This is a genomic window from Acinetobacter sp. YH12152, assembly GCF_013418285.1.
Classification (GTDB): Bacteria; Pseudomonadota; Gammaproteobacteria; order Pseudomonadales; family Moraxellaceae; genus Acinetobacter; species Acinetobacter amyesii.
In genome coordinates, this window is the sequence record NZ_VPCH01000021.1 from 1 (window position 1) to 56,098 (window position 56,098).

General features: G+C 41.6%; 49 protein-coding genes and 3 pseudogenes. 23 read left to right on the forward strand and 29 right to left on the reverse strand.

Annotated features, from left to right (window positions below; all coding sequences use genetic code 11):
* Nucleotides 1-397: 397 nt before the first annotated feature.
* Both FTU83_RS08455 and FTU83_RS08460 read left to right on the forward strand, forming a co-directional pair.
* The gene (locus FTU83_RS08455) at nucleotides 398-634 is read left to right on the forward strand and encodes a VF530 family DNA-binding protein (RefSeq protein ID WP_180004441.1); all 237 of its coding nucleotides are present in this window, start codon (nucleotides 398-400) and stop codon (nucleotides 632-634) included.
* 128 nt (nucleotides 635-762) lie between these two features.
* Nucleotides 763-1,461: a DUF1826 domain-containing protein gene (locus FTU83_RS08460; protein WP_180004439.1), complete on the forward strand. Its 699-nt coding sequence runs from the start codon at nucleotides 763-765 to the stop codon at nucleotides 1,459-1,461.
* A gap of 114 nt (nucleotides 1,462-1,575) precedes the next feature.
* Here the strand turns inward: FTU83_RS08460 and FTU83_RS08465 are convergent, their stop codons facing one another.
* The 13 genes from FTU83_RS08465 to moaA form a co-directional block, all read right to left on the reverse strand.
* Complete coding sequence (locus FTU83_RS08465) at nucleotides 1,576-4,731, reverse strand: efflux RND transporter permease subunit (protein WP_180106081.1); 3,156 nt, start codon at nucleotides 4,729-4,731, stop codon at nucleotides 1,576-1,578.
* Nucleotides 4,721-5,947, reverse strand: coding sequence for an efflux RND transporter periplasmic adaptor subunit (locus tag FTU83_RS08470; RefSeq protein WP_180106082.1), 1,227 nt, complete (start codon nucleotides 5,945-5,947; stop codon nucleotides 4,721-4,723). Before FTU83_RS08470 ends, FTU83_RS08465 begins: the two co-directional genes overlap by 11 nt.
* 13 nt (nucleotides 5,948-5,960) lie before the next feature.
* Entirely contained in the window at nucleotides 5,961-7,283 is a 1,323-nt protein-coding gene (locus FTU83_RS08475) for a TolC family protein (protein WP_180106083.1), read from the reverse strand.
* Nucleotides 7,284-7,330: 47 nt separating this feature from the next.
* On the reverse strand, nucleotides 7,331-7,759 hold the full coding sequence (locus FTU83_RS08480) for a cation efflux protein, CzcI-like (RefSeq protein WP_218945786.1): 429 nt from the start codon (nucleotides 7,757-7,759) through the stop codon (nucleotides 7,331-7,333).
* A gap of 198 nt (nucleotides 7,760-7,957) precedes the next feature.
* Nucleotides 7,958-9,361 carry an amino acid permease gene (locus FTU83_RS08485; protein WP_180106084.1) on the reverse strand — a complete coding sequence of 468 codons (1,404 nt, stop codon included), beginning with the start codon at nucleotides 9,359-9,361 and terminating at the stop codon, nucleotides 7,958-7,960.
* 213 nt (nucleotides 9,362-9,574) lie between these two features.
* Nucleotides 9,575-10,213: an ATP-binding cassette domain-containing protein gene (locus tag FTU83_RS08490; RefSeq protein WP_180106085.1), complete on the reverse strand. Its 639-nt coding sequence runs from the start codon at nucleotides 10,211-10,213 to the stop codon at nucleotides 9,575-9,577.
* Nucleotides 10,200-10,898: a molybdate ABC transporter permease subunit gene (gene modB, locus FTU83_RS08495; RefSeq protein ID WP_180027004.1), complete on the reverse strand. Its 699-nt coding sequence runs from the start codon at nucleotides 10,896-10,898 to the stop codon at nucleotides 10,200-10,202. Before modB ends, FTU83_RS08490 begins: the two co-directional genes overlap by 14 nt.
* Before the next feature lie 3 nt (nucleotides 10,899-10,901).
* Nucleotides 10,902-11,663 (reverse strand): molybdate ABC transporter substrate-binding protein, encoded by a 762-nt coding sequence (modA, locus tag FTU83_RS08500; protein ID WP_180106086.1) that lies wholly within the window; start codon nucleotides 11,661-11,663, stop codon nucleotides 10,902-10,904.
* Between the two features lie 9 nt (nucleotides 11,664-11,672).
* Nucleotides 11,673-12,923 (reverse strand): molybdopterin molybdotransferase MoeA, encoded by a 1,251-nt coding sequence (locus FTU83_RS08505; RefSeq protein ID WP_180106087.1) that lies wholly within the window; start codon nucleotides 12,921-12,923, stop codon nucleotides 11,673-11,675.
* Nucleotides 12,920-13,843, reverse strand: coding sequence for a bifunctional molybdenum cofactor biosynthesis protein MoaC/MoaB (moaCB, locus tag FTU83_RS08510; protein WP_180106088.1), 924 nt, complete (start codon nucleotides 13,841-13,843; stop codon nucleotides 12,920-12,922). Before moaCB ends, FTU83_RS08505 begins: the two co-directional genes overlap by 4 nt.
* Nucleotides 13,844-13,903: 60 nt before the next feature.
* A complete protein-coding gene (locus FTU83_RS08515; RefSeq protein ID WP_180004420.1) occupies nucleotides 13,904-14,467 on the reverse strand; it encodes a molybdenum cofactor biosynthesis protein MoaE in 564 nt (187 codons plus the stop codon).
* A gap of 2 nt (nucleotides 14,468-14,469) precedes the next feature.
* Nucleotides 14,470-14,721 (reverse strand): MoaD/ThiS family protein, encoded by a 252-nt coding sequence (locus tag FTU83_RS08520; RefSeq protein ID WP_180021849.1) that lies wholly within the window; start codon nucleotides 14,719-14,721, stop codon nucleotides 14,470-14,472.
* Nucleotides 14,722-14,723: 2 nt separating this feature from the next.
* Nucleotides 14,724-15,761, reverse strand: a complete 1,038-nt coding sequence (moaA, locus tag FTU83_RS08525; RefSeq protein ID WP_180106089.1) for a GTP 3',8-cyclase MoaA — start codon at nucleotides 15,759-15,761, stop codon at nucleotides 14,724-14,726.
* An 11-nt stretch (nucleotides 15,762-15,772) separates the two neighbouring features.
* Here moaA and FTU83_RS08530 point away from each other — a divergent pair, with 11 nt between their 5' ends.
* On the forward strand, nucleotides 15,773-16,147 hold the full coding sequence (locus FTU83_RS08530) for a hypothetical protein (protein WP_180106090.1): 375 nt from the start codon (nucleotides 15,773-15,775) through the stop codon (nucleotides 16,145-16,147).
* Here the strand turns inward: FTU83_RS08530 and FTU83_RS08535 are convergent.
* The 5 genes from FTU83_RS08535 to FTU83_RS08555 all read right to left on the reverse strand — a co-directional run bounded on the left by FTU83_RS08535 (nucleotide 16,098) and on the right by FTU83_RS08555 (nucleotide 25,495).
* Complete coding sequence (locus FTU83_RS08535; protein ID WP_373685362.1) at nucleotides 16,098-16,721, reverse strand: molybdenum cofactor guanylyltransferase; 624 nt, start codon at nucleotides 16,719-16,721, stop codon at nucleotides 16,098-16,100. The genes FTU83_RS08530 and FTU83_RS08535 overlap by 50 nt on opposite strands.
* A complete protein-coding gene (locus FTU83_RS08540; protein ID WP_180106092.1) occupies nucleotides 16,721-19,513 on the reverse strand; it encodes a nitrate reductase in 2,793 nt (930 codons plus the stop codon). The genes FTU83_RS08535 and FTU83_RS08540 overlap by 1 nt, the downstream gene beginning before the upstream one ends.
* Nucleotides 19,514-19,804: 291 nt before the next feature.
* A complete protein-coding gene (gene nirD / locus FTU83_RS08545) occupies nucleotides 19,805-21,415 on the reverse strand; it encodes a nitrite reductase small subunit NirD (RefSeq protein WP_180027000.1) in 1,611 nt (536 codons plus the stop codon).
* 113 nt (nucleotides 21,416-21,528) lie between these two features.
* Complete coding sequence (nirB, locus tag FTU83_RS08550) at nucleotides 21,529-24,075, reverse strand: nitrite reductase large subunit NirB (protein ID WP_218945788.1); 2,547 nt, start codon at nucleotides 24,073-24,075, stop codon at nucleotides 21,529-21,531.
* A 70-nt stretch (nucleotides 24,076-24,145) separates the two neighbouring features.
* Nucleotides 24,146-25,495 (reverse strand): MFS transporter, encoded by a 1,350-nt coding sequence (locus FTU83_RS08555; protein WP_180009439.1) that lies wholly within the window; start codon nucleotides 25,493-25,495, stop codon nucleotides 24,146-24,148.
* Nucleotides 25,496-25,941: 446 nt separating this feature from the next.
* On the opposite strand from FTU83_RS08555, the gene FTU83_RS08560 reads away from it, so the two are divergent.
* Together FTU83_RS08560 and FTU83_RS08565 are read left to right on the forward strand one after the other, a co-directional pair.
* Entirely contained in the window at nucleotides 25,942-26,529 is a 588-nt protein-coding gene (locus FTU83_RS08560) for an ANTAR domain-containing response regulator (RefSeq protein WP_078190882.1), read from the forward strand.
* Between the two features lie 3 nt (nucleotides 26,530-26,532).
* Nucleotides 26,533-27,528, forward strand: coding sequence for an ABC transporter substrate-binding protein (locus FTU83_RS08565; RefSeq protein ID WP_180106093.1), 996 nt, complete (start codon nucleotides 26,533-26,535; stop codon nucleotides 27,526-27,528).
* A 76-nt stretch (nucleotides 27,529-27,604) separates the two neighbouring features.
* Here the strand turns inward: FTU83_RS08565 and catM are convergent, their stop codons facing one another.
* Complete coding sequence (gene catM / locus FTU83_RS08570) at nucleotides 27,605-28,528, reverse strand: cis,cis-muconate-binding transcription regulator CatM (RefSeq protein ID WP_180106094.1); 924 nt, start codon at nucleotides 28,526-28,528, stop codon at nucleotides 27,605-27,607.
* A gap of 103 nt (nucleotides 28,529-28,631) precedes the next feature.
* On the opposite strand from catM, the gene FTU83_RS08575 reads away from it, so the two are divergent.
* From FTU83_RS08575 to FTU83_RS08605, 7 genes are all read left to right on the forward strand, one after another.
* On the forward strand, nucleotides 28,632-29,741 hold the full coding sequence (locus FTU83_RS08575) for a muconate/chloromuconate family cycloisomerase (protein WP_180106095.1): 1,110 nt from the start codon (nucleotides 28,632-28,634) through the stop codon (nucleotides 29,739-29,741).
* A 20-nt stretch (nucleotides 29,742-29,761) separates the two neighbouring features.
* Entirely contained in the window at nucleotides 29,762-30,052 is a 291-nt protein-coding gene (gene catC, locus FTU83_RS08580; RefSeq protein ID WP_180021835.1) for a muconolactone Delta-isomerase, read from the forward strand.
* Nucleotides 30,053-30,205: 153 nt separating this feature from the next.
* Nucleotides 30,206-30,892 carry a 3-oxoacid CoA-transferase subunit A gene (locus FTU83_RS08585; protein ID WP_078193765.1) on the forward strand — a complete coding sequence of 229 codons (687 nt, stop codon included), beginning with the start codon at nucleotides 30,206-30,208 and terminating at the stop codon, nucleotides 30,890-30,892.
* 19 nt (nucleotides 30,893-30,911) lie between these two features.
* Nucleotides 30,912-31,562 carry a 3-oxoacid CoA-transferase subunit B gene (locus FTU83_RS08590; protein ID WP_180106096.1) on the forward strand — a complete coding sequence of 217 codons (651 nt, stop codon included), beginning with the start codon at nucleotides 30,912-30,914 and terminating at the stop codon, nucleotides 31,560-31,562.
* A 125-nt stretch (nucleotides 31,563-31,687) separates the two neighbouring features.
* On the forward strand, nucleotides 31,688-32,893 hold the full coding sequence (gene pcaF / locus FTU83_RS08595) for a 3-oxoadipyl-CoA thiolase (RefSeq protein WP_180106097.1): 1,206 nt from the start codon (nucleotides 31,688-31,690) through the stop codon (nucleotides 32,891-32,893).
* Nucleotides 32,894-32,961: 68 nt separating this feature from the next.
* Complete coding sequence (gene pcaD, locus FTU83_RS08600; protein ID WP_180106098.1) at nucleotides 32,962-33,741, forward strand: 3-oxoadipate enol-lactonase; 780 nt, start codon at nucleotides 32,962-32,964, stop codon at nucleotides 33,739-33,741.
* Nucleotides 33,742-33,812: 71 nt separating this feature from the next.
* On the forward strand, nucleotides 33,813-34,097 hold the full coding sequence (locus FTU83_RS08605; RefSeq protein WP_257222556.1) for a hypothetical protein: 285 nt from the start codon (nucleotides 33,813-33,815) through the stop codon (nucleotides 34,095-34,097).
* Between the two features lie 125 nt (nucleotides 34,098-34,222).
* Here FTU83_RS08605 and FTU83_RS08610 read toward each other — a convergent pair whose 3' ends face one another.
* The 3 genes from FTU83_RS08610 to FTU83_RS08620 form a co-directional block, all read right to left on the reverse strand.
* Nucleotides 34,223-35,461 (reverse strand): CaiB/BaiF CoA-transferase family protein, encoded by a 1,239-nt coding sequence (locus FTU83_RS08610; protein WP_180106099.1) that lies wholly within the window; start codon nucleotides 35,459-35,461, stop codon nucleotides 34,223-34,225.
* A 51-nt stretch (nucleotides 35,462-35,512) separates the two neighbouring features.
* Nucleotides 35,513-36,940, reverse strand: a complete 1,428-nt coding sequence (locus tag FTU83_RS08615) for an MFS transporter (RefSeq protein ID WP_180106100.1) — start codon at nucleotides 36,938-36,940, stop codon at nucleotides 35,513-35,515.
* A 209-nt stretch (nucleotides 36,941-37,149) separates the two neighbouring features.
* Nucleotides 37,150-38,370 (reverse strand): acyl-CoA dehydrogenase, encoded by a 1,221-nt coding sequence (locus tag FTU83_RS08620; RefSeq protein ID WP_180054767.1) that lies wholly within the window; start codon nucleotides 38,368-38,370, stop codon nucleotides 37,150-37,152.
* Between the two features lie 246 nt (nucleotides 38,371-38,616).
* Here FTU83_RS08620 and FTU83_RS08625 point away from each other — a divergent pair.
* The 7 genes and pseudogenes from FTU83_RS08625 to FTU83_RS08655 all read left to right on the forward strand — a co-directional run bounded on the left by FTU83_RS08625 (nucleotide 38,617) and on the right by FTU83_RS08655 (nucleotide 44,685).
* Nucleotides 38,617-39,552: pseudogene (locus FTU83_RS08625) on the forward strand (LysR substrate-binding domain-containing protein).
* Between the two features lie 104 nt (nucleotides 39,553-39,656).
* Nucleotides 39,657-40,358: a Sir2 family NAD-dependent protein deacetylase gene (locus FTU83_RS08630; protein WP_180106102.1), complete on the forward strand. Its 702-nt coding sequence runs from the start codon at nucleotides 39,657-39,659 to the stop codon at nucleotides 40,356-40,358.
* Between the two features lie 187 nt (nucleotides 40,359-40,545).
* A complete protein-coding gene (locus tag FTU83_RS08635) occupies nucleotides 40,546-41,490 on the forward strand; it encodes an ABC transporter permease (protein ID WP_121530792.1) in 945 nt (314 codons plus the stop codon).
* On the forward strand, nucleotides 41,490-42,371 hold the full coding sequence (locus FTU83_RS08640) for an ABC transporter ATP-binding protein (protein WP_180064230.1): 882 nt from the start codon (nucleotides 41,490-41,492) through the stop codon (nucleotides 42,369-42,371). Before FTU83_RS08635 ends, FTU83_RS08640 begins: the two co-directional genes overlap by 1 nt.
* An 82-nt stretch (nucleotides 42,372-42,453) precedes the next feature.
* The gene (locus FTU83_RS08645) at nucleotides 42,454-43,470 is read left to right on the forward strand and encodes an isopenicillin N synthase family oxygenase (protein ID WP_180106104.1); all 1,017 of its coding nucleotides are present in this window, start codon (nucleotides 42,454-42,456) and stop codon (nucleotides 43,468-43,470) included.
* The gene (locus FTU83_RS08650; protein ID WP_180021811.1) at nucleotides 43,467-44,348 is read left to right on the forward strand and encodes a hypothetical protein; all 882 of its coding nucleotides are present in this window, start codon (nucleotides 43,467-43,469) and stop codon (nucleotides 44,346-44,348) included. The genes FTU83_RS08645 and FTU83_RS08650 overlap by 4 nt, the downstream gene beginning before the upstream one ends.
* A 7-nt stretch (nucleotides 44,349-44,355) precedes the next feature.
* Nucleotides 44,356-44,685: a multidrug efflux SMR transporter gene (locus FTU83_RS08655; RefSeq protein WP_168377505.1), complete on the forward strand. Its 330-nt coding sequence runs from the start codon at nucleotides 44,356-44,358 to the stop codon at nucleotides 44,683-44,685.
* Between the two features lie 140 nt (nucleotides 44,686-44,825).
* Here FTU83_RS08655 and FTU83_RS08660 read toward each other — a convergent pair whose 3' ends face one another.
* From FTU83_RS08660 to FTU83_RS08675, 4 genes are all read right to left on the reverse strand, one after another.
* Complete coding sequence (locus FTU83_RS08660) at nucleotides 44,826-45,626, reverse strand: sulfite exporter TauE/SafE family protein (RefSeq protein ID WP_180021809.1); 801 nt, start codon at nucleotides 45,624-45,626, stop codon at nucleotides 44,826-44,828.
* 45 nt (nucleotides 45,627-45,671) lie between these two features.
* Nucleotides 45,672-46,166: a flavin reductase gene (locus FTU83_RS08665; protein ID WP_180106106.1), complete on the reverse strand. Its 495-nt coding sequence runs from the start codon at nucleotides 46,164-46,166 to the stop codon at nucleotides 45,672-45,674.
* Between the two features lie 104 nt (nucleotides 46,167-46,270).
* The gene (locus FTU83_RS08670; protein ID WP_180106108.1) at nucleotides 46,271-47,299 is read right to left on the reverse strand and encodes a methionine synthase; all 1,029 of its coding nucleotides are present in this window, start codon (nucleotides 47,297-47,299) and stop codon (nucleotides 46,271-46,273) included.
* Nucleotides 47,300-47,377: 78 nt separating this feature from the next.
* Nucleotides 47,378-48,367, reverse strand: a complete 990-nt coding sequence (locus FTU83_RS08675; protein WP_180106110.1) for a putative oxygenase MesX — start codon at nucleotides 48,365-48,367, stop codon at nucleotides 47,378-47,380.
* A 623-nt stretch (nucleotides 48,368-48,990) separates the two neighbouring features.
* Between FTU83_RS08675 and FTU83_RS08680 the strand changes: the two are divergent.
* A pseudogene (locus FTU83_RS08680) lies at nucleotides 48,991-49,658 on the forward strand (epoxyqueuosine reductase QueH).
* 96 nt (nucleotides 49,659-49,754) lie between these two features.
* Here FTU83_RS08680 and FTU83_RS08685 read toward each other — a convergent pair.
* From FTU83_RS08685 to FTU83_RS08695, 3 genes are read right to left on the reverse strand one after another with little or no spacing between them, the layout of a single operon-like run.
* Nucleotides 49,755-50,777: an ABC transporter substrate-binding protein gene (locus FTU83_RS08685; RefSeq protein ID WP_180106112.1), complete on the reverse strand. Its 1,023-nt coding sequence runs from the start codon at nucleotides 50,775-50,777 to the stop codon at nucleotides 49,755-49,757.
* Entirely contained in the window at nucleotides 50,774-50,971 is a 198-nt protein-coding gene (locus FTU83_RS08690) for a hypothetical protein (RefSeq protein WP_168377511.1), read from the reverse strand. The genes FTU83_RS08685 and FTU83_RS08690 overlap by 4 nt, the downstream gene beginning before the upstream one ends.
* An 11-nt stretch (nucleotides 50,972-50,982) precedes the next feature.
* Entirely contained in the window at nucleotides 50,983-51,423 is a 441-nt protein-coding gene (locus tag FTU83_RS08695) for a ribbon-helix-helix protein, CopG family (protein WP_180059580.1), read from the reverse strand.
* A gap of 448 nt (nucleotides 51,424-51,871) precedes the next feature.
* Here FTU83_RS08695 and FTU83_RS08700 point away from each other — a divergent pair, with 448 nt between their 5' ends.
* The 3 genes and pseudogenes from FTU83_RS08700 (at nucleotide 51,872) to FTU83_RS08710 (ending at nucleotide 56,015) form a co-directional block, all read left to right on the forward strand.
* Nucleotides 51,872-52,954 (forward strand): putative zinc-binding metallopeptidase, encoded by a 1,083-nt coding sequence (locus FTU83_RS08700; RefSeq protein ID WP_180106113.1) that lies wholly within the window; start codon nucleotides 51,872-51,874, stop codon nucleotides 52,952-52,954.
* 188 nt (nucleotides 52,955-53,142) lie between these two features.
* Nucleotides 53,143-55,106 (forward strand): annotated as a pseudogene (locus FTU83_RS08705) (esterase/lipase family protein).
* 84 nt (nucleotides 55,107-55,190) lie between these two features.
* Nucleotides 55,191-56,015 (forward strand): hypothetical protein, encoded by an 825-nt coding sequence (locus tag FTU83_RS08710; RefSeq protein WP_180106115.1) that lies wholly within the window; start codon nucleotides 55,191-55,193, stop codon nucleotides 56,013-56,015.
* Nucleotides 56,016-56,098 lie beyond the last annotated feature (83 nt).

Here is a 56,098-nt window from a genome sequence, read left to right on the forward strand (position 1 = left end):
TTAAGTTCTTTATCCGACATAGACACCAACATATCAAACCGTCCGCTAACGAAATTGCAAAAGTGCATATTCTAAAAGCGGACATTTTTACTTTGGAGAAACCGGACATTTCTATTTTGGAGTTACACCTTTTGTTCGTATAATATATATTATGTTAAATAGCATATCCAAGACTGTGGCCTACACAACGCATCCGTTGCCACAGCTCGACATCGTGAATCTGTAAAATTATCATTCACGATGCCGAGTACGCTAATGAACATAATATACGTTATGCCGAAATCAGAATCTTATCAATTGGCGAATCTGACGTTCCTGATGTTTAAATTCAAACCCTCTCATTTTTTCAACTCGCTCAGGTTATAATAATGGTCTCCCAAAATATGATTGATCTAATATGAGCACCTCCAATGACCCTTTACACGGCAAAAAACTTGCTGACATCTTGGATGAATTATTGGATTACTACGGTGGTTTTGAAAGCTTAAGCCGCAAAATTGAAATTAGATGTTTTTGCATAGATCCAAGCGTTAAATCATCACTACGATTCTTACGTACTACACCTTGGGCACGTGAAAAAGTAGAAAGCTTATATTTGTATGTCTTACGCCAAAAAGCCAAACAGAAAGCGTAACGATGAATGCCTATGCTCGAATAATTTTGTATAGCAGTTTATGGTTTAAGATAGAATAAAACTGCTTAATCCTTCTAGCACTTCCTTGTACGCAGTATCTTCGCCTCAGATTTAAATTGATCCCTATTATGAGCAATACTTTTTCCCAGCATCCTCAAATTGGTGTAGTCACTACATTTTCTGAATTGATTCATAGTCATTTCGAAGGTCAAATGAATGCGCTTTGCTGGCAACGCAGCATACAAGGCGACTTTAAAGAAATAGTCGAAAAACTCGAACTGATTGAAAATATAACCGAAATTTCTATAGATGATCTGATGAAGTTAACACTTTCATCGCAAGGCCATTTAGCCAGAGAAGTTATTTTAAATGATCTGCAACAATTAACAGAATTTGGTGCATCACCTTCGTTGAACTTGCTCAAATGTTATGAACGAGATGATGAATTCGATTTCATCTCAACCGATGTTTATTCCTTTCATGTCGATCGATCACCTATCGCTACCGATACCTTTTTATGTACATATTATGGTGCTTCCAGTGATATTGTGCCAAATGATCAAGTGACACAAAGAATCTTAATTCCTAAAATACGAGAACAACTTAAAGATTTGTACGATGGCCCTACCTCAGAATTTGATGATTTTTTAGCGGAATATTTTTTTGATTTACATTATCAGCTCAAAGAAAATGCTGTGCCTGTAAATCTAGGCAATGGTCATCTTTGGCGTTTAGCGGTGGATCATCCTACACAGCAAGTTTTGCCTTGTGTACACCGCGCACCTGTAGAAAATGTAGGTGAATATCGGCTTATACTGATTTGCTGATTTTAGCTGTGTTTAAATATTGATAAATCGTAAGTCCATACGATCCATTCTGTCTAATGAATGAACCGTATGGGTTAATGCAATATCGTTTTAATCAAAATTGCTTAGTCTAGATTATTGAGATCGAGCTGTATTAAGCCAGCGGTAAAGCACTGGCAATAGCACCAAGGTCAGCAAGGTGGAAGAAAGAATACCGCCGATCACAACCGTGGCTAAAGGCCGTTGCACTTCCGCACCTGTACCTGTTGCCAAAGCCATTGGTACAAAACCTAAAGAGGCAACACAGGCAGTCATGAGTACTGGGCGTAATCGAAGTACAGCGCCCTGCCATACGGCTTCATGCAATGGATACTTGTCCCCCAGTTCTTTAATGAAGGTCAGCATGACCAGGCCATTCAGCACAGCAACACCTGAGAGTGCAATAAATCCAATCCCTGCAGACATCGAAAGCGGAATATCTCTTAACCAAAGAAACAATACACCGCCCGTTAAGGCAAAAGGTACGCCAGTAAAGACCAGCAGACTTTCTTTCACATTATGAAATACTGCCATTAATAAAATAAAGATGGTCAGTAGTGCTAAAGGAATGACAATTTGCATTCTTGCTTTGGCAGATGCAAGGTTTTCAAATTGACCGCCATATTCAATCCAATAACCGCTTGGTAATGCATATTGTTTCAGCTGAGTCTGCATATCCGCCACAAAAGAACCTAAATCACGGCCTTCAACATTGGCAGTCACTACAATACGGCGTTTACCATTTTCACGGCTGACTTGATTGATCCCATCTACATTAGACACTGTGGCAACATTTGAGAGTACAATACTGCCACCATTTGGCAACTTTAACGGTAGTTGTGAAATCGTGCTTACATTACGGTCTTGATCATTTAAACGAATAACAAAGTCAAAACGGCGATCGCCTTCTAAAATCTCCCCTACACTTTGTCCACCGACACTGGCTGCCACAGTATCCTGTATAGATTTAACGCTTAAACCATATTGCGCAGCCAAAGCCTTATCTATTTCAATATTTAATAAAGGCAAACCTGAGGTTTGTTCAACTTTTACGGCGCTACTCCCCGCAACTTGCTGCATAATTTTGGCAATTTTAGTGGCTTCTGTGTTAAGCACTTGCATATCATCGCCAAATATTTTAACGCCCACATCACTACGCACACCTGAGATCAACTCATTAAAGCGCAGTTCAATAGGTTGGGAAAACTCACTGTTATTACCTGGAATCGTAGCCACATAAGCCACCATACGGCCACGCAGTTCATCCACACTTTCTTTAGGGTTCGGCCATTCATTTCGTGGTTTGAGCATAATATAACCATCGGAAATGTTCGGAGGCATTACATCGGTTGCCACTTCTGCTGTACCTGTACGAGCAAATACAGCCTGAATCTCTGGAAATTTTTTCAGCAGCAATTTCTCAGCGTTCTCCTGCATTTTTAATGATTCTTCTAGGCCTGTGCTTGGTGAGCGCATCAACTGAACTGCAAAATCACCCTCACTCAGCTGTGGTGCAAACTCACTGCCAATTTTGGTGCTTAAAAGCCCAGTAATGAGCAGTAAACACAGTGCAAAAGTCATCACTACAGCCTTGTAATGAAAGGCTTTATTTAAAATTTGAAGATACTGCTTTTTCAGCCAATTCATCCAACGGCTTTCTGTTTCTTTAATTTCACCTTTCACCCAAAGCGCTACAGCTGCAGGTACAAATGTAATAGACAGAATGATCGCCGCCACAAGTGCCAATACTACAGTTAATGCCATCGGATGGAACATTTTTGCTTCTACACCGCTTAAAGCAAAAATTGGCAAATACACCACTAAAATAATTAATTGTCCAAATATCAGCGGACGGCGTGCCTGACGTGCAGCCAAAAAGACTTCTTTAAAACGTTCATTTTGCGTTAATGGACGCTTTAATGTTTGCTGTGCATGCGCCAAGCGGCGGATACAGTTTTCAACAATGACCACAGCACCATCAACAATAATCCCGAAATCCAGCGCACCTAAGCTCATCAAATTCGCGCTGATATTCTTTTGTGCCATGCCGGTTAAGGTAAACAGCATTGACAGCGGAATAACACAGGCCGTAATGAGTGCTGCACGGATATTGCCTAAAAAGATAAATAAAATGATGATGACTAGAATTGCGCCTTCAACCAAGTTCTTTTGAACGGTTTTAATGGCTTTTTCCACCAATGTGGTACGGTCATACACTGTTTCAATTTTTACCCCTTTGGGTAAGCTGGCTTGAATGTCTTTAATTTTGGCATCTACAGCTTTCGAGACAGTTCGGCTATTTTGTCCCATAGCCATCATGGCAATACCTAAAACCGTTTCTTCGCCGTTATAGGTTGCACCACCTGTGCGCAAATCATGCCCTATCGATACTTGTGCAATATCACCCACCCGAATTGGACTGCCATTAGGGCTGTCAATCATGGTGTTTTCAATATCTGAAATGGTGTTTAATGTTCCCGGCACTCGAACTGTTAACTGCTGACCATTTTCCTCAATAAATCCTGCACCACGGTTTTCATTATTTTCTGTAAGCGCTTGCTGTAATTGTTCTAATGACAGGTTCAGCTGTTGCATGCGGTTTAAATCAGGTGAAACCACGTAGGTTTTATTAAAACCACCAATACTGTTGACCTCGGCAACACCTTGTACACGCTGTAATTGCGGACGCACAATCCAGTCCTGAATTTCACGCAAATCCATCGCGCTATATGCCGTACCATCTGCTTTTTTTGCATTGGGTTCTGCTTTCAGCACCCATTGATAAATCTCGCCCAAACCTGTCGAAACTGGCGACATCGTCGGAGAAACCTGAGCTGGCAATGACGACTGAACTTCCTGTACCCGCTGATTAATTTGCTGACGTGCCCAGTAAATATCCGTACCGTCTTTAAATACAATGGTGACTTGTGATAGCCCATAACGGGAAATAGAACGGGTCAACTCCAAATCTGGAATACCTGCCATCGCATTTTCAATCGGATAGGTAATCCGCTGTTCCACCTCTAATGCTGTAAAGCCATTGGCCTGCGTATTAATTTGCACTTGGGTGTTGGTAATATCAGGTACTGCATCAATCGGCAATTTTTGATAACTGTAAATCCCGACGACAATCCATGTGCAAACAAATAGCATCACCCAAATTGCATTTTGAATTGAAAACTGAATAATGCGTTCGAATAGACCTTCTGGCTTTGGTAAATCTGTGTTCGGGTTCTGTGAATTAGTGTTCATGGCCAGCCTCGTCTTTTTCCAGTTCAGATTTCAGTAAAAAACTGCCTTGGGAAATATACTTTTGCCCTACTTCAAGACCTGAAAGCACTTCTAGCCATTGACCATCACTGGATGCTTGCCCAAGTTTTAGCGCTTGTGCTTTTAAATGTACTTGACCTTTTTGCTCAGATTCGACAATAAAAATACTGTCTTTTCCCTCTATGCTTTGTACGGCAGACTTTTGCACCCGTAATGCTTTTTTAGTGCCCGAATCAGCCAATAGCACATTGACCATCACATTTGGGCGAAGCTCAACAGATTGTTGTTTTAATTTGGCACGTACCACTAAGCGTCCAGTTTGCACATCTGCCTGTGAAGTCAGGCTTTGTACCTCTGCACTATAGAGCTGATCTGAGCCATTGATTTTGAAAGAGACGTTTTGACCCGTTTGTAATTGTGCGGAATATTGATGAGCTAAGTTAAATTCCAGCCACAAATCTTTAAGCTGTTCGATGGTGAACAATTGGTCTGCCAATTGCACATTTTCACCCACCACAATATCTTTTTGACTAATCACGCCAGCGATTGGCGCACGAATAATAAATCGTCCGTTTTGACCGCTATTCGCGCCCAAAGCTTGTAAGCGCGATTGTGCTGACTGTACGCTAATTTGAGCCTGACGATAGGCATTTTCAGCACGCTGAAAGTCCTGTTTGGCAGAAATTCCTTGAGACCATAGCTTTTGCTCACGCTGATAATCTTGACGGGCTAAATCTAAATTGGCTTCTGCCATACGTAAATTGGCTTGCTGATCAATCAATTCAGGTACTGACAGCACAGCTAAAGTTTGACCTTTTTGTACAGTTTGACCGAGTGCTACGTTGACTTGTTCGACATGACCGCTGAAGTTTGGGGAAATATGTGCCTGCTGATCTGTATTAACGGCCAATTTACCTGGCAATTGAATAATATTTTCGACCAGACCATTTTCCGCAGTCGCAATTTTAATTCCTTGTTCCACCATTTGCTGAGCGGTAAGATGCAGTTCACCTTCTTCTGCATGTTCTGCTTCAGCATCACTATTATTAGCCTCGTTATGTTCTCCTTCATGCTCAGTTTTATCCGCATCGGATTTATTTTGACTGAACCAAATAGCAGTACACAGCATTAGCGTTAGGCCAATTAAAACTGCAATCATTAACGGCTGTGAAATTTTTCCATCTTGTTTAATTTTCATGTGCTTGACTGCCTTATTGTGCTGATGCGCTGTTGATGAGGGTTTGGGATGCTTCAATGGCTTTTTTATTTAGTTGGCTATAAGCATCTGAACGGCTGATTTCTTCATAACTGGTGCCGATACTTAAGGCTTCAGCATTGAGTGCGCTCTGCCAAGCCTGCGCCAAAATTTGCATTTGGCTAAGTCGAAGGTCTTGGAGTTGTTTCGTGGTTTGCTGTACATCCGTAATGGCAAACTTCCCTGCCTGAAAACCTCGCAAAGTTCGGTTTTGAACATTTTCAGCCAAGCCAATCTGACTGGCTATAGCATCAAACTGATTACGCAAAGCTTTAAGCTGGTGAATACTGTTGGCAATATCCAAAACTTGCTGTTTTAACTCGCGCTGTTGCTGATGATTTAATAAAATTTGCTGTTTTTGTGCCATTGGAATGGCATATTGCTGGCGGTTAAAAATATTCAGCGGAATATCCACACCAAGTACCAAGGCCGTATCATTGGCATCTGTTGGAGACTTGGTACGTGACATGCCCATATTTAGGGTTGGGTTTGGACGTGCCTGTACTTTTAAATGTTCAATTTGCTGATTTGCCTGCTGAACATTCAAGGCATACAATTTTTGTAGCCAACCTTCCGATAAATTACGCTCAACTAAACTTTGGCTCTGTTCAGGCCAAGGCGTAACGCTGTTATTCAACGCAATTTGCGACGTAGTTTCACCCCATAAATTAGAAAGCTGACGCGCCACAGTTTGCTGTTTTAAAAGCGCCTGTTGGTATAGACGCTGTATTTCCAAAGCTTCAATTTGAGCGCGCTCTACATCCACCAAAGCAATACTGCCTGCCTGATAGCGTTTTTGCGCGCTGTCCAAATTAGATTTACTGAGTTTGAGCTGTGTAGCGTAAATCGATTGCTCATTTTGAGCGATGGCTAGCTGTGACCATGCAAACTTCACAATCAACTGACTTTGCGCATTCCAAATTTGCTGTTGCAACTGTATTTGCTGTGCTGAGGTACTCGCGAGTGCTTGATTGATTTTACGCTGACCGAATACATCCAGTGGCTGGCTGATTGCGATACTGAGCTCTTGATCTTGATTTTTACCAAAACCATTTTGTTCAATCGATAGACTTGGGTTTTGCCATAGCTTGCTTTGACGCAGATTAAAATCAGAGATTTGCTGTTGTTGTTGCCAAATATCAGTTTGGGCTTGGTAGTTTTGTACTTTGGCAAATGCAGATTCAAAACTACTGACATTTTCCGCAAAAGTACTTTGTAAGGCCGTCGAAATACCGACAGCTAAGCCTAGACGTATAAACGCCATAAAATATAAAGACATGATTTTTCCCACTCATTTATTAAAAAAAGTGGCGGGAATGTTTTAGGCTACCCCGCCATTAGCGGGGCATAAACAGGAGGAGGTGTTTGCAGTAATAAATCAGGGGCTTGATAAAGATTCTTCCAAACAAATTTTGGCGAATATTCAAAGCTCTGATGTGCAATAAAAAGAATCGATTGTTGGTTTTGTACAATCAAATGCGTCATAGACGGTAAATGGTCTTGATGATCTTCACCGAGTTGCAGATCGTTAGCGGTATTTTTGACTGGTTTGCTACTGGATTCAGATGCTTGATGCAACGAATGCTGTGGATTGGTTTCACTGCTGACGCATAAGGTATTTTGATGATGACCAAAATGATAGCTTTGAACAACTTGAGTTTGCTCTTCATGCACACAGAAAGCGGCTGCCACGTTCCAAAGGCTTTGGAACATGAACAATCCAACTAAGACTGTTATCCATGTCGCAGAACGCATATTGCATCAATCAAGAAAATTTTAACGATTATAAAGCTTGGAGTCGGTCGAAGGTCAAGTGAATCTTTGAATTTGTCTTAAAAATGGATTGCCATAGAGATATAACGTAAGGCATTCGCTTTAATCCCCTGACACGGCACATGCTAAAGACAATCCATTGGTTCATGATTACGATTTTTATCGGCGAAACCTTTATTTTTAATTCAGTTCGGAATCATTCTTCAACTTAGCTTTTCTTGTCACAACTAAGCCGCAGAGAACCACCAATGTCGTAACACCTAAAGATAATGAAGTTTCATAACTGTAGGCTGGAGATAAAAACATATAGATCAGCACACTTAAGATCACCAAAATGACTGCCCATGTCAGCCATGGAAATAGCCACATTTTAAACGCGACCTCAGTTCCATTTTTTTCGATTTGTGTTCTCAATTTAAGCTGTGAAAATGCAATCACTAAATAAACCAATAAGGCAATTGAACCTGTTGTAGACAGTAAAAATCCGAATACTTGGCCTGGAAATAAATAATTGACTGCACAGCAAATTAAGCCCACTACAGACGATGCAAATACTGCAATTGCAGGTACACCAGAGGCATTAATTGATGTGACCCATTGAGGTGCTTCTTTGCGTGTCCCCAATGAAAATAGCATCCTTGATGAACTATAAAGTGCGGCATTCATACAACTTGCAACCGCAATAAAGACCACACTATCAATAATCAATTTTGATTGTGGGATATTTAAGCTGACCAAGACATACTGGAAGGTGCCTAATTGTTGTAATTGCGGTGAACGCCAATCAACCAATGCAACCGTTATAAAAATTGAAACCACAAAAAATAAGATGACCCGATACAACACTAAATTGGTTGCGCGTTTAATTTTTTGCTCAGGATCTTTTGATTCTGCTGCAGCGATCGATAATATTTCTACACCAAAGAATGAAAATGCTGAAATCAATATTGCTGAAAGTACACCACCCAGACCATTTGGCATAAATCCATCATTTTTAAACAGATTTTCTACACCACTCACTTCAGGTGCTAATGGCCAAAATCCAAATATTGCGGTGAGTCCAATGGCGATAAAAATTACAATAGCCAAGACTTTTATCAGAGAAAACCAAAATTCAAACTCACCAAAACTCCGAGTACTAAAAAAGTTGGCTAAACTGAGAAGCACAATAAAGAATGTCGCAAATACAGCACTTGATATTGAAGGAAACCATGCATGCAGAATTTCTGCACCAGCGATTGCTTCAATTGGAATAACTAAAACCCAAAACCACCAATATAACCATCCGATGGTAAAGCCCGCCCAAGGCCCAATGGCTTTTCTTGCATAGGTTGAAAATGAGCCGGTGTCAGGTTGAGCGACTGCCATTTCTCCCAACATTCGCATGACTAAAAAAACCAATATACTGGTAATTATATAAGCAAGAACGGCGGCAGGCCCTGCTTTTGCAATCGCAGCAGATGATCCAACAAACAGTCCAGCACCAATTACACCACCAATACTGATCATTGTAATATGCCGATTAGATAGCCCTGCACCCAGTTTTGCAGTTGAATTATGTGTGGCTAAGCTATCATCATGCATCGATTAGATTCCCTGTCTGCACGGTCAGTCGTACAAATCATTATTTCCAAGATCATTAGGAATAAAAAAGGGAAAACGCTGTGTTCTCCCTTGTTTTGTAACAATTTAATCTAGAAAATGAGTTTTTCATAGTTCTAATCAAAACTTTAAGATGCAGCTTAATACCATTTTTTCATCTAATTCACTGTTATTACTTATATAATTTATATTTATTTAAAAACTTATTTGACCATTTTCTAGATACAAAATATGGGCTTTTAAATAATCTAACTCATCGCCATGATGCGTAACATATATCATCGGCAGCGCTGACTGTTCTTTCACCGTGTTTAAAAATGGCAATATTTGATCTTTCAGCCTGCGGTCCAGCCCTGTCAGCGGTTCATCTAAAAGCAGTAAATCAGGCTGTGACAGCAATGCCCGGCCTATGGAAACACGCTGCGCCTCTCCGCCAGATAGTTCATGTGCCCGCCGTTTGAGCAGTGGCTTCAACTCAAGCAGATCCGCTACTTGCTGAAACTGAAATTGTGCATTTTCCTGAGCAGCTAAGTTCTCTGCATATTGCAGATTTTGCTGCACATTCATATGCGGGAAAAGCCATGCTTTTTGAAAAATCAGCGCAATACGGCGTTTATGCATCGGCACGTTAATATTCTGCGCTATGTTAAACACTTCACGCTGATTCAGCGATATATAACCTTGCTGGGGCTGCAGCAGACCGGCCAAACTTTTCAGCAGCGTAGATTTGCCGCTGCCTGATGGCCCCATAATGCCCAGCAGCTGATCCTGCATCTGCAGCCGAGCCTGCAATTGAAAATCTGCATATTGAAACTGAAAATCACACTGAAGCATGGCCGGCTCCGAGTTTTCGCTGATAGCGCTGTAAAATATAATAATTGGCAATCAATGCGCCAAAAGCCGCCAGCAATGAAAGGATCACTAAACGCATTGCGGCCTCTTCACCATTTGGCTGCTGTATCAGCGAATAAATGGCGATAGGAATGGTTCGGGTTTCATCTGGAATATTGCCGACAAAGGTAATGGTTGCGCCAAACTCACCTAGACTTCGGCTAAAGCCTAAAATGCTGCCAATTAAAATCCCTGGTAAAGCCAGCGGCAGGCTGATTGAGACAAATACCCGTAAAGGATGTGCGCCTAGTGAGCCTGCAACCTGCTCAAGCTGTTGATTGATCATTTGAAAAGACAAACGGATCGGCTGCACAATCAGCGGAAATGACACAATCATCGATGCTAAAACGGCGCCTTTCCAATTAAAAACCAGCTGAATTCCCCATTCAATTAGCATCTTGCCGATCCAGCCATTTGAACCAAACAGCACCAATAGCAAATATCCTAGAACCACCGGCGGCAGCACCATTGGCATTTGTAAAAGTGCTTCGACCAAAAATTTTAAATGAAACTCATAGCGCGCCAAAACCCATGCCAGCCCTATAGCAAATGGTAAGCAAAATACAGTGGCGCAAATGGCAACCTTAGCCGACAGATACAAGGCGCTCCACTCTTCAGGGCTTAGCATGCTTTAGCCCTTCACACCAAAGCCATAATGCTTAAACAGCATTTTGCTTTGCGCATGGTCTTTAAGATAACGGTAAAACTTCACGGCCTCAGGTTTAGCTGCGCCTTGCTGTGTTAAAGCCAATGGGTAAATGATGGGTTGATGGGTATGGTTTGGAAAAATCCCGGCTATTTTAACTTTAGAACTGATCATCGCATCGGTACGGTAAACAATCCCCGCTTGGCACTCACCGCGTTCGACAAAAGCCAGTGCTGAACGTACATCATCTGTCCCGACAATCCTTCCATTCAAACTTGATAGCCAGCCCAACTTGGTTAGGCTTTGTTGTGCATATTTTCCAGCAGGTACAGACTCCATTTGACCTGTACATAAGTGACCTTGAAATGCCTTGGAAAAATTAAACTGCGGCACGGCCCTAAATTGCATATTCACCGCTTTAGGCGTAATCAGCACCAAATCATTGCTCAGCATATTGAACACTTGCTTTGCAGGTACTTTCTGCTTCTGCACCAAATAATTCATCCAGTCTACATCTGCTGAAAAATACAGATCACTTGGTGCACCGGCTTCAATTTGCTTGGCTAAAGCAGAAGATGCACCAAATACCGGTACAATTTTGATGTCTGGATTCTGTGCCTGATATTGCTTTGCAATATCGGCAATAGCATTGCTTAAACTGGCTGCAGCATAAATTTTGACTGTTTCCGCCTGAGATGCGCCAGCAATGAAGCTCAGTCCTGCTGCTAAAATAAATTTGAATCGCATAGCAAACTCCTATTCCTGAATAAATACGCCTTGAAGAATTTGTCCTGCTTGCACAGGCTGCCCTGCAGGAATCCGAACAATGCAATTGGCTTGCATTAAATTGCTCAGCATATGTGACTGCTGTTTAGACAGGCTAGTTAGTTGCAGTTTGCCTTGCTTATCAAAGTGCGCCGACATTCTTAAAAACCGCTCACGTGCATCAGCTTTTAGGTCATGTGTCATGACTGCGCTGAACCAGACCAGCGGGGGTGTTTGACCTTGCAAAGCTTTCAATAATGTATCTGTATAAATTTGCATGCCGACATAAACAGCAGCGGGATTGCCCGGCAGTCCGAGTAAATAACAGGAGGTGCTGTCTGGACGTCGATATTGTGAAAACAGCATCGGTTTGCCGGGTTTTTGTTTTACTTTCCAAAAAATTTGCTGAAAACCGATGTCCAAGGCTGCGGGACGAACAAAATCATAATCACCTACAGATACGCCGCCAGTCGTTAAAATTAAATCAAAGCTGTCTTTTAAACGGTTGAATAAATCTAAAACCGCTTGTTTTTCATCTGCAATATGAATCACTTCAACTTGGACGTGCTGCAACTGAAACCATGCTGAAATCAGCGGCGCATTGGCATCAAATATTTTACCTGCACGGTAATCTTCTATATTTTGCGCAACTTCATCACCTGTAATTACGACCGCAATTTTCGGATAGGCAAAAACTTCGCAGTGTGAAATACCAGCCATACTGAGCGCTGCAATTGATCCAACCGTCAGCTTTTGACCACGTGCTGCTAAACATTGTCCAACTGAAATTTCCTCACCTGCATCTCGAATATCTGCATGCGGGTTTAAGGCTGCAGTCAGTTCAATCTGCTGTGTATCCGCCTTCACTATTTCTTGCCGCGCCACAGTTGCTGTACTTTCCGGAATCGGTGCGCCAGTAAATATCCGGACAGCTTGCCCTGCTTTTAGGCTTATTTCAGCCGTTTGCCCTGCGCGGATTTCTCCAATGAGCTCAAATTGCGTGCCTGCTTTAATTTCACCCGCTGCGCATATGGCATAGCCGTCTACAGCACTCTGAGCAAATAAAGGCAGCTGAATTTGTGAATGTACATCTGTCGCCAAATAACGGCCTAAAGCGTGCTGAAGCGCCAAAGTTTCATGCGCCAAACTTTGCGTATGTGTCTGAATCAGCGCAAGTGCTTCGTCCACTGAAATCAGCCCTGCTTCAGCACCGCAGCCTGTATGCAATACGGCTTGGTTCATTGGTAGCCTCCTGCATGGGGAATATTTTTCTGCACATCAAAGAGATGTACCAAGGCAGGTAAAATGGCAACTAGTGATTCTTTTGCGCCTTGTCTGCTGCCCGGCAATGTAATGACAAGGCTGTTATCTATATAGCCCGCAACACCACGGCTAAGCGCAGCATAAGGCGTGCGTTTTTGACCAAAACTGCGTGAAGCCTCCATCAAACCCGGAATTTCACGTTTTAACAGCGGCTGTATCGTTTCTACAGTTAAATCTTTTGGCCCTAAACCCGTACCGCCAACCGTCAATATCAGCGGGTATTGATTTTTTTGCTGCTCAATCAAGGCAAGCAGTTGTTCAGGACTGTCTGGTATCACTTGATAGCTGATATTGCTGAAGTTTGCTTCTTCCAATATTTCGAGGACATTTTGCCCAGCGGTATCCGGTTTTTTACCAGCTGCAACTGTATCTGAAAGCACAATAATTGATGCCGATAAGCTTTCTTTTAATACACGGGTAAAATGTGATTTACCGCCTTTTTTCTTTTGCAGTTTCACTTGATCTAAGCACAAATCCTCTGGTTCACAGTGCGGTTTAAGCATGTCATACAGCGTTAAACCGGCAAGACTGACAGCAGTTAAAGCTTCCATTTCCACACCCGTTGGGCCAATGGTTTCAACCACTGCGCTAATTTCAACATGCGCCTCAAACAATTCATATTCAACATCTGCACGGTAGATCGGCAGCGGATGACACAGCGGAATGAGTTCATCCGTGCGTTTTGCGCCCAATATACCTGCAATCCGTGCGGTTTTCAGCGCATCGCCTTTTTCTGTATTGCCATTACGCAGCAGTTCAATGCAATGTGGCGGTGCATGCAGTATTCCAGTTGCAATGGCTGTACGGTAACTTTCCGCTTTCATGCCCACATTTTTCATTGCTTTATCCTTATTTTGTTCATTTTCAGCTGTAATATTGAAAATATTGAATTTTGGGTTTTATAAATGCCATTGGTAAATATTGGCGTTCAAATGCATGGTCTGGCTATTTTGATGTGAATGTTCGCATGACTCGCTATGAACATGAGCGTGCTTCGTTTCGTGATCTGCCACTTCAGGCGCGTGATCCTTACGAATACAGCAGCCCTCTACATATTGACTGCTGCCATCCATATAAAACTCTTCTTTCCAAACAGGCACTTCATGCTTTACACGTTCAACCGCTTCTTCGCAGGCTGCAAAAGCTTCACGGCGGTGCGGTGCATAAGCCATAGCAATAATTGCAGTATCACCAATATCTAAACTGCCAATACGATGCACAACCCGTACATATGACACGTCGTATTTGGCTTGAATTTCCTGTTCAATTTGTCGGATCATTTTCTCAGCCACAGGCGCATAAGCTGTATATTTCAGGGCTTTTACCGCTTTGCCTTCATGGTGATTACGAACCGCGCCAATAAATACTCCGATACCGCCGCATTCAGGAAATGCCTCAATGCTGTCAAAATCAGCTTGGCTGAATACCGTATCTTGTATGCGTGAAATATGCTTGAGCTCCATATTCAGCCTCCCGCTACAGGTGACAGCAGCACAACGGTGCTGTCCTGCACCAATGCGGTTTGTCTTGGTACAATATCTTCCCCAATGGCACAGGCGCAGCGTTCAAGCATGCTGAATGACTCCGGAAATTGATCTGTAACTTGCTGTAAAACCTCTGCAATTGATTGCTGTGCCAAGCAAGTCAGACTTAAATTCGCTGGCAGCAGGCGTTCAATAGCGCCAAAAGATTCTATTTTGATGGTGATCTGACTCATCATTAGCCTCCAATCATATGCATGCTGATTTTTCTAGATGGACTGGATTGAGCTGTTATGGCATGAAAGCCTTGCTCCTTCTGCCAAATATAACTGCCTAATTTTTGCTGCAAAGCCATTGCATCGAGCGGCATTAACTCTGTTGTTTTACTGCTTTTCAGCTGCTGAATTTCATGACTGAGATTTAAACCTTTTCGGGCAAACAGGCAGTTAAAAAACTCGCCTTGCGCATTCAGTCTTAGACGGTCGCAGCTGCCGCAAAAAGAATTGCTGATGGTTGAAATAATACCTATAGGCAAGCCGTTGATTAAGTAAGATCTGGCTGGTGACGCACCTTGACCGTGCAATGTTTGCACGTCAAAAACAGTCTTGAGTTTATCCAGTATGTCTTGTTCGGTAACGACCGCAGCTTTAGACCAGTTTTGATCACCATCCAGCGGCATAAACTCGATAAACCGCAGTTCGAAACCTTGTTGCAGCGCCCATTTTGTTAATGGAATGATTTGCTGTTCATTTAGACCTTTCATTAACACAGCATTGATTTTTATTTCAAAGCCCGCTTGCTGAGCAGCTTCAATCCCGTCTAATACAGGCTGTAATTGTTTTTGTGTCAGCTGGAAAAATTGCGCTTCATCCAAACTGTCCAAGCTGATATTTATGCCATCTAGGCCAGCTTGTTTTAGGGCCTGTGCATATTGCTTCAGATAATGCGCATTGGTGGTCATGGAAATACGTTTAAGGCCTAGCTTTCTGAGCTGCTGCAGCTGTTCAATAAAATGTACAACGCCTTGACGCATAAGAGGTTCACCGCCGGTGATCCGGATTTGATCAATCCCGCGCAGCACCATAAACTCACAAAAATTGTAAAGGGATTCAAAACTAAGAAGATTATGTTTTTTCATCCATTCAGGATGTTCAGGCATACAATAGACACATTTAAAATTACAGCGGTCTGTCACTGAAATGCGCAATTTGCGTTTTTCACGGCCAAACTGATCCTTAAAAATGGTCACTGGCTGTAATTGTGTCATGCTGTTCATGTTTATCTTCCATGGCGTTGTCATTTGCCCTGACTTTGCACAGTACAAATTTTGCGCCCTCTTTTCTTGCAGTAAAAATTGCAAGAAGTGTTCCAACTTTGCGCTTTTTTGAATATTTTTACAGGTTCTTTAGTTCTTATGTTTTAATCAACAATATCAATAATTTATGTTCATTTGATCAACATCAAAAACACAAATTGACGTTAAGACACCGATCAGTAGGACAAAAGCAGGTAGCTTTATCGCTAAATAAATTAGCAACGATCTTTTTTATTGACTCAAAACAGTACATCAAATTCATCAATTCAAATGAAAGCTCAGCAAAAGGTACAGCTTTTAGAGAAAATTCAGCTGACGGTACTGCTGCAGCTCATCCAAAGAATTAATACTGTGAAAAAAGAGTGCATAGTTCTGAAAACGTGCAATTTGCATGTGCATTTCGGCAAAACAGCCTTTTAAACTGCGCTGTTTTTGATCAAGATGCGCCTGCAATGTTGCGAGACTGCTTCGTTTCAGCAAGCAAAATGGATACAGTACTTTACCATTAATTTCCACAACAGCCACTTCACACATGGGATGCCGCTGCATGGCCTGATGCAATCTAGAAAGCACTTTCTTCGGGATATAGGTCACATCGCACGGGACAAACAAAACATAATCAGACTGTACATGTGACCACGCGCTTTTAATGCCCATCAACGGACCTAAAAAACCTGCTTCATCATCTTTATACAATTTTATTGAAGGAATCATGCATTCATAGATTGAATGGTCACGATGGCTGTTGATCCAGACATTTTCAACCCGTGATTTCAACTGCTGATGGATCTTAATCAGCTGAATTTCATTATCAAATTTTTGCAGCACTTTATTCATTCCGTTCATTCTGCGGGACTGACCGCCCGCCAAAATGACTAAGTCTGTTTCTGGATAGCCTACTGATTTGGTGATTTTCTTCATCATTCTGCGTACTCCGTCTGACAGGCTTTAATCAAACCCCGTATTTCTGCTAAGCACGAACCGCAATTACCGCCGGCTTTTAAACATGCTGTGACTTGTTTTTCATGGCTAATATTCTTTTCTTTAATGGTTTCGATAATGGTATTTTTGCCGACTTTAAAGCAGCTGCACACCAGCGGACCTGCACTGTTGGTCATATTCATTGGCTGACCTGCCAGCAGCGCTTTGCGGTGCATTGCGCTCAGCCGTTCACGCTTAAACATGCCTGCAATCCAATCACGATCAGGCAGCAATGCTCTAGGCGCAATATACAAGCTTGCAATCAGATGACCGTCTTGCAGAACCACAGAATGGCTTAAATGTGCCGTTTGATCCTCTAAATTCAGCCATTCAAATGATTCGTCAGTAAATGGCAGCAAGTTTTTCAGCTGCTGCGCTGTAGTGCTGAATTTTTGACGGTTTGCAAGTTCATAGCGAGTAGCTTTTGCTGTGGTGACTTTAGTCCACCAAATCGTATTTTGAATGGTAGATTGCACAATGTGTTCAAAGCCCTGACGCACGTACAGCACGCCTTGCCACTGTGTATAAAACGGCTGCACAAATACAGGTGTGTGTTTAAACTCAGGTTCGCCTGAAAGCGCATCAACCACAGGGTTAACCACTTTACCAATTCTCGCATCGGACGCTACCTGATCATTCCAATGAATTGGCGCAAAAACTTGTCCACGGCGTATATTGCTGCTGACTTGTGCACGTAAGATGCACAGTCCCCAATTGGATTTAACTTCAACCAATTCGCCATCTTTGACACCAAACTTCAAGGCATCTTGCGGATGAATTTCACAATACGGCTCTGCACGATGCGTACTTAAGTTTGCCGACAAACCTGTACGGCTCATAGTATGCCATTGGTCACGAATACGGCCTGTGTTTAAAATTAAAGGATATTCGCCACAGACCTGATGCACAGGGTTAATTGCGGCTGTCGCCACAAATTTAGCTTTGGCATCCGCATGGCTGAATTGGCCTTGGGCAAACAAACGGCTAACAGCATCATCGGCTTGATCAGCTTGCCATACAGGCCATTGGGTTGGCGCAAATTGGTTATAATCTTCTAAACTTAATTCAGTTAGGCCTTGAAGATTAAAATAACGAAAATGCTCTGCCGAAGCTCTTTGCGCTAAGGGTACATTTTTATACGCAGATAATTTTGCATGTTCTATAAATATCTCATGACTATTTTTAAAGTCAAAACCTGAAAACCCCATTTTTTTCGCAATTTGCGCTATCGCCCACCAGTCTGCTTTAGCTTCACCCGGAGCATCTAAAAATGCAGTTTGACGTGAAATACGGCGTTCAGAGTTGGTAACGGTTCCGTCTTTTTCACCCCAGCCTAAAGCTGGTAAAAGCACATCTGCATATACCGTTGTGTCAGTGTCCTTGCAGATATCTGACACCACTACAAACTCACATTGTTCAAGTGCACGTTTGACTTGATCCGCATCTGGCAAGCTAACGACAGGATTTGTCGCCACAATCCAAATGGCTTTAATTTTTCCGCTTTCGACAGCTTGAAATAAATCGACTGCTTTTAACCCAGCCTTGTTGGCAATATGAGGACTTTGCCAAAACTCTTGTACTAATGCCTGATGCGCTCTGTTATCGAGGTCTAAATGTGCCGCCAGCATATTGGCTAAGCCACCAACTTCACGGCCACCCATCGCGTTCGGCTGTCCTGTCATGGAAAATGGCGCTGCGCCTAATTTGCCAATTTTTCCAGTCAGCAAATGACAATTGATAATGCTATTGGCTTTGTCCACACCACGTGAAGACTGATTGACGCCCATAGAAAATAGGCTCATGACCTTTTCTGTTTTGGCAAATTTTTCAAAGAAAATATTTAATTTTTCTAATAAAATACCTGTGCGTTCTGCAACAGCTTCAATAGATGCTTCTGATTCACTTTGTTGCAAAGCCTGAGCTAAACCTTGTGTATGACTCGCTATAAATTCAAGATCGCTATAATTATTTTTAACTAAGTACTGAAGTAAGCCGTTAAACAATGCAACGTCTTGGCCAGGTAAAATTGGCAAGTGCAAATCTGCAGCTTCACATGTACTGGTAAAACGCGGATCTATCACGACAACAAATAAATCACGTTCTTCTTTGGCTTTCATTATGCGCTGATACAGCACTGGATGGCACCAAGCAGTATTAGAACCCACCAAAACAACCATGTCAGTGTGTTCAAAGTCTTCATAGCTTGCTGGTACAAGATCTTCACCAAATGCACGCTTATGTGCCGCCACAGCCGATGACATGCAAAGCCGTGAATTGGTGTCAATATTTGCAGTACCTAAATAGCCTTTGACAAATTTGTTAACGGCATAGTAATCCTCCGTCAGCAGTTGGCCCGACACATAAAAAGCGATGCTTTCACGTCCGTAAAGATCTATACATTGCTGAAATTTTTCGGCAATCAGTGCTGTTGCTGTGTTCCAATCAGTAGCCTGACGAGTATGAAATGGTGATGTTTGACGCCCAAGCATCGGCTGTAAAACACGTGTTTCTAATCCAATCGTATCGGCTAAGTTACTGCCTTTAATGCACAGCTTGCCATAGTTTGATGGATGGTTCGCATCGCCAGTCACGCTCACTTTTTGCCCTAAAGCTGTCTGTTCAACTGTTGCGCTCACGCCGCAGCCGACACCGCAATATGGACAAGTGGTTTGCGTTGTTTTAATTTTATTTTCTGTGGAGCTATGCAGTTCCACTATCGGGATGCTATTCACTTCTGCTGGCTCCTTTTCCAAACTTTTTTAAACACTTAACACGCTCGAATCGGTGTCTTTTCATTTACGTTTATATTTAAAGGTCAACATTCGGTTCGACCTACTTTTCTTTCGGGAAAAGTAGGCAAAACCATTGTCATCCGCTGAACTCGTCCACTACCGGCTTCTAACAGATGTATTGCAAATACATGACTATTCATCTGCAATCCTGCCTTAAACAACAGCGGATGACGTTATCGCGTATCCAATGACGATTTAAATCTTGTATCTTTTTTTATCAGGGCGATTCCGTTACCCTGCTTTCTTTAATGCAAAATCCTTACCAAACAGCAATTTGTTTCGGATGCTTGAAATTGGAGTTTGATCTGAAATCAATTCTGCATACCATGCACCGTCTTCAGTATCGCCAAACAGCACAGCGCCAATCACTCTATCTTTTTGAATAATAATGCGTTTATAAATCTGACGCTTTTCATCATTCAAAATAATGTCTTCAAAATCATCCTGCGGTTCAAAGTTGCCAGCTGAAAATACATCACAGCCGCTGACTTTTAACTGCGTCGGAACCGTGGGCGCTTTGAAGGTTAAACTGCCATGTTCGGCCAGATGCGATGCACAAATGAATGCCTGTCCCCAAAGCGGTTCAACTAAACCGAAAGTTTGGCTGCGGTGTTCTATGCATTCACCCACCGCATAAATACTCGGGTCAAAGGTTTGCATGGTGTCATTCACCATCACACCGCGGCCGCAGCGCAGTCCTGCACTTTGTGCCAATGCAATATTTGGGCGAATACCGACTGCAAACACGACAAGATCTGCAGCTAATACCGTGCCATCCTGCAAACGTAATTGTGTCACATGACCATCTTGCCCAATCAACTCTTGGGTATTCGCTGCAGTCAAAATACGAATGCCTTTTTGCTCAATCGCTGATTTCAGCATCAGGCTGGCTTTTTCATCCAGCTGACGGTCCATAATACGGTCCATCAAATGCAGTACAGTAACATTCATGCCACGCTGTTTCAGGCCATAAGCTGCTTCTAGCCCTAATAAACCGCCGCCAATCACCACTGCATTTTTCTTCGTTTTGCAGTAGTCCAGCATTTTGTTGACATCATAAATATCACGGAAGCTTAAAACGCCTTTGAAGTCAGTTCCCGGTATTGGTGGAATAAACGGCTTAGAACCTGTTGCTAAAATCAGACGGTCATAATCGATGACCAAGCCTTTTTCTGTGTATACCTGCTTGCGCGGACGGTCTATGCGTACCGCCGCATCACCTGCTACAAAACGGATATTTTTGTCTTTATACCAAGCATGTGAATGCAGCATGATATCTTCAATGGTTTTATCACCTGAAAGCACAGGTGAAAGCATAATTCGGTTGTAATTACCCCAAGGTTCTTCACCAATGACCGTAATTTCATAACGCTCTGGCGCCATATCCAGCAGATCTTCTAAACAACGCATACCTGCTAAGCCATTGCCGACCAAAACCAGTTTCATCAACTCAGACGATGGCGCGTTATTGGTAATATAGGTTTTTTGAGCAGTTGGACTAATCAGCACACGGCCATTTTCAATTTTGCTTGGAAAAACCAAGAGTTTTTGGTCTTTATCTTCTAAGCAGCGTCCAGTAGCAAGGCTGAAATGCTGTTTATAAATGGGTGATGCCACAACACGCTCACCCTGCAAGTCACCAATAATACCGCGGGACATAACATAGGCTTGGCTAAATGGGTCCTGATTGCTCAGCGCATAAACCCGCTTTTCTTCACCGACACGGAATATCGCAATTTGCTGATTTTCAATCAGTGCGCCCACACCTGTATTTGGCGTAATATCATCTAATGCACAAACATCAAACCAGTCTAAATCATTTATTTCTTTTAAAATTGTCATATTCTTGATCCTTTTTAAACTTCTTTTAGATCACTATCTTTTCATTTTCGCCTTAGCGAGAAACCGAATAAGGATGTAAATCAAATAAAAGAAGTTTTAAATTAGTTATTCTCTTAAGCTTCAACCACTGGAATGCGTGTCGTATCGCGTTCAGCTTCTGTTTTGGGTCTGATTTGACCGCGAACGGATGCAAACTGAATATGCGGATCATTTTGCTGTTCTGCTTTTGCATTCACGAAAGTCACAAAGCGTTTACGTACTTCAGGATCTTCTACAGCAGTACGCCATTCATCTTGATATGTACCCACAACATGGCTCATACGGCGTTCAAGTTCAGCAGCTACGCCAAGCGAATCATTCACAACGACATCTTTCAGGTAATCTAAACCGCCTTCCATGTTGTCGCGCCATACAGAAGTACGCTGCAAACGGTCTGCTGTTTGAATGTAGAACATAAAGAAACGGTCAATGTATTTGATCAATGTTTGCGTATCTAAGTCTGATGCCAAAAGCTCTGCGTGACGCGGCTTCATACCGCCGTTGCCGCATACATAAAGGTTCCAGCCTTTTTCAGTCGCAATCACGCCAACATCTTTACTTTGCGCTTCAGCACATTCACGGGTACAGCCTGATACTGCCATTTTCAATTTATGCGGTGAACGCAGGCCTTTGTAGCGGTTTTCTAGGAAAATCGCCAAACCCACAGAGTCGTCTACGCCATAGCGGCACCAAGTACTGCCGACACATGATTTCACTGTACGCAATGATTTACCGTATGCATGACCAGACTCAAAACCTGCAGCAATCAATTTTTCCCAAATTTCAGGCAACTGATGCACTTGTGCACCAAACATATCGACACGCTGACCACCTGTCAGTTTGGTATATAGACCATATTCTTTCGCAATTTGACCTACGGCAATTAATCCATCCGGAGTAACTTCACCGCCTGCCATACGTGGCACGACTGAATAAGAGCCGTCTTTTTGTATGTTGCCTAGGTAGTAGTCATTACTGTCTTGCAAGCCCGCATGGCTTGGTTTAAGTACAAAGTCATTCCAGCATGACGCTAGGATATTGGCTGCCGTCGGTTTACAGATATCACAGCCTAAACCATGGCCATGCTGTTGAATCAGGTCATCAAAGGTTTTGATTTCGTTCACACGTACCAAGTGATAGAGCTCTTGGCGTGAATAAGCAAAGTGTTCACATAAATGGTTATTTACAGTTACACCTTGACGCTGAAGCTCCGATTTAAGTACTTGAGTGACTAATGGCGCACAGCCGCCGCAAGCTGTTGCAGCTTTAGTACATTTTTTCAATGCGCCTAAAGAAGTCGATCCGTCAGCAATGGCTGAACAAATATCTGCTTTAGAGACGTTGTTACATGAACAAATCGTTGCGCTGTCTGGCAGCAGATCGACACCGCTTCCGCCCGATTTACCTGCAGATTGTGCATAGCCAGGCATGATTAGGCTTTCTGGGCTTTCAGGAACGTCTAAGCCATTCAGCATCATTTGCAGCAGGTCATTGTATTCTTTAGCACAGCCCACCAATACTGCACCTAGCAGCTTAGTTTTCTCTGCATTCACGACAATTTTTTTATAAACCTGAGCTGCTTCATCTGCATAGAAATAACTTAAAGAATTTGGTGTCATTGCATGCGCATCGCCTACAGATGCAACATCAACTCCCATCAGTTTCAGCTTGGTGCTCATATCTGCACCAGCGAAAAGCGTGCAGTTTTGTTCCATCACATGCTTTGCTGCAATACGCGCCATGTCATAGCCCGGCGCAACCAGGCCATAAATTTTATTTTGCCAAAGCGCACATTCACCAATGGCATAAATGTCAGGGTTTGAAGTTTGGCAATAGTCATTAATCGCAATACCGCCACGTTCACCAATCGCTAGACCGCTTTGGCGCGCTAATTCATCGCGCGGGCGGATACCTGCAGAGAATAAGATGATGTCGGTTTCCAGTTCAGAACCATCACCAAACTTCATTACATGCTTCGCATTTGCACCGTCTTCAATGCAAGATGTTGCTTTTTGCGTATGGACTTTAACACCTAGATTTTCAATTTTTGAGCGTAAAACTTTACCGCCTAGATCATCAATCTGAACTGCCATTAAGCGTGGTGCAAATTCAACAACATGGGTTTCTAAGTTTAAATCACGCAGCGCTTTTGCTGCTTCCAGACCCAATAAACCGCCGCCGATCACCACACCTGTTTTAGCATTCAAGCTTGCGGCACGGATGGCATCCAAGTCTTCAATGGTACGGTACACAAAGCAGTTTTCACGTTCATTGCCTGGAATTGGTGGCACAAAAGCGTATGAACCTGTTGCGAGCACTAGCTTATCAAAAGAAAGAATATCACCGTGATTGGTTGTGACCGTTTTATTGCGCTGATCAATTTCAACCGCTTTGGTGCTCAGGCGTAAATCTATACCGTATGCATCGGCAAAGTCGCTGCGGCACAGGGTTAAGTCTTTCGCTGACTTGCTGCTGAAGTATTCAGTTAAATGCACACGGTCATAAGCAAGACGCGGCTCTTCAGCTAAAATGGTTAATTCAACATCATCACCTGCGTGTTCCAGTACAGATTCGATAAACTTGTGGCCAACCATGCCATGTCCAATCATGATGATTTTCATATTCTTACTCCGCAATTTTTTTTTGTTTGCCCCTAAAGCGCTATGTTTTGTTTAGAGGCAACTTTCAGTATTAGTTTTGAGCTTCAGCTAAATTTCGTTCATTTACAGCTTGTTCAAATAGGCGCTGTTCTTTTTCTTTATGCTCTACAGAGAAGCGGATCATCAGTACACAGCTTGCAGCGATAACCACTAGACCGCCCAACACCATAAGCGTGGTTTGAATATCCAGCATGCCTTTAAGCAAGAAGCCTGCAGCCACTGCACCTACGTTACCGCCTGCACCGATAATGCCTGCCACGCCGCCTAAAGCATCACGGTCAATGAATGGCACCAGCGCATAGGTAGCACCGCACGCCATATGTGTGAAGAGCGCAAAGACTGTCATTGCAAGGATTGCAAGCACTGCAGTATTCATTTGTGAGAAGACAATCAGGAATAAGCCTTCTAGCAGAATCATGGCAAATAACACTTTGGTACGGCCATCCAAGCCTTTTTTAGTCGCTACTTTGTCCGAAACAATGCCGCCAAGCGCACGAGCAAACAATGCAAGCAAACCAAAGATACCTGCTGCCATACCCGCCTCTTTTAATCCAAAGCTGAAATGGTCGACGTAGTACATTGCTACAATGTTGTGAATAAAGATTTCAATACCGAAACAAGCTGCGTAAGCGCCAAATAGAATCCATACACGGTAATTGCGTGCTGCATGCATTAGAATTGCCAAGCCGCCTTTTTTGTCACTGCCAACACTGATGCCTTGTTCGCGAAGTTCTTTAAAGTTGCCTTGCGGACAGTCTTGTGTGAACTTCCAGTAAAGCGCACCAACAATCAGCATCATCACACCGGGTACAATCAGCGCAATACGCCAGCCCATCGCTTGCTCTACACCAAACATAACGAGTGCGCCAAGCAGTAAAGGCATAAGGGCTTGAGTTGCACCGCCGCCTGCATTGCCCCAGCCTGCTGTTGCAGCATTGGCTGTACCCACAACATTAGGCGCAAACATAATGCTTGTATGGTATTGAGTGATGACGAAGCTTGCGCCAATCGCGCCGATCAGCAAGCGGAAGAAAAGAAAGGATTCATAGCTGCTCGCAGAAGCGACACCAAAGACTGGAATACTGCCGATGATTAATAAAGCTGTATAGGTTTTACGCGGGCCATATTTATCACATAAAGGACCAACGATCAGACGGACTAAAATCGTGATCGCAACAGCGGCAATATTAATATTGGCAATTTGATCTTTCGTGAGGTGAAATTCGCCAGCAATCACTGGCATCAACGGTGCACAGGCAAACCATGCAAAGAAGCAAACAAAGAATGCGAGCCAACTCATGTGGAAGGCCCGCATTGCTGCTGAAGAAAAATTAAATAGACTTATTTTTGTGGCTTTTTTGGCATTTAAATTTGAAGACATAACCTTCTCCTGACTGAACTGAACGCATGAATTACTCGGTTATGTCGCTAACACATAACAGAGTCGATCAGAACGGACGTCGTTGGCCGTCTAACAAATTTTTAGAGTCTTCTTTGACTCAATAAGTATTAAGCACGATACGTGCCAAGTTTTTATTTCAATCGTAAATTTCATCTCTATATTTAAGCATTGAGCACCGATCTATCCGAAAATAAGCGAATTAAGGTAAATAGATAGTCAATATGCCTATAGAGATGCGGCTGAATGTTCAAACGTGGTTCAGCCCTGCACAAGATCAGTGCACGGAAATGGTTCAATTTTAAAATGTGCATATAACCAAGCTAAAATTTAGAAGCAGATTTATATTTTGTATTGTCTTAAAATTTGGCATTTAAATTGCTTAGAAAACTCAATACGTATTTGTTTGGCTCTGTCTGAGCGTTTGCATGCCAAAACTAAAAATAGCCCTAATTGATGATGATCAAGAACGCGCTGAATTTATTCAAGCCTCATTAATTCAACATGACTTTGATGTGGTCGCCAGTTTCATGATTGATCATTTAAATATGTCATATCTGCAAAATATTCAGGCAGATGTGATTTTATTGGATATGGATCATCCACATCGCGATGTCATTGAAAGCTGTGTCAGCCAATTTGACTTACCGACTGTTCTGTTCACTAAAAATTCGAGTCTTGAAATCATCCGAAGCGCGATTGATGCGGGTGTCACGGCATATATTGTCGATGGTATTGACCCTGCACGTTTGAATAGCATTTTAGAAATTTCGATTGAACAATATAAAAAGCATAAAAAACTGCTGAATGATTTGGCTGAAACCAAGTGCAAATTGGCCGATCGAAAAGATATTGAAAAAGCCAAAGTGCTTTTAATACAAATGCATGGTTTAACCGAAGATCAAGCATTTAATTTGCTGAGAAAAAATGCCATGAGTCACCGTATGACGATGGGTGAAATGGCGCGCCGACTGCTTGATGCGCAAGCGCTGTTACAGTCTCAATTTAAGGAATAAACCATGCAAAAGCTTGAAAAAACTGATATTCAATTGGGCTATATTCCTTTACTTGACTGTGTTGCTTTGCTCTGGGCAGAACATCAAGGGTATTTTGCTGAACAAGGCTTGAATGTCACACTAACTCAAGAACCGTCTTGGGCAAGTTTACGTGACCGTCTAGCTTTTGGTTTTTTAGATGCAGCACACTGTTTATCGGCCATGCTGCCTGCGTCTGTGACGGGCAAAGACCATCTCGGCATCCCCTTACAAACCTCACTAACGCTCAGTACCAATTGCGCTTATATTAGTCTGAGTCAAAAGCTCTACTATGAATTAAAGATCCATGCATTAGATCTACCAATTAATTCAGCAGAGAAAATCGTATCTGCGATAAAGCAGAATCAAAAGATTCAGTTGGCGCATGTTTTTCAGCATTCGATTCATCATTATATTTTAAGAGAATGGTTGGCACTTGCCGACACAGAACTCGCTCAAACGCAGACCTTTTCAACTCTACCACCGCCTTATATGGTGGAAGCAATATCAACGCAACGAATTGATGGATTCTGTGTCGGAGAGCCGTGGAATACGCAATCTGAAATACAAGGCTATAGTCGTATCATCGTCAATAGCCAAGATATTATTGAGCCTATACCAGATAAGGTTTTGGCTTTTACTCATGATTGGGCAGAAAAACATCCCAATACCTTAAAGGCGATCAATCTTGCCATCCAAAAAGCACAAAACGATCTACTTCAACAAACACATTTCTCAGAAATATTTTCTTTGTTAAAACAATATCACATCATCCGTTTTGATTGTTCTGAGCAGATTCACGTCGAGGCTTTTCATCGGATCAAAAGCATCATTCAAAATTTTGGCAAGACCCAAGCGCCACAAACTTCAGACTTTGAATGGATGATTCAAAAAATGCAGCAATACGATCAATTAAATATTGAAGATGAAAAGGTTTTTGAAATAGCACAATCTTGTATTTATCAGGATGCTTTGGGCTAAATTTGTTGATGTTCCATAAGACTCTATCATTGAACAGCGGATCTTATGCAGCATTGATCATGAAACCTTAATTTAGTTATGCATCTGCATCGATAGCGCGTAAGTCGATATTTTCTTCAACGAAGACTTCACGAATGCAATCCAGTATCTTTGGAATGTAATTACTATGATCCATATTGCGTACCGACAAAGAGATTGGACTATAGGCTTCCAAATCTAAGATTGGGATGTACATCAAATTTTGCATGCCAATATCACTGGCACTTTCAGGAATCAAGGAAATGCCCTCTCCCGACGCCACTAAGCCCAAAGCCATATGAATTTCACGCACTTCGGTTAAATGTTTAGGTACAAGTCCTAATTCGGTAAATATCGATTGAATGAGCGTGGAAAAATTCGGTTTCGGTGTCGTTGGATAGGCAAAAATGGGTTCATCTAAAATTTGAGAAAGATAAATGCCTTTGTCTTTAAATTCAGCCAAATGATGATTTTTATGAATAGCTAAACGTAGCGCTTCTTTTCGTAATAAAACACGTTTAATAGACGGATCTGTTAATCGAAGTCGTCCAAAACCAATATCAATTCGACCGGTTTTTAAGGCTTCAATCTGGTCGCGTGTACCACATTCTATGAGTTCAACATGAATATCTGGGTTGCGTTGTCGAAATAAATAAATAATTTGTGGCAATAATGCGTATAAAAGCGAACTGACATAACCAATGCGGACAGTTTTATCGACGGCATTAATCCGCTGTGCCATGGTTGTGGCCTGGGCGGTATGCGTCAATATCTGCACAGCATGCTCATAAAAAAACATACCTGCTTCTGTGGTTTTCACGGGTCTAGAACCACGCTCAAACAACGTAATCCCCAGCTCTTCTTCAAGTTTTTGAATTTGGCGGCTCAAAGGTGGCTGAGCAATACATAATTTTTCTGCTGCCTTGGTAATACTTTGCTCTTCAACCACGGTGACAAAGTAACGTAAGTGCCTTAATTCCATTTATATACCTTTTAAGTATCTAAAAATACCAAAATCGCTCTAGTTAAAGATATTACATTAAATTAGGGTATATAAATAGTTGGATAGATAAGAAATACGCAAGATGTATAAGTCGATTGAAACCCTGCTCGTGGAAATCCCAACAATCCGTCCGCACAAGATGGCTGTTGCAACCATGCAAACGCAAACCCTTGTTTTGATTAAAATCACCACCGAAGATGGTTATATCGGTTGGGGTGAAGCGACGACGATTGGTGGTCTAGGCTATGGTGAAGAAAGCCCTGAAAGCATTCGTACCAATATTGAAACTTATTTTAGTCCTTTACTGAAAACTCTCACTGGTTTGAATGTTGCTCAAACCATGCAAGCTATTAAACGTAGTATTAACGGCAATCGCTTTGCTAAATGTGCCATTCAAACGGCGCTACTCGATATTTTGGCGCAGCGTTTAAATCTGCCCTTAAGTGAAGTATTGGGCGGCCGTTTACGTGACAGCTTGCCTGTTCTTTGGGTACTTGCATCTGGCAATACGGAAAAAGACATTGCCGAAGCACAAAAGATGATTGCGGCAAAACGACACAATATTTTCAAACTCAAAATAGGTTCACGCCCCGTTGAAGCTGATGTTGAGCATGTTTTAGCTATTAAAAAAGCGTTAGGTTCAGACATTTCTATACGTGTGGATGTTAACCGTGCATGGTCTGAATTAGATGCCATTAAAGGCATTCAGTTGTTACAAGATGGTGGTGTTGACCTGATTGAGCAGCCTTGCGCAATCGATAACATTGACGCGATGCGCCGTTTAACTCGTCGTTTTGATATAGCCATTATGGCAGATGAATCACTGATGGGGCCTCAAACGGCATATCAACTTGCTCGGCACAATTCTGCCTCTGTTTTTGCAGTCAAAGTTGCACAGTCTGGCGGTTTAATCGAAGGCTGTGAGGTTTCAAAAATCGCCAAACTTGCGGGTATCGATTTATACGGTGGAACCATGCTTGAAGGTCCTGTAGGCACTATTGCATCGGCACATGCTTTTTCGACCTTTGACAATTTAGCTTATGGCACTGAGCTTTTTGGTCCATTGTTGTTGACTGAAGAAATTTTAAAAACCCCACTTAAATATCAAGATTTCGAACTCAAGATTCCGACCACAGCAGGTTTAGGGATTGAAATTGATGAAAACAAAATTGATGACTTACGTCGCAAATAACATTTAGCTAGGAGTAAGAAATGCTTTACCAAGTACGCATGGATGTCAATATTCCATTAGATATGCCAGTCGAAAAAGCCAATGAAATTAAAGCTGTAGAAAAGGCTTATTCACAAGATCTACAACGTCAAGGCAAATGGCGCCATATCTGGCGCATTACCGGTCAATATTCAAATATCAGTATTTTTGATGTTGAAAGCAATGAAGAGCTACACAACATTTTACAAGGGCTTCCCCTTTACCCGTATATGAATATTGAAGTTATGGCTTTAAATCGTCATCCCTCTTCTGTTCGTAGTGATGACAGCTGATGCGATTGGATTCCAATTGGGTAACACATGATTGGAATCCATTTTCTGCATTTTTAAGTTTGTAAATATTTGAAATAAAAGATTATCTGCCTTGTATGACTGAAGTGGTTAGTCAGGTAAATAGTTTTATCGTTCTTGATGAAGGATCGTAGCATGATTGATAAAAGTACCGCTTCCTTAACAGAAGCACTTTCTCAAATTAAGGATGGATCTACCATTATGATTGGCGGCTTCGGTACGGCTGGTCAGCCTGCTGAACTGATTGATGGACTGATTGAACTTGGCATCAAAGATCTCATCATCGTCAACAACAATGCAGGTAATGGTGACTATGGACTTGCTAAATTACTCAAAGCTGGTGCTGTCCGTAAGATGATCTGTTCTTTCCCTCGCCAATCGGACTCTTGGGTGTTCGATGAGCTATACCGTGCAGGAAAAATAGAACTTGAGCTTGTACCACAAGGTAATTTGGCTTGCCGTATTCAAGCGGCAGGCATGGGTTTAGGTCCAATTTATACACCAACAGGTTTTGGTACGTTGTTGGCAGAAGGCAAACCTACACTCAATTATGAAGGCAAAGATTTCGTCCTCGAAAATCCAATTAAAGCTGATTTTGCTTTAATCAAAGCACATCAGGGCGACCGCTGGGGCAACTTGGTTTACAACAAATCAGCGCGTAACTTTGGCCCCATTATGGCTATGGCAGCAGATGTGACAATTGCTCAGGTTTCTGAAGTTGTTGAACTTGGTGCATTAGACCCAGAGCACATTATTACCCCTGGCATTTTTGTACAACATGTTGTGGCTGTTCAACCTGCACAGCTTGAGCAATCTGCATAAATCACGTGAGGAAAGAACCATGAGCTATACCAAATTAACCCGTGATCAAATTGCAGAACGTGTTGCACAAGATATTCCAGATGGTGCTTATGTCAATTTAGGCATTGGCTTGCCCACTAAAATTTCAAATTATTTACCAACAGATAAAGATGTTTTTCTACATTCAGAAAATGGACTTTTGGCTTTTGGTCCTCCTCCAGCTAAAGGCGAAGAAGACCCTGAGTTAATTAATGCAGGAAAAGAGTTTGTCACTATGCAAACGGGCGGCTGCTTTTTTCACCATGGTGACTCTTTTGCCATGATGCGTGGCGGGCATTTAGATATTGCAGTATTAGGCGCTTTTCAGGTTGCCCGAAATGGTGACTTAGCAAATTGGCATACTGGTGCGCCAGATGCAATTCCTGCTGTAGGTGGTGCAATGGATTTGGCTGTTGGGGCGAAAAAAGTCTTTATTACTACAGACCATGTGACCAAAAAAGGTGAACCGAAAATTGTTGCTGAATTGTCATACCCTGCGACAGGCCTGCAATGTGTCGATCGTATTTACACAGATTTGTGCGTCATTGATGTGACGGTTGAAGGCATGAAAGTGATTGAAAAAGTCGAGGGCTTGAGCTTTGACGAATTACAGTTAATGACAGGTGCTAAGCTGATAGATACGACAGCTTAAAGCAAAAAGTCCCTCCTTGATTAAAGGAGGGATTTAGGGAGGATTAATATTCAAAAATTAACTTCCTGTAAATCCCTCCCAACCTCCCGTTAAAAGGGAGGAGCTGAGTTTTTAGGATTTATAAAATGAAAAATGCCTATATTATTGATGCAATCCGTACCCCTTTCGGTCGCTATGCGGGCGGTTTAGCAGCAGTACGTACCGACGACCTAGGTGCCTTACCTATTAAGGCACTGATGCAGCGAAATCCAAGTATTGCTTGGGAGTCTGTTGATGACGTGATTTACGGCTGTGCGAACCAAGCCGGTGAAGATAACCGTAATGTTGCACGAATGTCGTCGCTACTTGCAGGTGTACCTTTTCAAGTTCCTGCTACAACTGTAAACCGACTTTGTGGTTCATCACTTGATGCGATTGCGATGGCAGCCCGTGCAATTAAAGCAAATGAAGCAGACTTAATTATTGCCGGCGGTGTAGAGAGTATGTCCCGTGCGCCCTTTGTTATGGGTAAATCGGAAAGTGCTTATGGACGCAGTCAAAAGATTGAAGACACCACCATGGGTTGGCGTTTTATCAATCCAATACTCAAGCAAATGTATGGCGTGGAAACCATGCCTCAAACCGCTGAAAATGTGGCAGAACAATTCAACATTAACCGTGCTGATCAAGATGCTTTTGCCTTAGAAAGTCAGCGCCGTACAGCCGCTGCACAGGCCAATGGTTTTTTTGAGAAAGAAATCATCCCTGTCGTCATTCCACAGCGTAAAGGCGACCCACTGATAGTCGATACAGATGAGCATCCACGTGCATCGACGACGGCAGAAGGCTTAGCAAAACTCAAACCTGTGGTGAAAGCTGATGGGACGGTAACTGCGGGCAATGCTTCAGGGATCAATGATGGTGCAGCTGCACTACTGATTGCTTCAGATAATGCTGTCAACAAATTTAAGTTAAAGCCACGGGCCAAAATTATTGCGGCAACGGTGGTGGGTGTTGAACCCAAAATCATGGGCTTTGGTCCTGCGCCTGCCATAAAAAAGTTGTTAGCTCAAACAGGTCTAAGCCTTGAACAAATGGATGTAATCGAGCTGAATGAAGCTTTTGCGGCTCAAGCCTTAGCGGTTACCCGTGAATTAGGTTTAGAAGATGGTGCTAAACATGTTAATCCAAACGGGGGCGCTATTGCTTTGGGTCATCCATTAGGCGCATCTGGAGCACGTTTAGTCACGACTGCATTAAATCAGCTTGAGGAAATTTCAGGTCAATATGCCCTCTGTTCGATGTGCATTGGTGTCGGTCAAGGCATCGCTTTGATTATTGAACGTGTTTAATCCTCAATAAAAGTCCACCTTATCAAAGGGGGGATTTAGGGGGATTTATAAAATTAAGGATTCAAAACATGCCTACATTTATATCCAATGATGCAACGATTAATTACGCAACCTTTGGTGACCACATACGACCTGCGATTGTGTTTTCTAATTCTTTAGGCACAAAGTTCAACATGTGGCAGCCTCAGATAGAGGCGCTGCAGCAGGATTATTTTGTCATTTGTTATGATACACGTGGTCATGGTGCATCTTCTGCCCCTCAAGGGCCATATAGCCTTGATCAATTGGGTACAGATGTCATCCATTTATTGGATCATTTAAATATTCAACAAGCCACATTTTGTGGAATATCGATGGGTGGTTTAACAGGTCAATGGCTTGCAATACATCATCCTGAACGCTTTAACCATGTCATTGTATGCAATACCGCTGCAAAAATTGGGCAAGAATCAGCTTGGAATGAACGTGCACAGTTAGTCCGTCAACAAGGTCTGAAACCAATTGCAGAAACGGCAGCATCACGATGGTTTACAGAACCCTTTATCCAAAGTAACACGGCAACTGTACAATCTTTGAGTAACGACCTCGGAGCTGGCAGCCCAGAAGGTTATGCAAGTTGTTGTGAAGCTTTGGCTAAAGCGGATTTACGCAATGAAATCTCGTCTATTCACGTACCTGTATTAATTATTGCAGGTCAACAAGACCCTGTAACTACAGTTGCAGATGGTCAATTCATGCAAGAACGCATTGCAAATAGCCAATTATTTGAAATTAATGCATCGCATATTTCAAACATCGAACAGCCAGATGCATTTAATCAGGCTTTGCAGAATTTTATACAGCAATAATAAGCAGCTGAACAAATTCAATGTAATGTTATTAAAATAGAGCCTTGCCATTGTGCAGGGCTTTATTTCGTTTGAAGGCTTATACTCTCATCAATGGAGGTGGTATCGATGATCTTGCTGTGCAATTAGTAGACTTGAAAAATAGGCATATAAATGCTTATTGCGTGCAGCATTGCGGAAATTGGTTTGTGTATAATCCAGAATTTGAATGTTATAGCTTAAAGAAAAAATATCAAGGCGCAAAAGTATGGACATCTCTTTCATACGAAAAAATAAAGACCGTATTGCAGGCCCAAGCTTTAATGAATAATTATACTTTATCTAGAAAATTAACATTAAAAGCACTCCGTAAATGAATATTGATATTGAAAAAGACCGAAGTATTGGAGTCCTTCGGTCTAAACTTTTAACTCCACTCATTCCACATAGGCGTTTAAGCCCATATATTGAAGAATAGTTTGAAGAATAATCCCATGAAATTTTAAGCTGCAGGATGATTGAGTTGATCAATGATGCCTTGTGCAGCCAATTCATTTAATTCAGCTTCAGTTTTAAATTGGGACAAAATTTCGATTGTGTGCTGCCCTAACTGCGGTGGTGCATGACGGTATTCTACAGGCGTATCAGATAATTTCATCGGTGATCCAATCACTTTAAAATCATGATTTAAAGCATGTGGAATATTCACCACCATTTGACGATGTTGAATTTGCGGTTCATTTAATGCATCTTCTACAGAGTTGATTACACCCACTGGCACTTTTACCGCATGAATCGCATCAACCCAAACTTGAGCATCTTGAGTGAGAAAATAAGCACTCAATAATGGAATTAATTCTTCACGGTGCTTCACTCGATCTTGATTACGTAAATAGTTTGGTTGATCTAGCAGTTCTGTATAGCCAATCGCAATACACAAATCTTTAAATTGTTTGTCATTACCACAGGCAATAATAAATTCTTTATCTTTAGCTTTAAAGGTTTGATACGGTACAATATTCGGGTGATTATTTCCCATGCGCTTGGGTGCTTTGCCCGAGGTCAAATAGTTCATACCTTGATTGGCCAAAGCCGCTACCTGTACATCGAGTAATGACATATCAATATATTGACCGCGTCCAGTATGTTGCCGCGCCAACAATGCCGCCTGAATAGCAATGGTTGAGTACAGTCCGGTCTGAATATCGACCACAGCGACCCCCACCTTTTGTGCTCCGCCACCCATCACATCATCAGCTTCACCAGTAATACTCATCAGACCTGACATGCCTTGAATAATAAAGTCATAGCCTGGTTCTTCCGCGCGTGGCCCATCCTGACCAAAACCTGTAATTGAGCAATATACGATATTTGGATTTAGCGCACTGAGCGATGCATAATCCAAACCATATTTGGCAAGTGAGCCTGCTTTGTAGTTTTCAATCACGACATCTGCCGTTTTAGCAATTTCACGGACTAGGGCTTGCCCTTCTTCACTAGCAATATCAATGGCTACAGAATATTTATTGCGGTTCGCACATTGGTAATAGCCTGATTCTTTCGTCGCTTGACCTTGCTGATTTGGCATCCAAGGTGGTCCCCACATACGGGTATCATCCCCGACTTTAGGACGCTCAATTTTGATTACCTCTGCACCTAAATCAGCCAATATTTGACCGCACCAAGGACCTGCCAAAACACGGCTTAAGTCCAATACGCGAATTCCTTTTAATGCACCCATAGTTCACTCCAGATGTGCCATAGTATTGAGCTATGGCACAGATATTTTTAATTATTTTACTGTTGCAGTTTTTGCAGACGCTTTTTGCTCTGCATCAGCAACATGTGTATCTAAACTTGCCAGTTTTTCTTTTTCCGCATCTGAAGAAAGTGATGCTTGCTGTGGGTCATATTGGCGTTCACGGATGAACAAGCCTGGAATAACACCTGCAATAAAGTAAGCAGCACCCATTACAATAAAGGCCATGGTGAATGATCCGCCAGCGGCAATCATACCAATGGTTGCTGGTGCTATGGCTGCGCCTAAACGTCCCATATTGTAAGCACCGCCAATAGCCGTACCGCGTACATCCGTCGAGAAGCTTTCTGCCATATAAGTTGCATTTACACCGTATGGAATACCGTATAGGAAACCGAAAGTTACGAGTAAATAGGCGATGTTGGTTGGTGTGTTATAGAAAATGATGATCGGTAAGAATGCTGCCGTAGCTACCGTACCAAACACAAAGGTAATACGACGTCCGAACTTGTCAGCGGCATAGCCTGCTAAAATTTTACCCAAAATCATGGCGGTATATGCACCTACCATATAGCCAGTCATGGCTTTAAAGTTCATGCTGAGTTCAGTTTCTAAATACGTTGGCATCCAATTGTTGACACCGTAATAACCGAATTGTAGAAATGCAGCGGTCGACATCCAAAGGAAAAACATTTTGCGATGATTGGTATGTCCAAAAATACGTTTATAAATGCTTTCAGAAGGTGCGTTTTGCTTGGCTGCAGCTTGCTGCTGTACAGGTTCAAGCTTTAATTCACGGCGTTTTATCTGCTCAATTTTTGCTTCCTGCCAAGATTTTGGTTCAGGAACAAAACGCATAAAGATCAGGGCAAAAGCAGCAGGAATAATGGTGACATAAAATAGCATCCGCCAGCCGTGATCTGGAATAATGGCACCCGCCAGCAGCGTTGCAACGATATAACCCACGGTTTGACCGGTTTGCAAAGTCCCAAGTACCGTTGTTCGATATTTGGTTGGCACATATTCTGCCATGAGCGTATTACACGCCATGTAAAGAGAACCCAGTCCAAAAGCGCCAATAAAACGTAAAATTAAAAATTGTTCATAGCTTTGGGTAAAGCCTAAGATACAGGTCATGATCGAGAAAAATACGACCGACCAAGCAATGGTTTTCACACGGCCGAATTTATCGCACGCCCATCCACCCGAAATACCACCCAGCGCCATCCCTGCTAAAGAAGAACTACCGAGCATTCCAGCTTGAAATGTACTTAAACCAAATTCAGCCTTTAAACTGGTCAGGCTGAATGACAGCAACATGATGTCTACACCATCAATCACCAAGGAAATAAAGGCAAAAATAAAGGCCATTTTCCAAGTGTTGCTGGTAATCCGATGCATCGTGCCCACGTTAGAAGGCAATTTGAGCGTTCCTGCTCCGTTTTGCATTTCGTTATTCATTTCCTTGTTCCTCATTTTCCCAAATGAGTCATCGGCATTCCTATGTCTGCACATTTGCCTTTTTTATTCTTTTTATTTCATCACTGCTCAGGCTATTGCACAGAGTTACAAGAGTGTTTCACGATGAATCCTTTATTGATTAAGTTTATTTTTACATAAAAAGTCTCTAAGGCACTCTATGCAGAGCACCTTATCGATATATAATTCAATTAGTTACCAAAAGCCGCGATGCCTGTTTGCGCACGACCTAGAATCAGTGCATGTACATCATGTGTGCCTTCATAAGTGTTGACGACTTCGAGGTTAACCAAATGGCGGGCAACACCAAACTCATCAGAAATACCATTTCCGCCCATCATGTCACGCGCTACACGGGCAATATCTAAAGCCTTGCCACAGTTGTTACGTTTAATGAGTGATGTGCCTTCTACTGCAGCTAAACCTTCATCTTTCATACGTCCAAAGCGAAGCGCAGCTTGTAGCCCCAAGGCAATCTCAGTTTGCATATCCGCCAATTTCTTTTGAATTAACTGATTCGCTGCCAATGGTCGGCCAAACTGTTTACGGTCCATGGTGTATTGGTGCGCTGTATGCCAGCAGAACTCAGCTGCGCCCATTGCGCCCCAAGCGATACCATAACGTGCACTGTTTAGACAGGTAAATGGGCCTTTTAAACCACGTACTTCTGGAAAAGCGTTCTCTTCAGGAACAAAGACATTGTCCATGACAATTTCACCGGTAATTGATGCACGTAAGCCAACTTTACCGTGAATCGCAGGCGCTGATAGACCGTCCCAGCCTTTTTCTAAAATAAATCCGCGAATGTCTCCTACATGACCTTCAGGCGATACTTCTTTCGCCCAAACCACAAACACATCGGCAATTGGGCTGTTGGTAATCCACATTTTTGCGCCAGTTAGACGGTAACCACCATCCACTTTTTTTGCACGAGTAATCATGCTACCCGGGTCAGAGCCATGATCAGGCTCAGTCAGGCCGAAACAGCCAATGTACTCGCCTGTTGCCAACTTTGGCAGGTATTTCTGTTTTTGCTCTTCAGAGCCAAATTCATTAATTGGCACCATCACCAAAGAACTTTGCACGCTGGCCATAGAGCGGTAGCCAGAATCTACATATTCAATTTCACGTGCAACTAATCCATAGCTAACATAGTTTAGACCTGCGCCGCCGTATTGCTCTGGAATCGTTGGGCCAAGTAAGCCAAGCTCACCCATTTCTCGGAAAATTGATGCATCAGTTTTTTCATGTCGAAATTGTTCGAGTACACGTGGCTGTAAACGCTCTTGGCAGTAAGCATGTGCAGTATCACGGACCATGCGTTCTTCTTCAGTTAATTGCTGTTCCAAAAGAAACGGGTCTTGCCAGTTAAATTGTACTTTTGCCTTTTTTACATTGACCATTTGATTCATCGCATCCTCTGCTTTTTCAGGTTTTCGTTGTTTTATTTGATGCTATGTGTGAAAAGTGATTCATTCAAACGATTAATTTGCATGTAGATATGCGCCTTTCGCATACCTAAGCTTGGCTCACAGCGTGTTAAGCACTTTAGCCACTGATTTGAACTGCGGATTGCTTTATTTATAGACTATAGTGGTATATGAAAATCATTCTTATATGCCATTTTGTGATACCTATCGATAAAAAGGACTTTATCTATGCGGCGCAATATTCCGTCATTGCAAAGCTTAATTTGCTTTGAATCTGCTGCAAAACACGCGAGTTATACGCATGCTTCCCAAGAGTTATTTATTACGCAAAGTGCCGTGTCGCGCCAAATTCAACAGCTTGAAGAATATTTAGGTGTAATGCTATTTAGCAGAACACGTCACGGTGTCGATCTCACAGAAGCAGGCAAGCAATATGCAAAAAGTATTAAACCCTTTTTGCAAGGTATCGAAAAAAGCACTTCAGATATTATGATGCACAAAGGCTTGGGCGGCACTTTAAAGCTGGGCGTTGTGCCAACCTTTGCCACACGTTGGCTGTTGCCAAAATTACATAAATTAAATGCGCAGCATCCTGAAATTACCGTGCATTTAGAAACCAGTACCAAACCTTTTTTGTTTAATGAAAATGTCTTTGACGCGGCGATTTTTGCAGGAACGCAACAGCAAATTGAGCATTGGCCGGGTATTCAAGCGCATTATTTAATGGATGAAGAAGTGGTTCCCGTTTGTTCCCCCAAATTGATTGAAAACAACTTTCCACTTGCGTAAATGACCGATGATCACAGTTTTAATTTAAGCGATGAAGAGTTACTTCAATTTCCCTTATTACAGCAAACAACCCGTCCAAGTATTTGGCAAGAATGGTTTCAAGCCCATCAGCTTCAGCATCCCAAACCATTTGATGGTCAGCGACATGAACTATTTTCTATGCTTTCTGTGGCCGCCAGTCATGGCATGGGTATGGCACTGATTCCACAAATGCTGATTGAAGCTGAACTGAGAAAAAAAGAATTGGTGATTGCATCAAATAAAAAACTGCACGGTAGCCGAAAATATTATTTAGTCCATTCGAGCCAAGACAGTTCACCGCAAATACAAAAATTTGTCGATTGGGTGCTACAAGAATTGCACCAGATCAGTTGAAGTAATCGCTATATTTTGAGTACAGTAAATTCGCTGAATCATCCATTCAATACATGTAACCGTGCCTAATGGACGCATCAATTAAAATATAAGGCTATATATCTATGCAAAAAATTGTGGTGTTTTCAGGTGCCGGCATGAGCGCAGAAAGCGGCATCAATACTTTCCGTGACAGTGATGGTCTTTGGGAACAGCATCGTATTGAAGATGTGGCCACACCTGAAGCTTGGGCACGTGACCCTTCTTTAGTACAGCGTTTTTATAATGAACGCCGTAAACATATTTTAGCCGCAGAGCCAAATGCAGCGCATAAATTAATTGCTGAACTCGATGATTTTTTTGATGTACAAGTCATTACTCAAAATATTGATGACCTACATGAACGTGCAGGCAGTCAAAATGTACTACATCTGCATGGAAATATTCGTTACGCAAAAAGCTCTGGCCCTCAGGCGCAATATACGCAGGAATTGTTTCCCATTGAAGGTGCTGATTTAAACTTAGATACTGATAAATGCCCTGAAGGATATCCTTTACGGCCACATGTAGTCTGGTTTGGCGAAGCAGTTCCTGCCTACGAAGATGCAAGTGTGAGTGTGCAAACAGCAGATATTTTTATTGTGATTGGTACGAGTCTGGCTGTCTATCCTGTGGCTGGATTGATTCACGAAATCCCAGCCAACTGCCGTGCATTTTATATCGACCCGAAAGCAGATTATCAGCGTGTACCTGAGCAGTATCAACTGATTAAAGCGGGTTCGAGTGAAGGAATGAAAAAACTTTTTTTGCAATTGCTTGCGCCATAAAAGTACATTTTGGCATCAGTATCGATCAAAAAAATGATATCGCCTGCTACTTTTGCAGGCTTTTTGCTGTTTATAGCCTATCTAACTTGGCTTAAGTCCAATAAATGACGGCATAAACACGTTTGGCATTCAAATTGCTTAACAGTATTACGTTTTATTAAAAAAGTAATATTGGGGCTTGGTCAGTATGGGTTATGTCGCAAGAGAGCTCAGTCCAAAAAGTAAGCTATTGCTTGGCTTAGGATCATTTTTAATTCCTGTGCTCATTTGGTGTGCAGTGAGTTATTTGCCATTTTTATGGCACCCGCAGGTGCAAATTACGCAGTCAGGCAGTGTGCCTTATTTTCAGGTGGATAGCCGTGTAGACAAAGCGGTGTTTTATGCCGAAGCGCAATCTGCGGTCAATGCTGGTTTAGCGCCACCTCAAGGTAAACTGGTCAATCCAATCTATCTACCTGCACCGCATGAAGTGGCAAAAGCGCTGGTTACAGCCTTTATTACCCCGCCTGCCCAACCTGATGCCCCATGGTTTCATCAAAGCTTATGGCACAGTATTAAAATTGTGTTCAGCGCATTTTTTATTGCCTCTCTCATCGGTATTCCGCTCGGTATTCTTTGCGGTTTTTCTCAAAAAATATCTCAACTGACCGAACCCTTTGTTGAGTTTTTTCGCTACTTGCCCGCTCCTGCTTTTGGCGCTTTGGCCGTTGCGATTTTAGGCATTAATGATGCACCTAAAATCGCCATTATCGTGATCGGGACGCTATTTCAGCAAATTCTAATTATCGCCAATACCACACGGATGGTTGACCGTGGCTTGATTGAAGCAGGTTTTACGCTGGGTACCAATAAAATGAAAAGCTTATTTCATGTGGTGATTCCGGCGGCGCTTCCTGACATTTACCGCGACCTACGTGTATTGCTGGGCTGGGCTTGGACTTATCTGATCGTATCTGAACTAATCGGCACAACATCTGGGATTACATGGTTTATCACCCAACAAGCGCGTTACCAAAACTTTGACAATGTCTATGCCGCGATCCTCATCATTGGAGTGATTGGTTTGGTATGCGATGTAGTGCTAATGAAACTCGGTCAACGTCTATTTAAATGGAAAGCAGGAGCAAAATAATGAACAGCACAGAGTTTAATGCCAGCACTTATTTCGATGCAATTTATGCACGCCCTGTCATTTTAGAAGCAAAAAAACTTACACAAAGTTTTAAGCACGGCAAAACTGAACGCACTATTTTAAATCAGTTGGATTTAAAGATTCATAAACGTGAATTTATCTGCGTGATTGGCCCATCGGGTTGCGGTAAATCGACCTTTAGCCGAATTGTGGCTGGACTTGACCCTTACAGTAGCGGTGAATTGCTGGTCGATGGCCAAGCCATTGAAGGCCCAAGCCCTGAGCGTGGCATGGTGTTTCAAGGCTACACGCTTTTTCCATGGAAAACGGTCAAAGAAAATGTGATGTTCGGCCCTTTAATGAAGGGTGCCAGCAATGCTTCGGCTGAATCCAGCGCCCGCGAATGGATTGATATTATTGGTCTAGAAAAATACCAAGATCAGTACCCGCATCAGCTTTCTGGTGGGATGAAACAGCGCGTTGCCATTGCCCGCGCATTGGTCAATGAACCCAAAATATTATTGATGGATGAGCCGTTTGGCGCGCTTGACCCGCATACCCGTCAAAAAATGCAAAAACATTTAATGGATCTTTGGCAAAACATTGATATCACGATTATTTTTGTGACACATGATATGGATGAAGCGATTTTATTGGCGGATCGTATTGTGGCGCTCAAAGCCAATCCTGGTGAAATTAAAGAAATTATTGAGGTCGATTTGCCCCGTCCTCGTAATCCTGAACTCATGCTGAGCCCTGAATTTAAACAACTGCGCGAACGGGTGGATTTCTTGGTACATGCGCAGGAAGACGAGCTCGACCCTGCAATGGAGAACTTACCGAAAATTCCGCGTATGACCCAAGTCAGTACACAAAAATAACTGGATTAATCCCTCTTCATCTTTAGGACGGCCTAAATGATGTAACTACAGCGTTGGACGGCCAACTTTATAGGAATTGAAGATGAATGAATCTTATGTTTTGCCACTTGTTGATATTTCAAAAATGCAAAGCACGGAATTGTCAGAGCGTTTAGAAGTAGCAACCGCTTTGGATCAAGCCTGTAAAGATGTTGGTTTTCTATATTTAAAAGGTGATCAGTTCAATTTTGATTTTGCGACATCATTGATTCAGGTGGCAAAGCGCTATTTCCAACAAGATACTGCCAGTAAAATGCAACACTTTATTGGGCTGTCGAAAAATCACAGTGGCTATGTGCCAATTGGTGAAGAACAGTTTGTAGGCAACAGCTATGACTTAAAAGAAGCCTATGACATCAATTATGATTACCACGGCGAAACGACGGCATTTCCCTTGCTGGGCCCTACGTTATGGCCAGATGACGCCACATTTAAGAGTACGGTCTGTGATTATTACTGCCATTTACGCAGTATTAGCGAGCAGATTTTTCAGGCCTTTGCTTTAGCATTGAATGTAGATGAGCATTTTTTTGATTGCAAAATTACCCATCCGACCAGCCAACTGCGTCTAATCCATTATCCCTATAACCCTGAAGTGAAAGATGCCGAAGGTATTGGCGCGCATACAGATTATGAGTGCTTTACACTGCTCTTGCCGACGGCACCAGGTTTACAAGTATTAAATAAACAAGGTGAATGGATGGATATTCCATTGATTGAAAATACTTTGGTGATGAATATTGGCGACATGATGGAAATTTTGTCGAATGGCAAATATTTGGCCACCAAGCACCGTGTTAAAAAAGTCTCTGAAGAGCGCTACTCTTTCCCTCTGTTCTGTGCATGCAATTACGACACGATCATTGAGCCTGTACATTCTACTGAAGCGCCCAAATATCAGCCCCTAATTGGTGGCGAACATTTATTTAATCAAACCGCGCAAACCTTTAGTTATCTCAAAAAACGTATCGCTTCAGGAGAGCTAAGTCTTAGAAATGCTGTGCCATTGTCATCATTTGGTATGGATGAAAATACAGAAGCACAAGGAGCAAGCGCATGAATCTATTTCAGGCTTTAGCACAACTTCCAGCCAGCCAAGAGGTTTCAGGTCCTATTCCAGACTATTTATATGGTGCTTTTCGCCGTAAAAGCATTAGTTTTTCAAATGGTTTGACGGATGAAAAGACCATTGTGTATTGGTTTCAGTCACGTAGTTTCACCATCGATCTACGTTTAAAAAGCCAAGAAAATACGCCAGTGAATGAGCGTCAAGGCTGGATTGGTAACACCCTATGGGATGCTAAACAACAATTATTGTCTTGGGACGTTAAAGCACACTCAAATTATCAAAATCATGTGCAATGGCCAGAACCTGCAAAACTACATGCGATTGGCAACTGTATTTTAGAATTCTCTCCAAGCAATGCGTATGTCGAAGACTGGCGTCAACAAGTGCATGAAGGGTTATTTTTAGGCCTGCGCTTGAAGTCAGCTTTAGATGTAGAAAGCCATCAGCCATTGCAGATGGATGGCGGTTTAATTATTTGTGATAAGCATGTGGCCTTTGCACTGAGTCGTTTACCTACAGATCAGCAAACTGTTGCCAGCATCGATATATCATCTGCACCTACTATGTATGAAACGGTGATTGAAAGCTTTGAAGTATCTATCGCTGTAGATGGTCTGCATAAGCACTATACAACGACTTCATCTCAGCAAGATCAACCACTTAACTTTGATCATTTCAAAGTTATTGATGAAACACATTTAATGCAAAACGTCATTATTAATGGTCAAGCAATACAGCTGATGTTCGAGGTGGATATTTATGTTCCACATTATGCATTTCAGCGTCGCACTGATACCACGACAGAAAGTACAGATTGGTTGCAAAATGAAAAACAGCACCTCTTGTACCATGCCGTAGAATGTCTATAGGAAATCAATGTCGTTTATATATTTGCTCATCGCAATCATTGCTGAAGTGATTGCCACGTCCGCCTTAAAAGCCAGCAATGGCTTTACTGAACTAGTACCGATTATTTTTACCGTATTGGGCTATGCCATTGCACTCTTCTTTTTAGGTTTGACCTTTAAATCGATTCCAATGGGATTGGCCTACGCCATGTGGTCTGCTGCAGGCATTGTACTGATTTCTTGTGTGGGCTGGATTGTGTTTAAACAAAATTTAGACCTGCCTGCCATGATTGGTTTGGCCTTTATTTTATTGGGTATTGTGATTATTAATGTTTTTTCTAAAAGCACAGAGCTTTGAAATGTCAGTTTTAAAATGAAGTTTTTAAATAATATCTCTGAAATTTTAAAGACTTAAATTGCTATAGATAAAAATGCTCTAGCTTGCTGTTGCACACTAGAGCATACGTTTCGAATGAATTAACTGTGATCAGTCGGCTTCTATAAAATGCCTTTCACTAGAAAAAAGCATCCAACAATACATAACAGCACAGCAAAACATTTTTTCAGTACTGCTGGTGAAAGCGCATGCGCAGTTTTCGCGCCATATTTAGCCGTAAAGAAACTCATCACACTAATGCCCAAAAAGGCATAGATATGAATAAAGCCAATGGTATTTGGAATTTCAACTTGCTGTTGCATACCAAAAAACATAAAGCCTAATGCACCAGCAATGGCAATGGGTAAACCGCAAGCCGCAGACGTCCCGACCGCTTTTTGCATCACCACGCCATTTGCCGTTAAATACGGTACCGTAATACTGCCGCCGCCAATCCCGAAGATGGCCGATGCAACGCCGATACCCGAACCTGCTGCAATTTGTTTAGCTGTAGATGGTAGTGTTTTATTTGGATCGACTGGCTTTTTTGCACCCATAAACATGGTATAAGCCACCCAAAGTAAAAACACACCGACAATCATTTGCAGATGTAAGCCTGACAGCCAGCCTGCAATACCCGCGCCTGCAAAACAACCAATCGCCATAGACGGAGCTAAATTTTTAAATACAGGCCAAATCACAGCACCATTTTTATTGTGCGCCATCAAGGAGCTGATCGATGTCACAACAATCGTAGCCAAAGATGTGCCGAGCGCCAAATGCATAATCACATCGGGGCTATAGCCCATTTGGCTAAAAACAATATAGAGCAATGGCACAATGATGGTACCGCCGCCAACGCCAAACAGCCCTGCAGCAAAACCAGCAAATGCGCCAATAATTAAGAAAGTAATGAGTTCCACGAAATAGATACTTTTAAAGAGATGTATTGAAGAAGTCTGACTGGTTTAAGCCAACTCCACTTGACCCACAGCATGATAAGCGCGGTTGAAATATACCAAGCTTTCCTCCTGCTGACTTTGCTTGATTGCAACCACACGGCACATAAACACACTGTGCGTACCCACTTCTTGAATCTGTTCAATCTGACAATCGAAACCGACCAAAGCATCTTTTAATATTGGTGAACCTGTTTCTAATGTGGTCCAAGAACCCAATTTAAAACGCTCTTCCGAATTGAATTTGCTTGAAGCAAAGGCATTGGAAATTTGCTCATGCTGTGCGCCTAAAACATTGACAGACAGAACTTTATTTTCAAGAAAATGCGCATGAGAACGAGATGATTGATTCATACAAACCAGCAAAGTTGGCGGTGTATCTGTCACACTGCATACGGCTGATGCTGTAAATCCATGCATGCCTGCTTCACCCTCAGTCGTAATCACGTTGACTGCAGTCGTCAATAAAGACATTGCATTTCTAAAATCAGTTGCTTCAATCATCTCTTCAATCTCAATGGTCTATATGGCTTATCTCTTTCTCAGGTTTGGGCAATAGCAAATTTAATTTCCTTATTGCCCTTACATGAAACCGAGTCAGCTCGAATTTATGCGGTCAATTCTTGACGAATAATGGCAGCGCCTGCGCTTAACGCATTTAGTTTGCCTTGCGCCACTTGGCGAGGTAAAGGCGCCATACCGCAGTTTGTTGAAGGATATAGCTTGTCGGCATCTACAAATTGCAATGCTTTGCGTAATGTATTTGCTACTTCTTCTGCTGTTTCAACTTGATTGGTTGCTACATCAATTGCGCCAACCATCACTTTTTTACCGCGGATGAGTTCAATTAAATCCATGGGTACACGAGAGTTTTGGCATTCAAGTGAGATGATATCCAGCTTCGATTGCTGCAGTTTCGGGAATGATTCTTCGTATTGGCGCCATTCATTACCCAAGGTTTGTTTCCAATCGGTATTGGCTTTAATGCCATAACCATAGCAAATATGAACGGCTGTTTCGCATTTCAAACCTTCAAGCGCACGCTCTAATGTCGCAATACCCCAGTCATTGACTTCATCAAAAAATACGTTAAACGCAGGCTCATCAAATTGAATGATATCTACGCCTGCCGCTTCAAGCTCTAAAGCTTCTTGATTCAGGATTTTAGCAAATTCCCAAGCCAATTTTTCACGGCTCTTGTAATGACCATCATACAAAGTATCAATCATCGTCATCGGGCCTGGCAAAGCCCATTTGATCGGCTGATTGGTTTGGCTGCGTAAGAATTTTGCATCATCAACAAACACTGCTTTCTTACGAGATACTTCACCAACCACAGACGGTACACTTGCATCATAACGATTACGAATACGCATCGTTTCACGCTTTTCGAAATCTACACCTTCAAGATGTTCAATAAACGTGGTTACAAAATGCTGACGGGTTTGTTCACCATCACTGACAATATCAATGCCTGCATGGATTTGTTCATGCAAAGATAATTCCAACGCATCACGTTTTGCATCTAATAATTCTTCGCCTTCAAGCTTCCATGCTGACCACAATTTTTCAGGTTCAGCTAGCCAAGACGGTTTAGGTAAGCTGCCAGCAGTTGAAGTTGGGAGTAAAATGGCCATATTCGATCTTCTATCTCTATTTTCTTTAAAACGGGTGGTTTAACTCACCCGTGTTTCATCTATTTGCGTGATTTAAAATTAAGCTGCATCTGCATTTTCAATACTAAAATTAGCCGCCCACTCATTCAGAATGTCTTTATATGGCTGGATAAAGTTCTCTTCCGTCCATTTGCCCTGTTTAACCGCCAACTGGCCACGTTCAACACGGTCGTACACAATACGGGTTAATGAGTAATCGCCAAAGCTTAAGCTTGGTTGATACACTAAACCTGCTGTCGCATTGGTATTGTAAATTTCAGGACGGTAGATTTTTTGGAAGCTTTCCATGGTGCTGATCGCGCTGATCAGTTCGAAATCTGTATAGTCGCTAAGCAAGTTATTTGCTGAATAGAATGCCAATGGTGCAGTCGCATTTTCAGGTTTGAAGTAACGAACACTTAAGCCCATTTTTGCAAAATAGTCATCGGTACGTGAATGGTCATCATTGGTGTATTCCACACCTAAGATCGGATGTACATTTGCAGTACGGTAATAAGTTTTTGTCGTTGAAACACTTAAGCAAATCACAGGCTGTTTTTTAAATTCAGCTTTGAATACTTCTGAATTGATCAAGTGTTGATAAAGCTTGCCGTGCAAATCGCCAAAATCTTCAGGTTTTTCATTGAATTTGCAACCGAGTGCTGGTAATACTACGCTGAAGTCATAGTCACGTACATACGATGAAAAACTGTTGCCGATCATGCCTTCAATGCGTTCATTGGTTTTATGGTCGATGATGGTGCTTTTTAAAGTTTCAATAAACGGGAAAGTTTGACCATTACCCTCTACATCGAGTTCAGCGGAAATGATGTCAATTTCAAGTGAATAACGATCCGCATTTGGGTTGTCACAAGTAGCTAAACTATTGAAACGGTTATTAATCATTGCCAAAGTACGGCGCAGATTCTCTTCACGGTGTTCACCACGTGCCAAATTGGCAAAGTTCGTTGTTAGACGTGTATTGTCTGCTGGCTCATAGTTTTCATCAAAGCGAATACGTTTGATTGAACATGCAAATTTATGACTCATGGAGATTCACTACCCTAAAATTAAAAATAATCAAAATTTCTGTATGAAGTAATTTATACGTGAAACTTAAGATGAATAAAAATGATTTAACCTCAACTCAAAGTGAGATAAATTCATGTTTAAGATTTAAATACAATGAATTTTCTTCAACTATGCATCATTCAACTGGCGATAAAAAAACTGCCACCCAGGTAGCATTTAAATTTTATTTAATATAAATAAGGGCTTAAAAAAAATTCAATGAAAATTTTTTCATTCAAACACACATCTGAAATGTGTAGAATCGTACAGATTGGCTCAAAATCTCCACTCTCAAAATTTAGCGATTTATTCATTAGGGTGAATTTTTCTAACTTTAAAATGAAAAAAGATCAAATCACTAATTGTTTTAATATTGAATCTGTAACACTAATATACTTTTGTCCTGAGCTATAAAGTTCTTAAACCTTGCCATAAATAGATAAACAAAATATGAAATAAGCATATATTCATGTCGTTTCAGCTTTTTAGTCAATATACTGAATATGACTCAACTTGTACTTAGAAAAAATCAGCATATTCGAGCTTTGGTATGTTAAGGAATCGCTAAAATATTCGGTTTATACTTATACCTTCTTAAAATCATGTCTAATAAATTAGAACCTCAGACACTGACTCTCCCAGTAGGTCATGACAAGCTTTTACTCCACTCTTGCTGTGCACCATGCTTTGGCGAAGTCATGGAAACATTAATTGGATCAGGTATCGATTTTTCAATTTTCTTTTACAATCCCAATATTCATCCTGTGAAAGAATATGAAATCCGTAAAGAGGAAAATATCCGCTTTGCCGAGAAACATAACATTCCGTTTATTGACTCTGACTATGAGCCAGACAATTGGTTTGCTCGCGCTAAAGCTATGAAAATGAGCCTGAAAAAGGCCTCCGCTGTACCATGTGTTTTGATATGCGCTTTGAACGTACTGCATTATATGCGGCAGAACATGGCTTTAGCCTAATCAGCAGTTCATTGGGTATTTCACGCTGGAAAAATATGCAGCAGATTAATGACTGCGGGCATCGTTCAGCTTCACATTATGACGGAATAACCTATTGGGACTATAACTGGCGTAAAAATGGCGGTGCTGTACGTATGCTGGAAATCAGTAAAAAAGAAGAATTTTATCAGCAGGAATACTGCGGCTGTGTCTATTCACTGCGCGATACCAATCGCTGGCGTATGAGCCAAGGCCGTGACCGAATCAAATTGGGTGTGAAGTTATATTCCAATGCGATGGATGAAGAAGCTTGAGTTCTGCCCTTCGTTATTTTTTATGGATATTAATTTGATGTTGTTAAGCCCTGAAATTTTTACATCATTCAGGGCTTTTTTTAGCTATATTTCAACTTATTTCAGTTCTTCAACCAACGTTGGATAGATTGATCCATCGACATCCATTTCGGTTTTATAAATGCCATTGGCAACATTAAATTTGTTCACGTGATAACTCGAGCCATAAAGTGAATCAAATCCTGTACCTTTTTTAAAGACTTGTTTATTGGCAGCCAAGTCCAATAAATGTGTGCCTCCAATAAACTGTTCATATTGTGCAGGGTCAACACCAACTCGGGTTGACATGATTTTCACTGCATCGGCATGCGTTGCAGGGTCGTTGATGTATTTAACCGTTTTATCCCAAACTTGAATGATTTTTTTCCATTCTTCTTTGTTGGCAGATAAATGCGTCATGTTGACGGTTAATGTGTCGTAAATCAGACCGGGTTTATCTTTCGATGTATAAATGATTTTAGAACCTGCTACCGCTTTCAAAGCTTGATTTGCGACCGGTTGCCACACGGCAATCGCTGCAATATCAGGACTTGCAAATACTTGTGGCAGCTCATTGGTCATGGTGTTGACCAACTTCACTTCAGAAGCTTGAATTTTTGCATCATCCAAAGCCGTCGCTAAAAGCAAATGATCAACCAAGCCTTTTTCAGTCGCGACACTTTTTCCTTTTAAATCGGCAAGACTATTGATGCCATCTTTAGCAATGATGACATCATTACCCGCAGAATAGTCCGTCGCCATAATCATGACGCCTTTCGTACCGCCAGAACCCGTAACTAAGTTATCGCCGTTAGTGACCAAAACAGCATCCAACTGATTTGCCGCAAATGCAGATAGTGAGGCTGAATAATCAAACCATTTAAAATCTACATTGACACCGGCTTCTTTCAACCAGCCTTTTTCAATAGCAACTTGCCATGCGACAAAACCAGGCCAGTCGCTATAGCCAATTGTGATGGCTTTTGTATTGACAGTGCCTTCTGCCTGAGCATTTGGTTCAGGTGTTTTGGCCGTATTGTCACAACCACCTAGTAAGATGGCGGTCAAAACGGATGCAGATAAGCAGGCTTTTTTGATCATAGTGCGATTTCCCCAATGGCATTACAGTTAAATTTGGTATTGGTGTACAAAAACGATGGTGTATTCGGATTGCTGACAGATTGAGCATTGTGCTTTGCACGATTTGGTCTTTGGTTACCTGCATTAGCATGTGCTTGCTGTTGGTCTGTGATTCGGTCTTTAAACTGACCTTGTGAACGATATAATTGGCCCATTTTAAAACTCCTTAATTCTTTGCATTTTGCGGAATTGGCGGCATTACAGCGTCCATTAACTCCAAATGTCCTTTAATCACACCTTTAAGTGCTGAAAAATGCTGACTGATAACTTTGAGCTCTGAACTGACGCCTTGCAGAATCATGACTTCTAAAATTTTGTGGTCATCGAGTTGAATATGCAGCGAACTCACCACTTGTTCTAAAAACTGCTGCTGTAAATCTAAAAGCTGAATACGTAGCGCCGTACTACTTGCGTCATAAAGTAAGGTAAATGTGCCGACCATTACTTCGTTACGCTGCTCCTGATCGGCAATCAGATGCTTATTGATCATGTCGACAATGGCCTGAGAACGGCTCTCATAATGCTGATCGACAATTTTTTGATCCAAAGCATCAACTGTTTTTTCAGGCACGGTAATACTGATACGCGCCAGCTTTCGTTTAGGCACTGTTGTTCCTTATTTTTTTTGCTGAATATAGAAACCCGCACGGGCGCTCAGTAGCTCAATAAAAAATTGCTTTAATTGATGCAGAAATGTTGCAGATTGATGGCGGTTCATATGCATCTCCTGTTTGAGTAATACAAAATATTTATTTCGTAATATCGATAGAAATGCAGAATCTGTGCCAAGTGAGAAATACAAAAAATGATCGATTATTTTGTTCTTTTAACTTTCTTTTAAATTTTACTGTTCATGATTTGTGCAATAAATGCACTCATCGAGACCCCTTTGCACTATTGCTGCGATGTATTATTTGATGAAAGACTATTTCTAAAGGTCGTTGTTCTTAAACAAGAGCATTGACCGGCATGTAACAAACTCGAAGTTCAATTTATTTCATCAACATTGAACATCATTTATACTGATTGATCATTCTATTCATCACTCAACGCCTATGAAGTATTTCAGCTGCGCGGTATGTTCTAACCAAATCTTTTTTGCCAATTCACACTGTGTCAATTGTCAGACTGCGCTGGGCTATATTGCCTCTGAAAAGCAAATGGGCTGTTTTGAAAAGCACAGCAGTACGTTATGGCTTGCGTTAAATCCTGAAATAAAGGGAAAACGCTTTAAACCTTGTCATAATTATCAGCATCATCAGATATGTAACTGGATGGTGCCTGCTGACAGTGAGGAAATTTATTGTGAGTCTTGCCTGCTCACGCACACCATTCCCAACTTAGATAACCCAGACCATATTGTGTACTGGGCACGATTGGAACATGCTAAACGGCGTTTTTTGTATTTAATGCAGCAGCTCAATACCATGCCGCGTCCTAAACGCAGCCAAGATGACCGTTTTGGACTTCGTTTTGATTTTCTGATGCCAACAGAAAATACACCTGTTATGACCGGTCATGCCAATGGAATTATTACCTTGAATGCCAGTGAAGCAGATGTGATTTACCGCGAAACAACGCGTATAAAAATGGGTGAAAACTACCGTACACTTCTAGGTCATTTTAGACATGAAAGTGGTCATTATTATTTTGATTTGATTAAACATTTACACCCAGAGCTGATTGATGAATTTCGGGAACTGTTTGGTGATGAACGACAGGATTATAGTGAAGCTTTGAAACGACATTATAATGACGGTGCGCCGCAAAATTGGGCGGATTACTATGTTAGTTCCTATGCCAGTACGCATCCTTGGGAAGATTGGGCGGAAACATGGGCGCATTATTTGCACATGATGGACACTCTTGAAACCGCCTACTATGCAGGATTAGTGGTCAAAACCAATAAGTCAGATTTGAATAATTTAGAACTGAAAGAAAACCCGATTGGCGCTCAGGATTTTGACCTATTGCTGCAACACTGGATGACCTTGACCTTTAATTTAAATGCACTGAACCGCAGCATGGGCTTAGATGATGCTTATCCATTTACGTTGTCGAATCCGGTATCGGATAAACTTAGATTCATTCATCATAAATTGCTCAATATGACCTTAAAAAACCAGCAGCACAATTAGATTAAATTTAATACGTGATATTGTTTGAACCTCAGATCAACTTTTCTGTATTACAGCATTCGTACATTAGCTTATAGAAAGGATGTATACGTAGTAATTTTCTTGGATTGAGCGCTGTAACACCTGCCCTATTTTTACTATTTTATAAAGGTTAAAATAACAAAAAATAGATGCCTGTGACCTTTCCAATGATGCCTTTCACGCATTTACCCGCTCGTTTTATGTGTATCATCAGCCTGAGTTTGCTCAGTGGATGCCAATTGGTCAAATTACAAGAAAATCAACTCAGTGCGTCACTAAATAATAAAACAGATAGCATATTAACCCATCAGAAGCTCAGTACATTTAGCCATCAAATCCTGTTAATGGTGAATGAAAGCGACCAATCTTGTTTAAATGCGCTTGAAAGTTGTATTCACAAAATGCGTAACAATGAAACTTTAGATATTGCTCAAGTCTATGCATCAGCAAGTGAGCTGTACATGGCACGTGCTTTAAGCGCCGATCAAAATCCACAATGCAAAAAAAGCTTAAAACAACACAGCGGAAAATTAGCTTCAAGCAAAATTAAAATGTGTATGGATCAGCAGCTTGCAGACTTTGATTTCAGTCTGCGTTACAGCTATGTCTATCTATTTAAATCCGCTCAAGCCCCAGAAGAACGCTTATTTGATTTGCGTCAGGGACAAGTCCGCACCTTTTATAATGTGGCTTTATCACGTCTGATCACCTCATCATTCACCCGCTTTGACTATCAGCAAATGCCTGAAAGTTTAATGTTGGGTTCATCGCTTTATCATTTTAACTATGACATTATCCTGAAATCAAAAATGCGGACATTGATAAATTACTGTCGAGCTATAATTTTAATTTTTCAGGCTTAAAAACCATTAACCGTCAGGAAGGCATTGGTTCTGAATTTGTCTTAGTCAAAAAAGCTACGGATCTGTCTGCTGCGCAGCCTTTTGTACTAGATCCTGAACAATATTATTCAAATAAATCCAACCCCAATATCCATACAGCACGCTATTTATCTGTCAGTGCGATCGCCGAGCCTGCCAAGACCAATAGCAGCATTAGTGAAATTTTGTCGCCGCAATCAGACTTTAAGGTTGAATTATTTAATCCCTATCAATTTAAAAAGGCAAAAATTGAATCTCAGTCCTATACCCTAACAGCCAATTATTCTGTGCCTTATGGACTTTGGTTAGCCGAAAATAAATTAGGACAATCTGGCTATTGGACACTTCTGAATAAGGAAGAACATTTGCGCATGCCACATGTGTTTATGTTAGAGCCTTATCAACCCAATAAAAAGATTATTGTCATGGTTCACGGATTAGCCAGCAGTCCTGAAACGTGGATCGGCCTGACCAATAATATTATGGGTGATCAAAAACTACGTGATCATTACCAAGTTTGGCAAGTGTTTTACTCAACCAATATGCCAATATTTGAGAGTCGTTTTCAAATCAATGCTTTACTCAAACAGGCATTTGCAACTGTTCAGCCCAATACGCCTTCGGCTCAAGATGCTGTCATTATCGGACATAGTATGGGCGGCATCATCAGTCGTTTATTGGTTAGTGATGCAGATATTTCCGCTCAAGCTATTCCACTCATGAACTATGAACAAAACACACAGTTACAACGTCATCCGATTATCCGCGATCGTTTTGTCTTTAAAGCATTGAAGCCAGTTAGTCGTGCAATTTTCATTGCCGCACCGCATCATGGTACTGACTATGCAGACCGCTGGTTTACCAATTTGGCGAAAAAAATCGTGGTATTGCCTTTAAGTTTTTTAAATGATGTCAATGTTGAAATCCCGAATGCAAAAAATTCAACTATGGGCCTGATTAAGTCTGGGCCGGCAGATTTAAGTCAACAATCACGTTTTATGCTGTTGACCGCAGACATCATGCCAAATAAAGATATTCCTTATCATTCTATTATGGGGAATCAGATGCAAAGCACTGAGCCGAGCAAAATGTCGGATGGCATTGTTCCCTATACAAGTTCTCATTTAGATGGTGCGGTGTCTGAAAAGATTTTCAATGGTGGACATTCCATCCATGAGTCTGCAGATGCCATTTTAGAATTGCGACGCATTTTGAGAGAGCATTTGGACAATGAAGCGTTGAATCAATAACGATAAAATTGCTTTATGTATTTATAAATTATCTTTTAAAAGCAGTGTTTTATTGCTAAATTAGCTCTATATTTTGGGGGCTTTATGACAGAAAAATTATACTATTGGGCTGAAAATTTAGAAAATTACACATCAAATAATGATAGTGAAACTGGTTATGATGAAGTTATAGAAATCAAACGACTTAATTTCTTTATTGGTAAAAATAACGCAGGTAAAAGTAGGTTTTTACGTGAATTATTTAAAACATCTCAAGGTCAGCAACTTTATAACTCACTACAATTCAGAAAATTAATAACTTTTAAAAATAGGTTAATCGTTAGCAAAAAATATAACAAACATGATGATTACAATCATTTTTTAACAACGATTGAACAAATTAAACCGTCCAATATCGGTTCTGTAATCACATTATTCTCAAATTCGCTTACCCACTTATCAAGATTCAATCAACTATCAGGAATTTATTCAAATAATAATATTCAGCAAGCTCAAACATATTTTAATCAAGAACTTCAGCAAAACCTAAATCCTATTTTTACAAATACTAAATTTTATATCCCTATCTTACGTGGCATGCGCCCTGTAACCGATTTAGACGAAAAATATCCTTATATAGAGCGTGCACAAAAAGACTATTTCAAGAATCAGAATAAATTTAATCATGAAAATATAATTACAGGAGAACGCTTATATTACGAGCTTAAAGCTCACTTATTAGGAGAACCTGAACACCGAGAACTTATTAAAAAATATGAAGAAAAATTAAGTCAGTATTTTTTTGATAATGAACCTGTCACTTTAATTCCAAAATTCGGAAAAGATGAACAAGGAAATGAGATTGATGTCGTTCATATTAAAATTGAGAGGTGGTCCCACTTGTTTGAACAACTAAAAGCGTATTTATAAGTGATATTCCGCTCTAGTTAAGCCACCTTGTTTTGTTGGGGTAGCTGATCATAGTAAAACTCATTTGGTGTCATTTTGTCTAG

What these genes read in the sequence shown, in the direction of transcription:
- FTU83_RS08670 (WP_180106108.1), bottom strand. Translation starts at nt 47,299, where the DNA reads ATGGCCATTTTACTCCCAACTTCAACTGCTGGCAGCTTACCTAAACCG.
- FTU83_RS08635 (WP_121530792.1), top strand. Translation starts at nt 40,546, where the DNA reads ATGGGTTATGTCGCAAGAGAGCTCAGTCCAAAAAGTAAGCTATTGCTT.
- nirB (WP_218945788.1), bottom strand. Translation starts at nt 24,075, where the DNA reads ATGAAAATCATCATGATTGGACATGGCATGGTTGGCCACAAGTTTATC.
- FTU83_RS08505 (WP_180106087.1), bottom strand. Translation starts at nt 12,923, where the DNA reads ATGAACCAAGCCGTATTGCATACAGGCTGCGGTGCTGAAGCAGGGCTG.
- FTU83_RS08535 (WP_373685362.1), bottom strand. Translation starts at nt 16,721, where the DNA reads ATGAAGAAAATCACCAAATCAGTAGGCTATCCAGAAACAGACTTAGTC.
- FTU83_RS08615 (WP_180106100.1), bottom strand. Translation starts at nt 36,940, where the DNA reads ATGAATAACGAAATGCAAAACGGAGCAGGAACGCTCAAATTGCCTTCT.
- FTU83_RS08710 (WP_180106115.1), top strand. Translation starts at nt 55,191, where the DNA reads ATGACAGAAAAATTATACTATTGGGCTGAAAATTTAGAAAATTACACA.
- FTU83_RS08610 (WP_180106099.1), bottom strand. Translation starts at nt 35,461, where the DNA reads ATGGGTGCATTAAAAGGAATTCGCGTATTGGACTTAAGCCGTGTTTTG.
- catM (WP_180106094.1), bottom strand. Translation starts at nt 28,528, where the DNA reads ATGGAATTAAGGCACTTACGTTACTTTGTCACCGTGGTTGAAGAGCAA.
- FTU83_RS08485 (WP_180106084.1), bottom strand. Translation starts at nt 9,361, where the DNA reads ATGCATGATGATAGCTTAGCCACACATAATTCAACTGCAAAACTGGGT.
- FTU83_RS08490 (WP_180106085.1), bottom strand. Translation starts at nt 10,213, where the DNA reads ATGCTTCAGTGTGATTTTCAGTTTCAATATGCAGATTTTCAATTGCAG.
- FTU83_RS08700 (WP_180106113.1), top strand. Translation starts at nt 51,872, where the DNA reads ATGAAGTATTTCAGCTGCGCGGTATGTTCTAACCAAATCTTTTTTGCC.
- modB (WP_180027004.1), bottom strand. Translation starts at nt 10,898, where the DNA reads ATGCTAAGCCCTGAAGAGTGGAGCGCCTTGTATCTGTCGGCTAAGGTT.
- FTU83_RS08475 (WP_180106083.1), bottom strand. Translation starts at nt 7,283, where the DNA reads ATGTCTTTATATTTTATGGCGTTTATACGTCTAGGCTTAGCTGTCGGT.
- FTU83_RS08575 (WP_180106095.1), top strand. Translation starts at nt 28,632, where the DNA reads ATGTATAAGTCGATTGAAACCCTGCTCGTGGAAATCCCAACAATCCGT.
- pcaF (WP_180106097.1), top strand. Translation starts at nt 31,688, where the DNA reads ATGAAAAATGCCTATATTATTGATGCAATCCGTACCCCTTTCGGTCGC.
- FTU83_RS08520 (WP_180021849.1), bottom strand. Translation starts at nt 14,721, where the DNA reads ATGAGTCAGATCACCATCAAAATAGAATCTTTTGGCGCTATTGAACGC.
- FTU83_RS08555 (WP_180009439.1), bottom strand. Translation starts at nt 25,495, where the DNA reads ATGTCTTCAAATTTAAATGCCAAAAAAGCCACAAAAATAAGTCTATTT.
- FTU83_RS08565 (WP_180106093.1), top strand. Translation starts at nt 26,533, where the DNA reads ATGCAAAAGCTTGAAAAAACTGATATTCAATTGGGCTATATTCCTTTA.
- FTU83_RS08620 (WP_180054767.1), bottom strand. Translation starts at nt 38,370, where the DNA reads ATGAATCAAATGGTCAATGTAAAAAAGGCAAAAGTACAATTTAACTGG.
- FTU83_RS08470 (WP_180106082.1), bottom strand. Translation starts at nt 5,947, where the DNA reads ATGAAAATTAAACAAGATGGAAAAATTTCACAGCCGTTAATGATTGCA.
- catC (WP_180021835.1), top strand. Translation starts at nt 29,762, where the DNA reads ATGCTTTACCAAGTACGCATGGATGTCAATATTCCATTAGATATGCCA.
- FTU83_RS08655 (WP_168377505.1), top strand. Translation starts at nt 44,356, where the DNA reads ATGTCGTTTATATATTTGCTCATCGCAATCATTGCTGAAGTGATTGCC.
- FTU83_RS08650 (WP_180021811.1), top strand. Translation starts at nt 43,467, where the DNA reads ATGAATCTATTTCAGGCTTTAGCACAACTTCCAGCCAGCCAAGAGGTT.
- FTU83_RS08665 (WP_180106106.1), bottom strand. Translation starts at nt 46,166, where the DNA reads ATGATTGAAGCAACTGATTTTAGAAATGCAATGTCTTTATTGACGACT.
- moaCB (WP_180106088.1), bottom strand. Translation starts at nt 13,843, where the DNA reads ATGAAAAATGTGGGCATGAAAGCGGAAAGTTACCGTACAGCCATTGCA.
- FTU83_RS08640 (WP_180064230.1), top strand. Translation starts at nt 41,490, where the DNA reads ATGAACAGCACAGAGTTTAATGCCAGCACTTATTTCGATGCAATTTAT.
- FTU83_RS08690 (WP_168377511.1), bottom strand. Translation starts at nt 50,971, where the DNA reads ATGGGCCAATTATATCGTTCACAAGGTCAGTTTAAAGACCGAATCACA.
- moaA (WP_180106089.1), bottom strand. Translation starts at nt 15,761, where the DNA reads ATGAACAGCATGACACAATTACAGCCAGTGACCATTTTTAAGGATCAG.
- modA (WP_180106086.1), bottom strand. Translation starts at nt 11,663, where the DNA reads ATGCGATTCAAATTTATTTTAGCAGCAGGACTGAGCTTCATTGCTGGC.
- nirD (WP_180027000.1), bottom strand. Translation starts at nt 21,415, where the DNA reads ATGACAATTTTAAAAGAAATAAATGATTTAGACTGGTTTGATGTTTGT.
- FTU83_RS08530 (WP_180106090.1), top strand. Translation starts at nt 15,773, where the DNA reads ATGGCGTTGTCATTTGCCCTGACTTTGCACAGTACAAATTTTGCGCCC.
- FTU83_RS08465 (WP_180106081.1), bottom strand. Translation starts at nt 4,731, where the DNA reads ATGAACACTAATTCACAGAACCCGAACACAGATTTACCAAAGCCAGAA.
- pcaD (WP_180106098.1), top strand. Translation starts at nt 32,962, where the DNA reads ATGCCTACATTTATATCCAATGATGCAACGATTAATTACGCAACCTTT.
- FTU83_RS08560 (WP_078190882.1), top strand. Translation starts at nt 25,942, where the DNA reads ATGCCAAAACTAAAAATAGCCCTAATTGATGATGATCAAGAACGCGCT.
- FTU83_RS08585 (WP_078193765.1), top strand. Translation starts at nt 30,206, where the DNA reads ATGATTGATAAAAGTACCGCTTCCTTAACAGAAGCACTTTCTCAAATT.
- FTU83_RS08675 (WP_180106110.1), bottom strand. Translation starts at nt 48,367, where the DNA reads ATGAGTCATAAATTTGCATGTTCAATCAAACGTATTCGCTTTGATGAA.
- FTU83_RS08645 (WP_180106104.1), top strand. Translation starts at nt 42,454, where the DNA reads ATGAATGAATCTTATGTTTTGCCACTTGTTGATATTTCAAAAATGCAA.
- FTU83_RS08480 (WP_218945786.1), bottom strand. Translation starts at nt 7,759, where the DNA reads ATGCGTTCTGCGACATGGATAACAGTCTTAGTTGGATTGTTCATGTTC.
- FTU83_RS08630 (WP_180106102.1), top strand. Translation starts at nt 39,657, where the DNA reads ATGCAAAAAATTGTGGTGTTTTCAGGTGCCGGCATGAGCGCAGAAAGC.
- FTU83_RS08460 (WP_180004439.1), top strand. Translation starts at nt 763, where the DNA reads ATGAGCAATACTTTTTCCCAGCATCCTCAAATTGGTGTAGTCACTACA.
- FTU83_RS08455 (WP_180004441.1), top strand. Translation starts at nt 398, where the DNA reads ATGAGCACCTCCAATGACCCTTTACACGGCAAAAAACTTGCTGACATC.
- FTU83_RS08685 (WP_180106112.1), bottom strand. Translation starts at nt 50,777, where the DNA reads ATGATCAAAAAAGCCTGCTTATCTGCATCCGTTTTGACCGCCATCTTA.
- FTU83_RS08515 (WP_180004420.1), bottom strand. Translation starts at nt 14,467, where the DNA reads ATGGAGCTCAAGCATATTTCACGCATACAAGATACGGTATTCAGCCAA.
- FTU83_RS08590 (WP_180106096.1), top strand. Translation starts at nt 30,912, where the DNA reads ATGAGCTATACCAAATTAACCCGTGATCAAATTGCAGAACGTGTTGCA.